Origin of the sequence: Traorella massiliensis, from assembly GCF_900104665.1 — a bacterium.
Taxonomy (GTDB): domain Bacteria; phylum Bacillota_I; class Bacilli_A; order Erysipelotrichales; family Erysipelotrichaceae; genus Traorella; species Traorella massiliensis.
This window is the reverse complement of sequence record NZ_LT629967.1, coordinates 1-57,671: the sequence shown is the minus strand read 5'-3', so window position 1 is coordinate 57,671 and position 57,671 is coordinate 1. Positions and strand designations below refer to the sequence as shown.

General features: G+C 40.2%; 51 protein-coding genes, 3 rRNA genes and 1 other annotated feature (1 of these 55 running past the window's edge). Of the genes, 37 read left to right on the top strand and 17 right to left on the bottom strand.

Annotation, left to right across the window (positions count from 1 at the left end; genetic code table 11):
• The 5 genes in view from uvrA to BQ5367_RS01395 are tightly spaced (at most 1 nt apart) and all read left to right on the top strand, a layout consistent with a single transcriptional unit that may run on beyond the window.
• Positions 1-2,568, top strand: the 3' portion of a protein-coding gene (gene uvrA / locus BQ5367_RS01415; RefSeq protein ID WP_071440802.1) for an excinuclease ABC subunit UvrA. Its footprint begins 252 nt before the window's first position; the window shows 2,568 of its 2,820 coding nt (coding positions 253-2,820); the start codon falls outside the window, past its left edge; it ends in the stop codon at positions 2,566-2,568.
• 1 nt (position 2,569) lies between these two features.
• Positions 2,570-3,520, top strand: coding sequence for an HPr(Ser) kinase/phosphatase (gene hprK / locus BQ5367_RS01410; protein WP_071440801.1), 951 nt, complete (start codon positions 2,570-2,572; stop codon positions 3,518-3,520).
• Positions 3,517-5,004, top strand: coding sequence for a prolipoprotein diacylglyceryl transferase (lgt, locus tag BQ5367_RS01405; RefSeq protein WP_071440800.1), 1,488 nt, complete (start codon positions 3,517-3,519; stop codon positions 5,002-5,004). Before hprK ends, lgt begins: the two co-directional genes overlap by 4 nt.
• Entirely contained in the window at positions 4,974-5,894 is a 921-nt protein-coding gene (locus BQ5367_RS01400; protein WP_071440799.1) for an NAD(P)/FAD-dependent oxidoreductase, read from the top strand. The genes lgt and BQ5367_RS01400 overlap by 31 nt, the downstream gene beginning before the upstream one ends.
• On the top strand, positions 5,842-6,225 hold the full coding sequence (locus BQ5367_RS01395; protein WP_235858717.1) for a nucleoside triphosphate pyrophosphohydrolase family protein: 384 nt from the start codon (positions 5,842-5,844) through the stop codon (positions 6,223-6,225). Before BQ5367_RS01400 ends, BQ5367_RS01395 begins: the two co-directional genes overlap by 53 nt.
• An 87-nt stretch (positions 6,226-6,312) precedes the next feature.
• Here the strand turns inward: BQ5367_RS01395 and BQ5367_RS01390 are convergent, their stop codons facing one another.
• From BQ5367_RS01390 to BQ5367_RS01330, 14 genes are all read right to left on the bottom strand, one after another.
• Positions 6,313-6,666, bottom strand: a complete 354-nt coding sequence (locus BQ5367_RS01390; protein WP_071440797.1) for an HAD family hydrolase — start codon at positions 6,664-6,666, stop codon at positions 6,313-6,315.
• 69 nt (positions 6,667-6,735) lie between these two features.
• Entirely contained in the window at positions 6,736-8,592 is a 1,857-nt protein-coding gene (locus BQ5367_RS01385; RefSeq protein WP_001820670.1) for a recombinase family protein, read from the bottom strand.
• 54 nt (positions 8,593-8,646) lie between these two features.
• Positions 8,647-8,910, bottom strand: coding sequence for a hypothetical protein (locus tag BQ5367_RS01380; RefSeq protein ID WP_000253176.1), 264 nt, complete (start codon positions 8,908-8,910; stop codon positions 8,647-8,649).
• Positions 8,910-9,140, bottom strand: a complete 231-nt coding sequence (locus tag BQ5367_RS01375; RefSeq protein WP_001206986.1) for a YdbC family protein — start codon at positions 9,138-9,140, stop codon at positions 8,910-8,912. Before BQ5367_RS01375 ends, BQ5367_RS01380 begins: the two co-directional genes overlap by 1 nt.
• Before the next feature lie 45 nt (positions 9,141-9,185).
• Entirely contained in the window at positions 9,186-10,040 is an 855-nt protein-coding gene (locus BQ5367_RS01370) for a ParB/RepB/Spo0J family partition protein (protein WP_000743700.1), read from the bottom strand.
• A gap of 8 nt (positions 10,041-10,048) precedes the next feature.
• Positions 10,049-11,014: a MobV family relaxase gene (gene mobV, locus BQ5367_RS01365; protein WP_001820668.1), complete on the bottom strand. Its 966-nt coding sequence runs from the start codon at positions 11,012-11,014 to the stop codon at positions 10,049-10,051.
• 524 nt (positions 11,015-11,538) lie between these two features.
• A complete protein-coding gene (locus tag BQ5367_RS01360) occupies positions 11,539-12,564 on the bottom strand; it encodes an AAA family ATPase (protein ID WP_001170964.1) in 1,026 nt (341 codons plus the stop codon).
• A 458-nt stretch (positions 12,565-13,022) separates the two neighbouring features.
• A complete protein-coding gene (locus BQ5367_RS14045; protein WP_000331638.1) occupies positions 13,023-13,193 on the bottom strand; it encodes a hypothetical protein in 171 nt (56 codons plus the stop codon).
• An 83-nt stretch (positions 13,194-13,276) separates the two neighbouring features.
• The gene (locus BQ5367_RS01350; RefSeq protein WP_000323895.1) at positions 13,277-13,702 is read right to left on the bottom strand and encodes an RNA polymerase sigma factor; all 426 of its coding nucleotides are present in this window, start codon (positions 13,700-13,702) and stop codon (positions 13,277-13,279) included.
• 94 nt (positions 13,703-13,796) lie between these two features.
• Positions 13,797-14,309 carry a sigma-70 family RNA polymerase sigma factor gene (locus BQ5367_RS01345; protein ID WP_000241709.1) on the bottom strand — a complete coding sequence of 171 codons (513 nt, stop codon included), beginning with the start codon at positions 14,307-14,309 and terminating at the stop codon, positions 13,797-13,799.
• A gap of 487 nt (positions 14,310-14,796) precedes the next feature.
• The gene (locus tag BQ5367_RS12960) at positions 14,797-14,967 is read right to left on the bottom strand and encodes a cysteine-rich KTR domain-containing protein (protein WP_004614788.1); all 171 of its coding nucleotides are present in this window, start codon (positions 14,965-14,967) and stop codon (positions 14,797-14,799) included.
• A 54-nt stretch (positions 14,968-15,021) separates the two neighbouring features.
• Positions 15,022-16,941 carry a tetracycline resistance ribosomal protection protein Tet(O) gene (tet(O), locus tag BQ5367_RS01340; protein ID WP_000691758.1) on the bottom strand — a complete coding sequence of 640 codons (1,920 nt, stop codon included), beginning with the start codon at positions 16,939-16,941 and terminating at the stop codon, positions 15,022-15,024.
• Positions 16,942-17,307: 366 nt separating this feature from the next.
• Positions 17,308-17,682, bottom strand: coding sequence for a TnpV protein (locus tag BQ5367_RS01335; RefSeq protein ID WP_001129922.1), 375 nt, complete (start codon positions 17,680-17,682; stop codon positions 17,308-17,310).
• Positions 17,663-18,883, bottom strand: a complete 1,221-nt coding sequence (locus BQ5367_RS01330; RefSeq protein ID WP_071440796.1) for an HAD-IIB family hydrolase — start codon at positions 18,881-18,883, stop codon at positions 17,663-17,665. The genes BQ5367_RS01335 and BQ5367_RS01330 overlap by 20 nt, the downstream gene beginning before the upstream one ends.
• Before the next feature lie 434 nt (positions 18,884-19,317).
• Here BQ5367_RS01330 and BQ5367_RS12955 point away from each other — a divergent pair, with 434 nt between their 5' ends.
• Positions 19,318-20,478, top strand: coding sequence for an ISL3 family transposase (locus BQ5367_RS12955; protein WP_083383112.1), 1,161 nt, complete (start codon positions 19,318-19,320; stop codon positions 20,476-20,478).
• 193 nt (positions 20,479-20,671) lie between these two features.
• Here the strand turns inward: BQ5367_RS12955 and BQ5367_RS01315 are convergent, their stop codons facing one another.
• From BQ5367_RS01315 to BQ5367_RS01305, 3 genes are all read right to left on the bottom strand, one after another.
• A complete protein-coding gene (locus BQ5367_RS01315) occupies positions 20,672-22,087 on the bottom strand; it encodes a PTS transporter subunit EIIC (protein ID WP_071440794.1) in 1,416 nt (471 codons plus the stop codon).
• A gap of 2 nt (positions 22,088-22,089) precedes the next feature.
• Complete coding sequence (gene murQ / locus BQ5367_RS01310; protein WP_071440793.1) at positions 22,090-22,992, bottom strand: N-acetylmuramic acid 6-phosphate etherase; 903 nt, start codon at positions 22,990-22,992, stop codon at positions 22,090-22,092.
• Positions 22,993-23,093: 101 nt separating this feature from the next.
• Positions 23,094-23,939, bottom strand: coding sequence for a MurR/RpiR family transcriptional regulator (locus BQ5367_RS01305; protein ID WP_161940459.1), 846 nt, complete (start codon positions 23,937-23,939; stop codon positions 23,094-23,096).
• A gap of 283 nt (positions 23,940-24,222) precedes the next feature.
• Between BQ5367_RS01305 and rapZ the strand changes: the two genes are divergently transcribed.
• From rapZ to rrf, 31 genes are all read left to right on the top strand, one after another.
• Positions 24,223-25,077, top strand: a complete 855-nt coding sequence (gene rapZ, locus BQ5367_RS01300) for an RNase adapter RapZ (RefSeq protein ID WP_071440791.1) — start codon at positions 24,223-24,225, stop codon at positions 25,075-25,077.
• Positions 25,078-25,080: 3 nt separating this feature from the next.
• Positions 25,081-26,019, top strand: coding sequence for a gluconeogenesis factor YvcK family protein (locus BQ5367_RS01295; RefSeq protein WP_071440790.1), 939 nt, complete (start codon positions 25,081-25,083; stop codon positions 26,017-26,019).
• 4 nt (positions 26,020-26,023) lie between these two features.
• A complete protein-coding gene (gene whiA, locus BQ5367_RS01290) occupies positions 26,024-26,968 on the top strand; it encodes a DNA-binding protein WhiA (RefSeq protein WP_071440789.1) in 945 nt (314 codons plus the stop codon).
• A 36-nt stretch (positions 26,969-27,004) separates the two neighbouring features.
• A complete protein-coding gene (locus tag BQ5367_RS01285) occupies positions 27,005-27,436 on the top strand; it encodes a hypothetical protein (protein ID WP_071440788.1) in 432 nt (143 codons plus the stop codon).
• A gap of 66 nt (positions 27,437-27,502) precedes the next feature.
• Positions 27,503-27,772 (top strand): hypothetical protein, encoded by a 270-nt coding sequence (locus BQ5367_RS01280; RefSeq protein WP_071440787.1) that lies wholly within the window; start codon positions 27,503-27,505, stop codon positions 27,770-27,772.
• Positions 27,773-27,782: 10 nt separating this feature from the next.
• Positions 27,783-28,694, top strand: a complete 912-nt coding sequence (locus BQ5367_RS01275) for a GNAT family N-acetyltransferase (RefSeq protein ID WP_071440786.1) — start codon at positions 27,783-27,785, stop codon at positions 28,692-28,694.
• Positions 28,695-28,865: 171 nt separating this feature from the next.
• On the top strand, positions 28,866-29,879 hold the full coding sequence (gene gap / locus BQ5367_RS01270) for a type I glyceraldehyde-3-phosphate dehydrogenase (protein WP_071440785.1): 1,014 nt from the start codon (positions 28,866-28,868) through the stop codon (positions 29,877-29,879).
• A 392-nt stretch (positions 29,880-30,271) separates the two neighbouring features.
• Positions 30,272-31,606, top strand: coding sequence for a cysteine--tRNA ligase (gene cysS, locus BQ5367_RS01265; RefSeq protein WP_071440784.1), 1,335 nt, complete (start codon positions 30,272-30,274; stop codon positions 31,604-31,606).
• Positions 31,606-31,989 carry a Mini-ribonuclease 3 gene (locus BQ5367_RS01260; RefSeq protein WP_071440783.1) on the top strand — a complete coding sequence of 128 codons (384 nt, stop codon included), beginning with the start codon at positions 31,606-31,608 and terminating at the stop codon, positions 31,987-31,989. Before cysS ends, BQ5367_RS01260 begins: the two co-directional genes overlap by 1 nt.
• A 1-nt stretch (position 31,990) precedes the next feature.
• Positions 31,991-32,716: a 23S rRNA (guanosine(2251)-2'-O)-methyltransferase RlmB gene (gene rlmB, locus BQ5367_RS01255; protein WP_071440782.1), complete on the top strand. Its 726-nt coding sequence runs from the start codon at positions 31,991-31,993 to the stop codon at positions 32,714-32,716.
• Between the two features lie 21 nt (positions 32,717-32,737).
• Complete coding sequence (locus BQ5367_RS01250; protein ID WP_071440781.1) at positions 32,738-33,343, top strand: hypothetical protein; 606 nt, start codon at positions 32,738-32,740, stop codon at positions 33,341-33,343.
• A gap of 47 nt (positions 33,344-33,390) precedes the next feature.
• Positions 33,391-33,540 (top strand): 50S ribosomal protein L33, encoded by a 150-nt coding sequence (rpmG, locus tag BQ5367_RS01245; RefSeq protein WP_071440780.1) that lies wholly within the window; start codon positions 33,391-33,393, stop codon positions 33,538-33,540.
• A 10-nt stretch (positions 33,541-33,550) separates the two neighbouring features.
• Positions 33,551-33,727: a preprotein translocase subunit SecE gene (secE, locus tag BQ5367_RS01240; RefSeq protein ID WP_071440779.1), complete on the top strand. Its 177-nt coding sequence runs from the start codon at positions 33,551-33,553 to the stop codon at positions 33,725-33,727.
• A gap of 9 nt (positions 33,728-33,736) precedes the next feature.
• Positions 33,737-34,285, top strand: coding sequence for a transcription termination/antitermination protein NusG (nusG, locus tag BQ5367_RS01235; protein ID WP_071440778.1), 549 nt, complete (start codon positions 33,737-33,739; stop codon positions 34,283-34,285).
• A gap of 76 nt (positions 34,286-34,361) precedes the next feature.
• The gene (locus BQ5367_RS01230; RefSeq protein WP_071440777.1) at positions 34,362-34,814 is read left to right on the top strand and encodes a hypothetical protein; all 453 of its coding nucleotides are present in this window, start codon (positions 34,362-34,364) and stop codon (positions 34,812-34,814) included.
• A gap of 131 nt (positions 34,815-34,945) precedes the next feature.
• Positions 34,946-35,365, top strand: a complete 420-nt coding sequence (rplK, locus tag BQ5367_RS01225) for a 50S ribosomal protein L11 (protein WP_071440776.1) — start codon at positions 34,946-34,948, stop codon at positions 35,363-35,365.
• A 20-nt stretch (positions 35,366-35,385) separates the two neighbouring features.
• Positions 35,386-36,066, top strand: coding sequence for a 50S ribosomal protein L1 (gene rplA, locus BQ5367_RS01220; RefSeq protein WP_071440775.1), 681 nt, complete (start codon positions 35,386-35,388; stop codon positions 36,064-36,066).
• 33 nt (positions 36,067-36,099) lie between these two features.
• Positions 36,100-36,224, top strand: a sequence feature (ribosomal protein L10 leader region).
• 32 nt (positions 36,225-36,256) lie between these two features.
• The gene (gene rplJ, locus BQ5367_RS01215; RefSeq protein WP_071440774.1) at positions 36,257-36,748 is read left to right on the top strand and encodes a 50S ribosomal protein L10; all 492 of its coding nucleotides are present in this window, start codon (positions 36,257-36,259) and stop codon (positions 36,746-36,748) included.
• 20 nt (positions 36,749-36,768) lie between these two features.
• Positions 36,769-37,137: a 50S ribosomal protein L7/L12 gene (gene rplL, locus BQ5367_RS01210; protein ID WP_071440773.1), complete on the top strand. Its 369-nt coding sequence runs from the start codon at positions 36,769-36,771 to the stop codon at positions 37,135-37,137.
• Positions 37,138-37,206: 69 nt separating this feature from the next.
• Entirely contained in the window at positions 37,207-37,815 is a 609-nt protein-coding gene (locus tag BQ5367_RS01205; RefSeq protein WP_071440772.1) for a class I SAM-dependent methyltransferase, read from the top strand.
• Between the two features lie 111 nt (positions 37,816-37,926).
• The gene (gene rpoB / locus BQ5367_RS01200; RefSeq protein ID WP_071440771.1) at positions 37,927-42,069 is read left to right on the top strand and encodes a DNA-directed RNA polymerase subunit beta; all 4,143 of its coding nucleotides are present in this window, start codon (positions 37,927-37,929) and stop codon (positions 42,067-42,069) included.
• Positions 42,070-42,081: 12 nt separating this feature from the next.
• Positions 42,082-45,921: a DNA-directed RNA polymerase subunit beta' gene (gene rpoC, locus BQ5367_RS01195; protein ID WP_071440770.1), complete on the top strand. Its 3,840-nt coding sequence runs from the start codon at positions 42,082-42,084 to the stop codon at positions 45,919-45,921.
• A 69-nt stretch (positions 45,922-45,990) separates the two neighbouring features.
• Positions 45,991-46,884 carry a PfkB family carbohydrate kinase gene (locus BQ5367_RS01190; protein WP_071440769.1) on the top strand — a complete coding sequence of 298 codons (894 nt, stop codon included), beginning with the start codon at positions 45,991-45,993 and terminating at the stop codon, positions 46,882-46,884.
• A gap of 132 nt (positions 46,885-47,016) precedes the next feature.
• Entirely contained in the window at positions 47,017-48,276 is a 1,260-nt protein-coding gene (locus BQ5367_RS01185) for an ABC transporter substrate-binding protein (RefSeq protein ID WP_071440768.1), read from the top strand.
• Positions 48,277-48,374: 98 nt separating this feature from the next.
• Positions 48,375-49,667, top strand: a complete 1,293-nt coding sequence (locus BQ5367_RS01180) for an alkaline phosphatase family protein (RefSeq protein ID WP_071440767.1) — start codon at positions 48,375-48,377, stop codon at positions 49,665-49,667.
• 10 nt (positions 49,668-49,677) lie between these two features.
• A complete protein-coding gene (locus tag BQ5367_RS01175; protein WP_071440766.1) occupies positions 49,678-50,736 on the top strand; it encodes an ABC transporter ATP-binding protein in 1,059 nt (352 codons plus the stop codon).
• The gene (locus BQ5367_RS01170; protein WP_071440765.1) at positions 50,733-51,653 is read left to right on the top strand and encodes a carbohydrate ABC transporter permease; all 921 of its coding nucleotides are present in this window, start codon (positions 50,733-50,735) and stop codon (positions 51,651-51,653) included. Before BQ5367_RS01175 ends, BQ5367_RS01170 begins: the two co-directional genes overlap by 4 nt.
• Before the next feature lie 9 nt (positions 51,654-51,662).
• Entirely contained in the window at positions 51,663-52,499 is an 837-nt protein-coding gene (locus BQ5367_RS01165) for a carbohydrate ABC transporter permease (RefSeq protein WP_071440764.1), read from the top strand.
• Positions 52,500-52,818: 319 nt separating this feature from the next.
• Positions 52,819-54,354: ribosomal RNA gene (locus tag BQ5367_RS01160) — 16S ribosomal RNA — on the top strand.
• A 229-nt stretch (positions 54,355-54,583) separates the two neighbouring features.
• Positions 54,584-57,475 (top strand): 23S ribosomal RNA (locus BQ5367_RS01155).
• 53 nt (positions 57,476-57,528) lie between these two features.
• Positions 57,529-57,642: ribosomal RNA gene (gene rrf, locus BQ5367_RS01150) — 5S ribosomal RNA — on the top strand.
• Together the 16S, 23S and 5S rRNA genes form the textbook arrangement of a ribosomal RNA operon.
• The last annotated feature ends 29 nt before the right edge of the window (positions 57,643-57,671 follow it).

The window sequence follows — 57,671 nt, the reverse complement described above, 5'->3', positions numbered from 1 at the left end:
ATTTCGATCGATCAGAAAACAACGCACAATAATCCACGAAGTACTGTAGGAACGGTAACTGAGATTTATGATTATTTACGTCTTTTGTATGCACGTATCGGCGTGCCTTACTGTCCGGATCATAATGAGCCGATTGAAGGGCAGACGATCAAACAGATGGTAGATCGCATCATGGAGATTGAAGATAAAACACGAATCATGATTTGTGCTCCGGTGGTTGTTAATAAGAAGGGAACACACAAAGATCTTTTAGAGTCATTGCGCTCTGAAGGTTATGTGCGTGTTCGTGTTGATGGTGAAATTAAATATATTGAGGATGTTAAATTATTAGATAAGAATATTAAACATACTATTGATGTCGTTGTGGATCGTATTGTGAAATCAAACGATCGTTCACGTTTGAATGACTCATTGGAGAGTGCTTTGAAATTAGGAAAAGGAATGGCACTTGTCTGCTATAACAATGAAGAAATTCTTTTCTCTGAGAATTTTAGCTGTAAGATATGCGGATTTAGCGTACCTACGCTAGAACCCCGTCTTTTCTCATTTAACGCACCTTTAGGAGCTTGTGAAACATGTAAAGGGTTAGGTGTTACCCAGAAGGTGAATTTGAATTATCTGATGCCAGATAAGACAAAAACGATACGTCAGGGTGGTATTGCTTACTATAAGAATATTATTGTAAAAGAGAATATCGAATGGTTACGATTTAAGGCATTATTGGATCATTATCATATTGATATTGATAAGCCGTTGAATCAAATGACAAAGAAAGAAATGAGGATTATCTGTGAAGGTGCAGATGAGCCGATTTCTTATACGATTACTTCGAAAAATGGCAATAGTTATAATAAAACAGAATATATCGAGGGTGTCTGTAAGCTGATCGAAAGAAGATATGCAGAGACGACATCTTCATTTTCTAGGGAATGGTATGGCAGTTTTTTAAGTGAGTCTACTTGTCCGACTTGTGGAGGTAAACGTTTGAATCGCCAGGCTTTAAGTGTAAGAGTCGGTGGTAAGAATATTTATGAGTGGACACAGATGTCGATCAAACAGGCATTAGAATTTATGGATCATTTGGAACTAACACCAAAACAGCAGGAAATCAGCAAATTGATTTTAAAAGAAATCAGGGAACGTTGCCAGTTTTTGAATAATGTCGGGTTGAATTATCTGACACTTGATCGATTGGCTGGAACGCTGAGTGGTGGAGAAGCGCAGCGTATCCGATTGGCTACTCAGATTGGCAGCCATCTTTCCGGAGTTCTTTATGTTTTAGATGAGCCGAGCATTGGTTTGCATCAGCGTGATAATGCACGTTTGATTGAGTCGCTGAAAGCGATGCGTGATCTAGGGAATTCGCTGATTGTCGTGGAACATGATGAAGAAACGATGATGGAAAGTGATTATATCATCGATATTGGTCCGTATGCGGGAATTCATGGCGGTGAACTGGTTGCTTGTGGTACCCCGCAGGAAATCATGAAGAATGAAAATTCAATTACCGGAAATTATCTTTCTAAGAGATGGTCGATCCCAATTCCTGAAAAACGTCGTAAAGGAAATGGTAAATATTTAGAGATCGTAGGTGCTACACAAAATAATTTAAAAAATATTGATGTGAAAATACCTTTGGGAACTCTTTGCGTTGTTACCGGAGTGAGCGGCAGCGGTAAGAGTTCATTAGTAAATGAAGTTTTGACAAAGGGAATTCAGGCGGCATTAGGAAGGACACGTGTTGAACCGGGGGCATGTAAGAAGATCAAAGGACTAAAAAATATTGATAAGATCATTGATATTTCACAGGATCCGATTGGGCGTACACCACGTTCAAATCCTGCTACTTATACAGGTGTTTTTGATGATATTCGTGAACTTTTTGCTCAGACAAATGATGCCAAGATGCGTGGTTATGATAAAGGAAGATTTTCATTTAATGTCAAAGGCGGGCGTTGTGAAGCTTGTCAGGGAGATGGTATCTTAAAAATATCAATGCATTTCCTTCCTGATGTTTATGTACCATGTGATGTTTGTGAAGGTAAACGATATAATGAGGAAACTTTAGCTGTTACATATAAAGGAAAGAATATTTATGATGTATTGGAGATGAGCGTTGAGGAAAGTGTGGAATTTTTCAAGAATGTTCCAAAGATTGCTCATCGTTTAAAAACATTGCAGGATGTTGGTTTAGGTTATGTAAAGCTTGGACAAAGTGCAACAACGCTTTCAGGAGGCGAGGCACAGCGTGTCAAACTGGCGAGTGAACTTCAGCGAAAGGCAACTGGTAAGACACTTTTTGTTCTTGATGAACCAACGACAGGGTTGCATACACATGATGTGAAGAAATTAATGGAAGTGTTGATGCGTATTGTGGATAATGGTGATACGGTCATTGTTATTGAACATAATCTTGACGTTATTAAATGTGCAGATTACATTATTGATTTAGGACCAGAAGGCGGCGATGAGGGTGGTCAGCTAATCGTTAGCGGAAGTGTTGATGAAGTGATTGCCTGTGAAAAGAGCTATACTGGACAGTATCTGAAGAAAGTCATGGAGGGATAAGATGGGAGAAAGAAAAGTTACTGTAAAAGATTTGAAAGAGCATTTAAATTATGTTCAAGTGACTGGTGATGAACTCTCTTTAGAAAGGGAGATTCTCGTAGCGGATACTAATCGTCCCGGATTGGAATTGACAGGTTATTATCTTCATTCGCAACGTGAGAGGATCGTTATTTTGGGTAATAAAGAAATGGGGTATATTCAGGGCATGAGTCATGAGGCTCAATTCACGAGCTTTGAATACCTGACACAGGATGAAACGCCTTGTATCATCATTACTCATGGAGCTCAGTGTCCGGATCTTCTTCGTGAAATTGCACAGCGAAAAAAATTTCCAGTGTTATGTACACATGAAGAAACCTATCGTGTCATCATTGATACTGTTACTTTTTTAGATGAAAAGATGGCACCTATGACTTCATTGCATGGAGTTTTGGTACAGATCTATGGGAAAGGCGTACTGCTCACAGGAGAGAGTGGTATGGGTAAAAGCGAAATCGCCCTGGAACTAATTAAAAAGGGTCATCTTTTGATAGCCGATGACCGTGTTGATTGTTTTTTGATGCATCAGGAAATTATCGGTCAGTCACCGCCTGTATTAAAAGAAATGTTAGAAATACGTGGTGTTGGAATTATTAATGTATCGAAGATGTTTGGTGTCAGCAGTGTATTAGATAAAACGAAGATAGATTTAAATATTCATTTAGAACCATGGCAAGTCGAAAAAGATTATGATCGTGTAGGTATAGAAAAAAAGAAATATAAGGATATTTTAGGTGTTTCTATTCCAAAGCTCGAACTTCCAGTCAAAGAAGGGCGTTCTATGGCAGCAATCATTGAGTCAGCGGTGACGAATTATCTGCTTAGCAGCATGGGGCAGGATAGCGCTAAAGAGTTCGAGGAAAGGATTCTTCGCTATATTGAGTTCAACAAGAACGGAGGAAATGAATCATGAGTTTTTTTCCAACAAGACAGATTTTTCTTGAAATTGGTCCCTTGTCAATTACGTGGTATGCAGTGTTAAGCATTTTAGGTTTTATCGTTGCATATTATTTGTCACGGCATACTTTATTAAAGATGAAAGTTGATAAAGAAAAGATCGAGGATTTTCTTTTCTATTTATTGCCAGTTGCTTATGTTGGGGCACGTCTTTGGTACTGTGCGTTTGAGTGGCAGCGTTATGTAAAAGATCCGATCTCTATATTATATATCTGGGAAGGCGGACTTGCATTTCATGGCGGTGTATTTGCGGCAGTTATATTTTCAATATATTACTGCCGGAAAAATAAGATCCATCTTTTACGCTTTGGAGATGCGATATTTCCAAATGTATTAATTGGACAGATGATTGGCAGATGGGGGAATTTTGTCAATCAGGAGGCTTTTGGACCTGTTGTAAGTTCTGAAAGCTTAAATTGGCTGCCGGATTTCATTAAAGATGGAATGTATATTGATGGTGCTTATCATATGCCAACCTTTCTTTATGAAGGTATAGGAAACCTGATCGGATTTATTCTGATTCGTTTTATATTTAATCGTTATGGGCGAAAGAAACGTGGAGACCTCATGTATGCTTACTTTATGTGGGAAGGAATGATTCGTTTCTTTATTGAAGGTTTTAGAACAGACTCATTGATGATTGGTCCGCTGAAAACAGCTCAGCTTGTTTCTGTGGCATTGATTCTGATCGGTCTGTTAGGTCTTTTAGGTGTATACGACCGTGTCTTTAAGAATTATTATCCGTTTAAGAAAGAAAAACCAGTTATTCTATTTGATGTGGATGGTACCCTGATTGATACGATACCTCTGATAACGGCTAGTTATAAGCATGTGATTGAACGTCATGCTTTACAAAAGGAATTAAGTCCTGCTGAGTATAAGAATTTATCGGGACCGCCTCTTGAAGTAACATTAAAAGAATTATATCCAGAAGCTGATGGAGCGACGATTGATCAATATGCACGGGAATATCGGGAATATAATCTTGCTCATCACGATGAAATGGTCAAGGTATTGCCGGGTGTCGTAGAGATGCTGGATTACTGTAAAGAAAACGGTTATGCGATAGGTGCTGTTTCTAATAAAGTGGAATCAACAGTGAAACATGGATTAGCTTTCTGTGGCATTGATAGTTACTTTGATGTTGTGGTATGTAAAGAACAGATGGAGAAGGCAAAACCTGATCCAGATGGTTTATTAAAAGGATGTGCTCTTTTAAACAAAGGGCATGATGATTTAATTTATTGTGGTGATTCGCCAAGTGATGTAATGGCCGCTAAAAATATGGCTGCTTTTTCAGTAGGTGTTGTTTTTGACGAAGAAAGAAAAAACGCTATTGAAAAAACTCATCCTTGCGCAATTATTACAGAATGGAAACAGTTTTGTGAACTGTTGAAGGAGGAAAGAGAATGGAGCGACAATTCGACCTTGTTGTGGTAGGTGGTGGTCCAGCAGGACTAAGTGCTGCCATTTATGGTGCAAGAAGCGGTCTGTCTGTAGCGGTGTTAGAATCATATGCGCCAGGTGGAAAGCTTGTGAAGACAGCACATATTGAGAATTATCCAGGTATTGAATCAATGGAAGGGACAACGCTAGCCATGAATCTATTGAATCATGCGACTCATTTAGGTGCTGAATATATTGTTGGTGAAGTCAGCAAGATAGAAGGGAAAACGGTTATCTGTACTGATGATAGTAAAATTACGGGTAAGGCACTGATTCTTGCGACGGGGACATTAGAACGTAAGTTAAATATTCCAGGCGAAGAAAAGAATGTAGGTCGTGGGGTTTCCTATTGTGCGATTTGTGATGGTGCATTTTTCAAAAATAAAGTGATTACCGTTATCGGTGGAGGAAACAGTGCTTTAGAAGAAGCTTCTTATTTAACGCAGTTTGCAAGCAAAGTTAATGTTTTGGTAAGAAATGAGCTGCGTGCGGATAAAAATATTCAGGATGAAGCCTATGCGAATGATAAGATTGAAATCATGAAAAAAATCGTTCCTTTGGAAATATTGGATGATGGCAAAAGAGTGAATGGGATCAGAGTAAAAAATGTTGTGACAAATGAAGAGTATGTTATGGAAACAAGTGCAGTATTCCCATATGTAGGTTCAGATCCAATTACATCTTATGCGAAAGATCTGGGTATTTGTGATGAACATGGTTATATTGTAACTGATGAAGAAATGGCGACGGCTGTTGAAGGAATTTTTGCGGCAGGGGATGTTCGAAAGAAAACGATTCGCCAGGTGGTAACAGCAGCAGGCGATGGGGCAATTGCAGCTCAGAGCGCCTTCCATTACATTAAAAAGCATGATGAAAGCAAATGATTATCAAAAACAGGCGTTGCGTACGCTGAATCCGTCACTCTCAAAATCTGAAGTGTTGATTAATGGCGTTATGGGGCTTTGCGGAGAGTCTGGAGAAGTGATTGATCTTGTGAAAAAACATTTGGCACAGGGTCATGAACTGAATCGTGAAAAGTTAGCGAAAGAACTTGGAGATGTAGCGTGGTATCTCGCAGAAACGGCTTATGCGCTTGATTATGATTTAGAAAGTATTTTTCAAATGAATCTGGATAAGCTTGCGCAAAGGTATCCTGATGGCTTTGAAAAAGAAAAATCAATGAATAGAAATGATGAAACTGACTATGTGAAGTAAATTACTTTACAGGTCTGAAAAACTTTTGATTATATTAAAAAGGTGATTTTATGATCACCTTTTTTTGACAAAAATAATAGGTTTGATTTAAGATTCGATCCACTTAAAATGCTTACAGGCATTATATAATCCATCATCTTCAATTCTCTCTGTTACATAATCAGCAACATCCAGACATTGTTGACATGCATTTCCCATCGCAATACCGATTTGAGCATTTTTCAACATTGTTATATCATTTTCACCATCTCCAAAAGCTACGGTGTTCTCACGATTATAGCCATAGTATTCCGCAACTTTTAAAATAGCACTGCCTTTATCGGTATTTTCTTGTGTGATTTCATGAGAAATATTTAAATGAGTAACTTTAGATTTCATAAATATCTTATCTAAATCATTGTTTTGTGATTCTTTATAAGGATAATATTGAAGATGTATCACTTTTTCATTTTCATATTTTTTTCTGGTGGTATCATGCCATACTGATACTTAAATAATCCACGTACAAATTCAGTCGGTCATTTTTTGCGGACAGTTCATACATGCTATCCTTTTCTGTTCTCTGCTCCTGCGTTTGCTCTCGTTTGATTTCTCCCTCCGTATCTTCTTGGCACAAGCAGGACAATACCTTGATGCACCAGAGCCCGGGACATATTCAACGCCGCACACCGTACAATTTTTAGCGGGCATTGCTGCCCACCGTTTTGTAGGTATGATATGTAATTCATCGACAAAGCCGATGAATTTATAGTAAATCTTGATTTCCTGCTTCACTGTTCCGTCTGCCATCTTCTCACGCTCCGAAACAAGTATCTTGTCTATGAGTGCGTTTATAACTGTTGCATCCAGTTCTTTTAAGCCTTGATAATTTCGGATAAGGGCGAGGAAGTCACGGATTCCCCGTGATTTCTCGTAGCTTTCATTAAGAGTTTCCGTCACCTCTTTCAGCCTTGCTTCAATTTCAAGCTGCTCTTTCTGGTATTTCCCCGACATCATCTCAAAATTCCGCTCGGTAATACGCTCCATGACCTTATCCTCGTAGAGAGAGGAAAACAGCCTGTCCAGTTCCGCAAGGCGTTTGTTCAGCTTCTTACGTTCTTTCTCTAATGCTTTCGCCCTGCTCTGGTCTGTTTCCGTGAGCCGCTTTTCTATGGCCCTGACCGCCTTTTCATCATTCACTGCCATATCCGCAAAACAGTTGATGTCGGCAAGAACGGCATTGAATAAATCCCTTGCTTCTATATTGTGGGCACTACACTCGCTTCTTCCGTTTCTTGCATAATTATTACATGAATACTGTACACAGTCGATAATCTCTGGGCGTTTCCTCCTGTGTACGTTCATTGCCCGCAGAGCACATCCGCAGTCCACACACTTGATAACGCCTGCAAAAATATTTACAAATCCTCCCTTGTTCTGTGGAAGCCTACGACTTGTAATAAGCTGTTGGACAATATCAAATTCCTCCTGCGTGACTATTCCCTCATGGGTATTGGGTATCACTTCCCATTCTTCGGGCAGCTTAGAGGGGCGTTTCTTGCTTTTCATATTGGCGGCAATCCGTTTGTAGCCTACAAGATTTCCCGCATATATCGGGCTTCTTAAAATGCTCCTCACGCTGTTCCCACTCCAAATATAGCGTTTGTCCTCGTTCCCCTCAAAATGACGTTCAAAGCCTGTTTCGCCACGCTCCGCCGCATAAGCGGCAGGGCGTAGGATATGCTGTTTATTAAGATGTCTGCAAATTTTGGCAACTCCATTCCCTTTTAATGCAAGGTCGAATATCTCTTTTACAACATGTGCCACTTTATCATCTATCAGCAGATGGTTGTGGTCGGCAGGGTCTTTGATATAGCCATAAGGGGCGGTAGTTCCCATGAATTTCCCCTGTTGAAACCTCGCCCGATATGCCGATTTTATCTTAACAGATATGTCAGCGGCATACATTTCGTTTAAAATGTTGCGGAAAGGCGTGATGTCCATAGCAGATTTATTCAAGGTATCTACGCCGTCATTGACCGCTATATACCTCACGTTATGCTCTGGGAAGAAAACTTCCAGATATAACCCACAATCAAGATAGTTTCTCCCCAGACGGGATAAATCTTTCGTAATCACGCAGTTTATCAGACCGCTTTCAATGTCTTTTATCATATTCTGGAAACTTGGTCTTTGGAAATTTGTACCAGAATAACCATCGTCCACATACGTTTTTGCTATGTGCCATCCCTGCTTTTTCACATAATCCGTGAGGATGGATTTCTGTGTCGCAATGCTCGCACTCTCGTTATCCGTACCATCGTCTTTAGATAAGCGGCAATAAATGCCGACTAAATAGATTTTCTTTTCTTCTTTGATTCCTGCCATACTGTAAAACCTCCGTATCTGTCCTATCTGTTTTCATGTCCCATTGCGTACATTCTAAGCGGACAGCCCCTCATTGTCGAAGGTGTCGCCCTCGGCAATCTTCTTCCGAATATCCTCGGAGATAATCGGGACAAACGCTTCTGTAACGGTCTGTGTGCCGACATATTCACGGCTGATTATCATCTGCACTGGTGCTTTTGGCACGATACGCTTTCTCTTTTTATCTGCTTTCTTATCCTCGCCCATACTTAAATCTTCCTTTCCAGACAGGGCAGGGAAGAGTTTGGAAATGTCCCCGCCCTGCCAATCAGATACCATTAATCCTCGCTGTTTAATTCTTTCTGTAATGCTTTAAGGAGTGCCGCCGCTTCATCAGCGTTCAGCGTGATTCCCTTGCCGCACTTTTCACGGTTCGGGGAAAAGCTGCGGATGTCATACTTCGGCTCTTTCCCATTCCATGAAATGAGATTGATTTCCTTTGTGTAGCCACTGTCGCCCGTAGACAATACTGCGATTTCCTTTACGATTTCATACTGGATTTCTCTCATTCTCCATACCTCAACTCTCTGTATTTACTTCCCGAAAAAAGAAGATTAGCGGCTGTCACGGTTGCGTTTCCTCTGCAACTCACGCTCCAAAAGTTTGATGATGGTTTCCTCCATCTGCTTCGGCGTTGTGTTCTTCGGAAAGTATTTTTTCAGCTTGCTTGTGTTGATTTTCAAGGTTTCTTTCTGGTTGCCCTTTTCCTCCGTCATAATCGCAAATATCGTATCCATGTCAAGCCGCCCGCTCTGGCTTAACTGTTTCATCCGCTGTGCCTGTGAGAGTGAGGGCGTTGCTTCTTCGCTCTCCATCGTGGCAAAGAGGTTTTCCTGCTCGTCTTTCTTCAAGAAGGACAGTTCCACCGCAGGCGTGAGGGCGATTTTCCCCTCGTCCACCATCTGCAAAATCGGCGGTATCAGTTCCGTCAGGCGGATAAAACGCTGCACGGTCATCCTGCCCACGCCGAAGCCCTGTGCCACCTTGTCGTCCGTCCGCAACTTCGTCACAACTTGTGACGAGGTTAAGTCTGTGCGGAAACCCTGCCGCTTCATGGCTTCGGATTTCATCTTGTAAGCAAACGCCCGCTCCGATGGCAGGATATTCTCACGCTGCAAATTGCTGTCTACAAGGGTGATGATGGCTCGGTCACGGTCTAAGGGCAGGACAAACGCAGGCACGGTATTTATCCCTGCAAGTTCAGAAGCACGGACACGCCGCTGTCCTGCAATCACTTCATAACCGTCCCCGTCCTCTTTCGGGCGTGTGATTATCGGCGTGACAATGCCAAATTCCTTGATGCTTTCCGCTAACTCTGACAGTGTTTCATCTTCTGCCACATGAAACGGATTGTCGGGGAACGGGTACAAGTCTTTGGTCTTTAACACCTTAAAATCCTGTTTCTTCATTCACATATCTACCTTTCTTTCGCTCTGCTTCTATGATTTTTCTGCAATTCTTCCAACACTTCGGGCGGTATTTTTGACAGCAGCCGCCCCATCTGCTCGTTGGTTCTCTGCAATTCAAATATCTTCTGATTCGCTTTCTGCACCTTTAGTTCCTGCTCGTACTTTTCATCACGCATACGCCCCGCATAGTCTGATTCCTGCCCAATTCTCTCTTTCAAACTGTCGATATACGCCTGCTGTTTCCCGATTTCCTTAGAGAATTTCTCCACGTCTGGCAGCCATGCAGAGAGTAAATCTAACGCTTTATCCCTTTTCTTCCCTGCGTTAAAGGCGTTGATGTCGGATAGGGCAGACACGATTTCTTCATACTGTTTATCAAGCCTGCCGCCTAATTTATAGAGCCATGTGGGGACGTGTTTCCGCTTGGTTTCCATTGAGGACTGCCCCCGTTCAAGCTGATTCCACCGTGAGGACATCCGCTCATGGTAGGCGGTCTGCCACTCGGATAATGATTTCTGGTTGCCTAAGATAGCTTTCGCTGACAGCTTATTGTCTGGCGTAATCGGCACAAAGCAGAGGTGCATATGGGGCGTTCTCTCGTCCATATGGACGACAGCGGAGAGGATATTCTGCTTTCCAACACGCTCCGAAATGAAGTCAAGAGCCGTCTGGAAATACGCTTTTTGTTCTTCGGGCGGTAACTGGTTCATAAATTCTGGTGAAGCTGTGATGAGCGTTTCCACCATCATCACGCTGTCTTTCCTTGTCCTGCACCCCGCTTCGGCTACCATGCGGTTAATCTCTTTCTTGTAGGTGTACTTTGGTGGTGCTATGAGATGGTAATTGTTTTTAGAGCGTTCCATATCTATATCTGGGTTGCTTTTGTAGGCTTCTTTCTTCCGCTCGTTGTGGCGTTCACAAGCCGCAACGCCGCCCGCTTTTCGTTTCTGGAAACGCAGGATTGCATAAGGCATAGGCGGATTCCTCCTTTCTTTCGGCGGGTGACCGTCCTTTGGGGTGACAGCGGTGACGGTGGTGACAGCAGTTTTGGGATACCCCCTGCCGACTGCCGCAACTGTCACCCTCACCCCCTGCATGACGGTCATGTCGATGATGACGGTGTTTTTGGGATACCCCCCTCGCAAGAGCCGTCACCGTCATGCCGCCATTCTTTTATCCGAAGCCGTAAGGCGTAGGATAGCAGGGCACAGCCCTGCCTTAAGGGAGTCCAGAGGGAACGTCTGGCACACGACTTTGCAGGGCAAAGTGTAGTGTGTTACACCCTGTAAACGCAGTCGGAAAAATCGGAATGATTTTTCTGACCGCAGGGGTGGTTTTACACGACCGAAAAGGGCGAGTAAATCTCACGCCTGCATTTTGCGTTTACGGGGTGTTCTCCCGTAGGGATGACAGCGGCAGGGTATCCTAAAATCACTGTCACCACCGTCACTGCTGTCACCCGCAGGGCAGAGCCGCCAGCTTTACATGGCTTTAAGCGTCAATGACAGTAACAGGGGGGTATCCTAATATCGCTGTCACCACCATCACCGCTGTCACCCGCCCTCCTTGCAAGGGCAATCCGCCTGCCGTCTTTCCTGCGGCTGTACTGGTAGCAGATACGGTTCTCGCTTAAAAATGTGGTGCGGTATTCATTCAGCCATTTCGTAATCACCGTGGGTATGGTTTCCGTTTCCCCCATAGCGGCTAACAGTTCCGTTGCCGTGCCTATCCATTCTTCCTTATCCCTCATAAAATCCACCAACCGAAAAAGGACATCTGGTATCGTTTCTTTCGCAAGCTGCTCCTGCGTTTTCCGCTCCACAAGCTCCCAACGGCAATCACGGAAACGCAGCGTGTATTCCTGATAAGGCGTGTCCCTGCCCGTCACATACAGCTTGGCGGTGTCAGACGCACGTTTCTCCTTTTCCAGAACAAAGGTAGCGTCCGCACTCCCCGTTAATCCTGTCGTCCCAGACACCTTGTTGAACACGTCGCTGTCATTCTGCTTTCGGATGTGGTGTACGACAATGACCGCCAGAGAGTGCCTGTCGGCAAAGTCTTTGATGAGGGAGATGTCCCCATAGTCGCTTGCATAGGCATTGTCTTTTGAAGCTGTACGGACTTTCTGCAAGGTATCAATGACAATGAGCCTGCTGTCTGGGTAATCTTTCAGATAATCTTCAAGCTGCACGATAAGACCGTCTGACAGCTTGCAGCTTGCCACGGCAAAGTGGAGCCGCCCGCTTGCTTCGTCCGTCAAACGAAATAACCTGTCCTGTATGCGGCAGAACGTGTCCTCAAGGCAGAGGTAAAGCACATCGCCCTCCATTGTCGGCATATCCCATAAAGGGATTCCCTGCGACACGCATAAGCATAGCTTCAGCATGAGCCAGCTTTTGCCTATCTTCTGTGAGCCGCAGAACAGCGATAAGCCTGTCGGGATAAGGCTGTCCACCACAAAGGATGGTTTCTCAAGCGGTTCATAAAGGAGCGTTTCGGCGTTGACTGTCTGTAACTTCTGCATGGCTTTCCTCCTTTCGGGCGGTGTCTTTGTTTTCGTTGCACATAGGCGTTGACCTCCTTAAAAATAGATTTACTCCCACGGAAAAAAGTGAGAGTATGTAATGCCGCCAATCCCACACAAATAAAAAACAGATTTCTTTTTCGGGCGGTGTCGGTCACGGTTGGAGATATTTCTTCAATTTCCGCCTTTACTTTCTCCTTTGCAATCGCAACAGATTTCTGTATTGCCGAAGCGGTGCAATGCTCCATAGCGGCGATTTGGTAAAAATTGAACTCATACTCGTAGTAGAGCAGGAAACGCCGCCTTTGTATCTCTGGAAGGCTCCCAACCGCCTTATAGAGCGTTTCATTCCGTTCTTCCTCAACCATGCGTTCATCAAGGCTCTTAGGCACACGCAACGCCCGTCTGTAAAGGGTTTCGTCCCATACCTCGTTAAACTCCCTGTGCCGCTCGTCCCATTAGAAAAGATTCCTGTTCCTGCGCTCCATCTGCCGAAACTCCATAAAGAACTGTTCCGACACTTCCAACTCGTGGGATTTGCCCTGCCCGTCCTTAAAGCTGATAAAATACCTTGTGCCGCTTTCCGTGGATTCCTCCCGAAGCGTGTATGCCTTAACCCTGTATGCCATCCTGTTGTCCTCCTGCAAAAAATGAGTGAGGGGATTTCCATCCCTCACCCAGTAGCCCGCAGGATGGCAGGCTGTTTTAGAAGCTATAAAATTTTCCGCAGCTTCTTCCGCAGATGGTCTAACCTCGCATAGATGGCACCAGTCGTCAAATGCACAAGCGGGGCAATCTCCTTTGTGGAATACCCCTGCATTTTCAGCAGGACGATTTTCAAGGTACGCCCGTCCACCGTGACTAATACTTGATAGAGATTTTCGCTCTCAATCTCTTCCAGTAACTCCGCAACCGTACCCACTTCCGCCTGCCGCTCCCTGCCTGCCATGTCCTCAAGATATTCCGCAACGTCATTCGTCCATCGGTAAAACCGCCTGTTGGAATTGAAGTCTGCCCTGTCCGCCATGCGTATCTGCTCAATGGTCGCTTCATCAACGCCGCACTCACGCAGCAGCTTTTCCTCCGCTTCTTTCCAGATACGCCATTTCCTGTCCTCCCGTCCGTGGTTGTATGCCATTCTTACTTCCTCCAATCAGAATTGATTGAGAGGGCAGAGAAAAGCCCCCTCATCTTCCCAAAGGAAAAAACAAGGGGGCTGAACGCCTTAAATTTTAATTTTCTATTATCTTTCTTAGTTTTATTAGGATTCTGGCTTTGCGTTTGTTTACAACGCTCTGGGTTATGCCCAACCTCGCCCCGACTTCACGCTCGGAAAGTCCGTCAAAAAAGATTGCCTGTATCAGCTCCTGTTCACTATCCGACAGCAAAGGCAGGGCGGCTTTCAGCCTGTCCACCATGACCGCATTGACAACGGTTTCTGCAATGTCCACCGCTTCATCAGTGATAAAGTCCAGAGGATTCCCCTCGCTGTCCGTAAATCCGTCGAGAGATAGCAGTCTATTCTTTGTATCTAATTTTTGCAGATAACGCCACCGTTCCTTGTCACGGTAGAAGTCTGTGTATTGCTCCCTCACGACTTCAAGCAGACAGCCTTGAATGGGGATAAACAGCTTGTCCATATAGGTCTGGTCGGATTCCCTGCAACGGCAGAACTCCGTGTAGGATAATTCCACATAGCCGCCACTTTCTCTGATATATACCTTTCTTGGTGCATATTTCACCATAAATACCTCCCATCTGAATTTTTGAAATGTAAAAAATCCAGATGGAGAGGCGGAGAACGACACCGCATATCAGAAACAGCCCTACGGCACTTTCCAACAAAAATCGACAAAAGAAAAACCGCAAAGGCTCTGTGACCTTTACGGTTATAGGAAATAGTAATTCTATTGTATGGAGATTGTACTTCTACTTTCAAGGTGAGAAGTACCGTTGCACTGGCAGAAATTTTTTTAACTGGTTTCCTGCCGTTCTCTGATATGCTATGTATTGATAAATTTTGCTTCGTATGAGCAGATAGATAACTGCCCGAAAAAAGGACATAAAAAAATCCCTCCAAATTTAAAAACAAATTCAGAGGGTAATTTAGGGTATAACAAAATAACCCACCCGAATATCGTTTTTTTTATTTGGTGAGTTTGTTCTTTCAAATACGAAACAAAAAGAGCCGATGATTCGTGAATTGTTCCACAATTTCATCGGCTCTGCGTCTTAAGCGTCTGGCTCTTTGATGACAGTTATCTTCAAGTTGTCAACTTTAATCAATCTTTCTTGTCTGCATTTTGGACAATAAAGGGGATAATTCTCCAAAACAGTGTCCTTCCTAATTTTATTACGGGTTTTGCTCCCACAAACAGGACACAATATCCATTCGCATTTCATCATAATTAGTCTCTAATCCTTTCAAATCTCATTTTATATGACTTTTGCAAGCTGTTAAGCTAACTTGTGGAACATATGCCGAACCTTATCTATACGGCTATTCGGGCGGCGGGGTTGGCAAATAAATTTACCAATAGCTGGCTGGTATCCTTTTAACTCTGTCAAGCAGACTCCCTGCCCATTTGTGAAATAAGTTAAATCGTTCCTGTATTCTTGAATACATCTAGCAGGGATTTCTCCTTTCAGAATGACCTCGTCATTCTTTATCTGAGTACTTACAATATCTGCACAATACCTTGGAGCATCATGATACGCCCGTGAGAGATATTCCTGCGGTGCATAAATTTCAAAGTGGAGATATGGCTCTAATAGTTCTGTCCCTGCTTTTTTTAAAGCCTGCTCCAATACGATAGGGGAAAGCAGCCGAAAGTCTGCGGGGGTACTTACAGGACTATAATACAATCCATATTCAAAACAGATTTTACAGTCTGTCACTTTCCATCCATACAGCCCCTGCTCGCAGCCATAAAGAACCCCCTCCATAACCGCATTTTGGAACGATTGATTTAAATATCCAAGTGAAACTCTGCTTTCATACTGCACTCCGCTTCCAATAGGGAGCGGCTCTATGGACAACCCGACAGAAGCCCAGAAAGGATTTGGCGGGACTTCTATGTGGATGGTATATTCTGCTTTTCTAAGCGGTCTTTCCATATATATAACAGTAGGCTCTTTTATTTCTGCCTCCACATGATATTTTTCCTCAAGGATGGCACAAATGACTTCCATCTGCACATTCCCCAAAAAAGAAAGTATAATCTCATGCGTTGTAGTATCCACATAATATTTTAAAAGAGGGTCGCCATCTGAAATTTCTGTAAGTGCCCCAAGCAATATTTCCCGCTGTTCAGATTTCTTTACTGCAATCGTTGTTTGGAGCATAGGGAGAGGATTTTCAATAAATTTTCTCTGCGGCAACAGTATTTCGTTCCCCAAAATACTGTTTAGCTGCAAAACATCATTTGGTAAAATTACAATATCACCAGAGCAGGCTGTATCGGATGAATATAATTCACCGTTTGTCGGAACACACATCTCTGTGATTTTTATTTTCTCTTTTTCAGATATTCTAATAACATCCCTCAAATGCAATGTTCCGCTATATATACGCACATAAACAAAACGCCGCCTTTTCTCTGAATATTCAATCTTAAAAACCTGCCCGCATAGTTCAGATTGACCTTCAGGCGTTGATGAATAAAATTTACTGGCAATTACTTCTATAAGCTGCCGAATCCCCAGATTGTTTTTAGCGCTTCCGTGATAAACGGGAAATAACGTTCCGTTTTGGAATCTCCTGTTTTCTTCCTGTTCCAGTTCTGACATTTTAAACGGTTTCCCTGACATATATTTCTCTAATAGTTCATCGTTTCCCATAATTACCGCATCCCACTGTTCCATATCGTCATTGTCCGTTACATTTATATGGGGATGCTGCCCAACCTTTTGCTTCACTATAATTTCCGAAGAAAGCTTTGCTTTCATTTCCCGATATACCATTGGCAAATCAATCCCCTCTTGGTCAATTTTATTGATGAAAAAAATTGTCGGAATCTTCATTATCTGTAGTGCATGAAACAGTATACGGGTCTGTGCCTGTATGCCATCCTTTGCAGAAACTAATAATACTGCTCCGTCTAATACGGATAAAGAACGGTATACTTCCGCCAAAAAATCCATATGGCCTGGCGTATCTATAATGTTGACTTTTACATCCTCCCACTGAAAAGATGTCACTGCTGTCTGGATAGTGATTCCCCTTTGACGCTCCAAATTCATTGTATCTGTCCTTGTTGTGCCTTCATCTACGCTCCCTAGTTCTGCAATTGCACCACTGGTATACAATAAACTTTCCGTTAATGTTGTCTTTCCTGCGTCAACGTGAGCCAGAATGCCTAAGTTAATTATTTTCATGTGATTTTCCTCCTATCAACACCCAAAAAAGGGCATAAAAATACCCAGTGATAAATACTCCTATCACTGGGTAAATAACTCCAATAGCCCCAAAACACTTATATGTTTTCGGGCATATAAAATTACATGATAAAAGTATTCTTAAACTGGGTACAAAAAACTAAGCCCCATATTAAAAGTGAAACGGGACTGCTACTTTTTGTTCCCACTATCAAATTGACAGTTTATTTAAGAATACCTTGCCGCATATTTATTAACTCCTTGTATAATACTGAATCTAATTATATTCCTTAACCCTTTATTTGTCAAGCTGACAAACTAAAGCAGAAAAAGCGGCAGGATTTCCCCCTGCCACTAATCATCTGTTTATGCAAAAATAATTTCCTTTTCCACAATCTCCCTCGCACAAGCCCTTATGTTATTGAGGCATCCTGTCCATTCTAAGGCGTTTTCTGCCTTTAGCTGTTCCGTTATGCCCTGTGCCTGTTTCATACCCTCTATGAGCCTTTCAAAGCGTTCCTGTGCCTGTCTGTTGATGTCGGCAAGGTAGGCGTTTAGCCTGCCGCTTGTAAGAAGATTGGTGTATGTAACTTTACGGTACTGTTTTAGATAATCTAAATGCCGTTGCCCCCAGATGCCTATTGCCTGTTCTTCTTCGGCGGGTACAGTTAAGCACGGTATCAAATAATCCCCTTGCCTTTCGTATTTGCCGCCCAGTTCCTCAAATAATGATTTTGCCATTGTCTGTTACCTCCACATTCTTTTTTATTTTGAATGTCCGCAAAATCCGTCCTACATCAGTGGAATTATAAAGGTAACTTTTTTCATCGGCCGTTACATAACGATAGGGAATCTTATTTTGATCTAAATATTTTATAGCTTGGCAAACTTCATCATGATTTACTTCATGATAAAAATCTTTACCATCTATAGTAATATGTCCGCCAGCCAAACGAATGATCGCATTAAACATATTCAGAAAAGATTTAGGTAAATGAATCATTTCATCACTGCTTCTACTAGTACAGATACAACATTTTTTTCCTTTTTTTCTTAATGCATGAATTGTTGAGATTGTAGATTCAGGTGATGCTTGAATATCGTTTCTAAAGGTAGTGCCATCAATATCAAAAAAGAATATCGTTGGATCAATTGGATCAATTAAGTGATGATCTACACAAAAAGTGTAAATACCAGCATTTTCAATTGGATCACAAATATAATCAGCCTGTTTTTTTAATTCATCTTTACCATTTCCTACAGCTACGCCCATTCCTGCAGCTTTGATCATACTGATATCATTGATGCCATCACCAAAACATAGAATTTCCTTTAAGTCTAAATTATATAATTTACTAAAATACTTGATTCCATATGCTTTATCAATATTGTTAGGATTAATATGACCGTTGTTTCCCCAAATTTCTAAACCTTTTTCACCCACGAGGTCAATAATTTCCTGTGTCTGCTTTTCGTTTGCTCCATAATAGACAATATTACATAATGCCTCTTTATTCCATTTTTGAACAGTCGGGCAGTCTTTTGCCCATTCTAAATGATGTTTTTTTATATTTTCGCTAGGCTCGCTGGAGAAATGAGGCTGTCCTTCCACAGGTGTCCACAAATAATATAAACTATCTTGTTGATCAAGGTAATTTATATACTTTTGTGTATCACTCTCATTTATTTTTTCTATATGCAGTATTTTCCCATCTCTAATATAAATAGAACCTGTTCCTGCTATTATTAAGTCAAAGTCATCAAAAATATTTTCAGGTAAAGAGCAGAATTCTCTTGGAAAACGTGATGTACACATTCCTAAAATATATCCATTTTCTTTCAGTTTTTTAATAGTATACTTTGTAAGCTCAGGTATTCTGTGCTGTTTATGTGAATATAATGTATCATCTACATCAAATAATATTCCTCTGATACTCTTCATAAAAACCTCCAGTAAAATAATAAATGTTTTAAACTTTGAAGTAAAGAGAATTGTTTTTGTTTTGATTGGAATATTTTTAATCAAAAAACGGTATATTAAATTATCGTGGGAAATGACCCCTGCTTTAAATTTTGAGTGGGATAAGACTTTCCTCGCTTTAAATTTTAGATGGGGTTAAAAAAACTACCTCGCTTTGATAGAATTTTACTGGTCTATTTCATTCTTATCAAAGGAGGTAGCTATGAATCATTCTATCATTAATGCTTTAAATTTAAAAGAGGAAGAAATTGATTCCATTGAGTCTGTTTCTTCCTTTCATAATGAGGATTTCCTCNTACATGGACATTGTCAATACATGAGTCCAGATTCATATGAAAAAGAATATTACAATCGTCAAATACAATCACTACAAAATTACAAAACTATCAATTTAACTGGTACTTTTTCTTGACATAGTACCAAAGCGAAGACGTCTGAAATGCGAACACTGTGGAAAGTCTTTTGTGGAAAACCATCCTTTCGGCTCCACCCGCAAGTCGGTGGCTCCTTCCACGATCATCAGCGTGCTGGAAGCTCTGAAGCCTTACAACTCCACGTTTTCCTCTGTTGCGTCCACTTACGGACTCTCGGTCGGAACGGTTGTCGATATCTTTGATAAACATGTCCAAATCCCAAGAAAACACTTAACAGATATCCTGTGCTGGGATGAATTCTATTTCAACCGGCGCTCACGCTATAAATATGCTTTCATCATGATGGATTTCCATAAGAAAGTCATCCTCGATATTCTTGAATCCAGACATGTCCAACATTTAAGTGACTATTTCTATTCCATCCCTTTGCGGGAAAGAAAAGCTGTAAAGTATATCATCATCGATATGTACCGCAACTACAGGGATATTGCCTCTGTGTATTTCCCCAATGCTGCTGTCTGCATCGATCCGTTCCACGCTGCAAAAAGAGTCAATGATGCACTGAACACTCTGAGAAAACGGATCATGCGCAGGAAGAAAGAAAACGGTGATATGTTTTCCTACAGCCTTCTGAAAAACAGATACGAGCTGTTACTGAAGAATCGAAATGAACTGGAATTCGAAAAGAAGAAAAAGGATATGATTCTGGGTTATTCCATCACAGAAAGGGATCTGGCTGATCTGCTTCTTCAAATGGATAGCCATTTAAAAACAGCTTATTTTCTAAAGGAAAGATTTATTCGCTTCAACAGCAGCGACAGGAAGCGTTTCACCAATCGGAAGACAAAAGAAGAAGAGCTGAATAAACTTTTCAAGGATATGCTTGATTCAGGCATTGAGGAAATGAAGGGATGTGCGGGGACTCTTCGAAGCTGGAAGGATGAAATCTTAAACTCATTTGTATGGATTGATGAAAGGCGTTTATCAAACGGACCTATCGAAGGAAAGAATACTTATATAAAAAAGATCATCAGCAATGCCAACGGATTTACTAATTTTGAGAGAGCAAGGAACAAGTTTCTTTATTCGCAGAACCTATATGAAACTTACTCTATTACTGAAAAGAAGACAAAAGTCAAAAGAAAAGGCGCCAAAAGAGTCACCTATAGGAAACATAAATAACCTTTAATTAATGATTGATTTTTAGAATGAAAGTAGGCTCCTTTAAAATTTCAGCGGGGTAAATTCACCCCGCTAATATTTAAAGGTTTTTTTATTTTTCCCCGCTATTTTTTAAAGCGCCCAAAAAACATGTGCAAGATCTAATTAAGATTTTACACATGCTTATGAGTTATAAATATAATATTAGCTTATATTAAACGTTTTGTACGTCACTGTCTTTGATAACCATCTTTGTGATAATAAAGCCGGCTACATAAGAAATGACAAGTCCAATAAAGTAATTCATCATACCGCTAGTACCTTGCATCAATGGTATAGCAACCATACCGCTAGGCCCCCATGCGTTAGCGAGTACCTGTGTAAACATGATATAGGCACCGCCAAAACCTGCTCCTAAACCAGCAGTAATAAACGGTTTAAACATTGGAAATGTAACACCGTAAATCAATGGTTCGCCAACGCCTAAGAAACCAGCTGGAAGGGCACCGGTAATGATCCCTTGTAATCGTTTGTTGCCAACTCTTTTCGCAACTATATAGATAGCGATAGCTGCACCAACCTGACCTGCACCAGCCATTGCCAGTACTGGGAATAAAGATACACCGCCCATGGCTTCAAGCTGTACGGCATATATAGGAATCAAACCATGATGTAATCCAAGCAGCACCATCGGCAGGAAGATGGCGGATAAGATAAAGCCACTAACGATGCGGATAAATGGATTGGTTGAGTTAATGATAATGCTTAAGATCGAAACTAAGCCATCACTGACAAAACCGGCTAACGGCATGATAACAAAGATAAAGATAATGCCAGCGATTAGAAGGCTTGTAAATGGTGTGATAATAAGATCTAAAACATCAGGAACTCTTTTACGAATATTTTTTTCAACGATGGATAAGATCCAGACACCGAAAATAACACCAATAATTCCACCTTTGCCTGTTGTTAAGACAGATTCTAAAGGAACGGCTTCGTTATATAATCCTAACATCATGGAAATATCTACTAAAGCAGCACCAATGCTCATACCGCCAATCATACCGCCAAGGGCTGGGGTTGCCCCAAATACTTCAGCAGAACGAATTCCGGTGAAAATAGCAAAGTACCCTAAGAAGGCAGTACCAAACAGTGAGAAAATCAGCTGAATCATTCTGAAAATATCACCTGAGAGCATGCCATCACTGATCATTTGACCAATAAGGGAAGCAAAGCCATTAAATAAGCCAGCGGCAATAACAGCTGGTATCAATGGAATAAAGATTTCCGCAATCAGCTTCATACCATCTTTAAGACGGTTGTTTTTTTGAGATTCTTTCATGGCTGATTTATTTTCTTGCCAATCTGTGTTTTCTTTTGGAAGATGAAGCTCTTGAATACAGATATCAGTAATTTTTTTAGCTTTTCCAGGGCCTAATACGATCTGATAACTATCATGATCGATGACAAGTCCTAAAACACCTTCGGTATTTTTTATTTCTTCAGTATCTACTTTTGAAGCATCTTTACATACAACTCTTAAACGAGTCATACAGTTTGTTGCTTTGACGACATTTTCTCTGCCGCCAAGTAATTCCACAAGTCTTTTCGCAAGATCCATGTTTGACATATTTATTCCTCCTCGTCAATTAAATCCTGAATACGTCCGTTTACTTTCAGTAGGGCTTCTTTAGCCTGCAAAGAGTCACAGTCAAGCAGAATCATAACGATTGCAAGGCGGACATTTCCTTTAGCTTCTTCCAGCGCTTTTAACGCTGTTTCTTTTGTGCAGCAGGTAACGCTGCAAACAATGTTTGTGCCACGTGAGAACAGCTTCTCATTGCTCATTTTCACATCTACCATATAATTCTGATAAATTTTCCCAATACGGATCATACTGATCGTTGAAATCATGTTCAGCACCATCTTAGTAGCAGTTGCTGCTTTTAAACGTGTTGAACCAGTCAATACTTCTGGTCCTGGTACAATTTCAATCGTTAAAGGAGTGATTTTCTTAATTTCACTATGCGGGTTACATACGATTGCACATGTTGCCGCATTTATGCTTTGGGCATATTTTAAGCCTCCAATAACATAAGGTGTGCGACCACTTGCAGCAATCCCAATTACGATGTCATCTGCACATAACTGAATTTTACGTAATTCTTCTTCACCCAGTTCTTTAGAATCCTCAGCCCCTTCAACAGCCTTTACAAAAGCTGTTTCACCACCAGCAATCAAACCAATAACGGTATTCGCATCGACATTGAATGTTGGAGGACATTCGACAGCATCCAAAACACCTAAACGGCCGCTTGTTCCGGCACCCATATAAATGATGCGTCCTTTATTTTCAAGAACATTACTAGTCAGAGCAATTACTTTCGCAATCATGTCATATTGACTTTCAATACATCTTACGGCATTGTAGTCTTCTTTGTTCATGATCCTGACAGCTTCCTGAATACTCATGAAACTAAGATTCTGTGTATTAGGATTTGCCTGTTCAGTCACCATCTTAGATAAATCAATCATCAGCTTTACCTCCTGCCTTCACTATAAACATAAACGCTTACATTTACAATAAAGTGCCACAAGTTTGAAACAAAGTACCATCGATTGACATGAAATAGCTGCTAAGTTCCAGTTTTTTCCAATAATTTATTAGTAGATATGATTTTATCCATAGAACGTTCATGTACCTTAGTTAGATAAGTATGATAAAGAATATCTACGATACAAAGCTGTGATATCCTGCTAGAACTGGCACTGATCCGCAAAGATGCTTCACTGTTAGGAACATATAAATTATAATCACTCAAAGAAAGCAGTTTGCTGGTACCATATTTCGTGACCGCAATCAAAATACCGCCTCTTTCTTTGATATTATGAGCAATCTCAAGCATTTCTTTTGTCAATCCAGAATATGAAAAAATAATACCTAGGTCCTTCTTTTCAAAGTTAGTAGAATGAACTAATTGTAAATGAATATCTTCATAAAGAAAGGTTTTCTTGCTGATACGTTCAAATTTCTGCTGGAAATCTTTAGCAACCAAGAAACTGGCACCAATACCAAATAAACTGATAAAAGGTGTATTGACTAAAAGACGGATAATAATTTCTAGTTCATTCATGTCTAAAAGAGCATAGGTATTTTGTATCGAACGTATGTTTTCATTGAGTACAAGAGGAATCACTTTTTGAGTACTGGTCAGGTTTTCAATTTTGCTTTGCATCAATTCTTCATTAAATTGTAAATCATTCATTAATGCCAGCTTTAATTCACGGAATCCTTTAAACCCGTTTTTCTTGCATACACGTACGATCGTTGAAGCACTGCAATAGTTTTGTTTCGCCAATGTGTGAATATCCATTTCAATCGCTTCACGAGTATGATTGAGAATAAAAAGCAGAAACTCACGCTCACTTTCAGTAGCATGCTGCTTATAATAGATTTCAAGGCGATATAATGTTTTTTTCATAAGAGCCTCATCTTTCAGCTTCATTATATCCTGAATCATCATAAAATACCTTTATGCTGACTGATGAAAACAAAATAAAAGGCAGGTAAAACCTGCCTAGAGACGTTCAAAGAAAGCTTTGCGTAATCCTGTAATATATAACATTCAATTGCATTATATGGATAAAACTTAATATCATAACTTTTTCTTTGCTTAAAATTTTGTAACTCGTAGCACTTTTCTGTTCTTCTTTTCTCATTTCTTAAAATGTGCTAAACTAACTATATGAAAAGAGGGTGAGCCAATGGAAGATGTTAATATTGTACTGATAACAGGGATGTCAGGTGCAGGGAAAACCACTGCAATGTCTATATTGGAAGATATGGGGTATCACTGTATTGACCAGTTTCCTGTTGAACTGATTCATGAGCTTGGGAAACTATTGAAAGGGAAAAGTGATGTCCGTTATCATAATGTAGCACTTGCGACAACAGCTTTAGATTATACTAAATTTTTAGTTTATTTTGAAAATATTGGGATGAATGTAAGGGTCTTGTTTTTAGATGCTAGTAATGATAGGCTTTTAAAACGTTATAAATTTACTCGCCGTCAGCATCCTTTTCTGGTGAATCATATGGCAAATACCTTAGAAGAAGCAATTGAGTCGGAGAGAGAGTATTTTAACGCTATTAAAGAAAGAGCTAGTATTTATCGGATCGATACGACTTATCTGCCAGTTGCACAATTGAAAAATCAGATTGAAGATTATTTGAAATTAGGAGAAAAACCGTCTTTTAGTATTTCTTTTGTTTCCTTTGGTTATAAAAATGGAATTCCAATGGACAGTGATTTATTATTTGATGTGCGTTTTTTGCCAAATCCCTTCTATGTGGAAGAATTAAAAAATCTTACTGGAAATGATTTAGCGGTATATAGTTATGTGATGAAATATGATGCAACTCAGGAGTGTATTCGTCATATTGTTGAATTTTTAGATTATGTGCTTCCAGAATATGAAAAAGAAGGTAAGAATCATTTAACTGTAGGAATTGGCTGTACGGGCGGACAGCATCGTTCAGTGACGATTACGAATTATTTATATGAACACTATTCTAAAAAGTGGAACTGTTATAAGTCGCATCGGGAAATAAAGGAATAAATTATGAAAAATGTAGTAGTAATTGGTGGCGGCAGCGGACAGTCTGTCATCTTAAAAGGTTTAAAACAGGTAGCGGATATCAATATTACGACGATTGTGACAGTGGCTGATGATGGAGGCAGTACGGGAAGACTAAGGAGGCAATTTCATATACCGGCTATGGGAGATATCCGTAATGTCATGTGTGCCTTAGCGAAAGAAGAAACGCTTTTTACGCATCTGATGGAATATCGTTTTGAAGGTGAAGATGATGTGGGTGGTCATAATCTAGGAAATTTGATCTTGACAGCCTTGACGGAAAAAGAAGGCAGTTTCATGGATGCGATCAGTGAGATCAGCAAGATTTTGAATGTGAAGGGAACGATTCTTCCTGCGACAACACAGGTCATTACGTTATTTGCGAGAATGAGTGATGGAACGGTAGTACGTGGTGAAAGCAATATTCCTAATTTTGATAATCGCATTCGGGAAATTTTTTATGATGAAAAAGTAGAAGCGAATCCTGAAGCAATGGATGCGATCATTCAGGCGGATGTGATTTTTATTGGTATTGGCTCACTTTATACGAGCGTTATTCCATGTCTGATCATAGATGGTATCTGTGATGCGATAAAAAAATCAAAGGCTACCAGGTATTATATGTGCAATGCAATGAGTCAGCCGGGTGAAACAGATTATTATTCGGTTGAAGATCATGTAGAAGCTTTGGAGAAGCATACTTTTAAAGGGATTGTTCCAAATGTGATCGTAGCTCCTAATAATGCCAGTGACAGCTTATTGAAGAAATATGAAAATAAAGGATTTTATCCTGTGAAAATCAAACAGAATAAGCATGACTATAATATTATTTTAGAGGATCTTTTGGATGTGAAAGGTGATTTTATCCGTCATGATCCAGTCAAGATTCGAGACTTTGTTATCAAATTGTTGAAAGAGAGTTGATTCGATGTCTTTTACGGCTTCGGTAAAGAGCGAGGTTGCTGCCAATGAGCTGAAGGATTGCTGTGCTAAAGCTCAGTGCAGTGCTTTGATTAAAATGTGTTCGACACTGAATATAAATGCACAAGGAATGTATCTGACGATTCAAAGTGAGAGTGCTCCTACAGCTAAGAAAATCTTGAAGCTGTTAAAGGAGCATTATCAGATCCATAGCGAGCTTTCTGTTATGAAAAAAATGAATCTGAAGAAGAATAACATTTATGTTTTGCGTATTTTTGATAATACGCAAATGATCTTAAATGATCTTGAAATCATGGATAAAAATGGTCTTAGAAGCCATCCGACAGCCAAGATGGTCAGTAAAGACTGTTGTGCAAGGGCTTTTCTAGCAGGAGCTTTTCTGGCAGGAGGAAGTGTAAATTCACCGAATAAGACTAACTATCATTTAGAGATTGCCACGAGTGATGAAAAACTGGCTAAGTTTATTCAAAAACTGATGGAGCGTTTTTATCTTCCGGCAAAAATTATTGCTCGTCGAAACCAGAAAGTTGTATATTTAAAATCAAGTGAAAAGATCGCTGATTTTCTGAAATGTATCGAGGCAACATCTTCCGTCTTTGAATTTGAAGATGTACGTATCCAGCGTGATTTTATGAATTCATTGACACGTTTGGATAATTGTGATTTTGCCAATGAAATGAAATCATTAGCAGCGGGCAAGAAACAATGTGAAGATATTGAATATTTAGAAAATTATGGTGCATTGGAATTTTTGCCATTCAAGATCAAGCAAGTAGCACTGCTTCGAAAAAAACATCCGGAAGCCAGCTTAAATGAGCTTTGTGAATATTATGAACAAGAATATTTAGAAACGATATCTAAGTCGGGAATGCGGCATCGTTTGAATAAAATGGCTGAGATTGCTGCGACATATCGAAAACAAGAGAATTAAAAATAAAAAAAGACTCAAAATAACTAAGGTGATCTTATGTGGGTGAGTCTTTTATTATGGAGCAGCGTTAGTCTTGTACGCTGTGATGAAACACAGCTTCTATTTATGAATGAAGAAGTACAAATACAGACTGATTTTTTTAATGTTCTTTTTTATGAAGAAGAAGGGCGTCAGAAAGCATGCGAATACTTAGAAAAAGCAGAAGTGATCCAGCTGGAAGAAGAGATAATGGCAGAGAATGCATATTACATATATACCGATGAAGTTCTACTACAATCAAAACTGATTGATGAAGGATTAGCAAGAGTCAATATCGAATTTGAAGGCTACTTACATAAGCTTCAAAAGGAGGAGGTCATCGTTGTTGCACAAAGTGAAAAAATAAAAAGAGAAAATCCTTCTATATGGGTCATTTCAGGACTGTTCTTATTATGTATTTTATGCGCTTTTTTAGCGATAAAGCTATAGTCTTTGTGTCAAAAATGTAATATACAATTTTCAAAGTTTCATGTATAATTGATGCAGGTGATGAAAATGAAAAATTATATTACGATTTTTATATATGGTATTATTATTTTAGCGGTAATCGCATTTTTTATAAATTTGCTTCCTATCATTCTTCCGGTTGTTGTAGTTTTGATGGTCATAAATTATTTTAGAAGAAAAAAACGTCAGGATAGTTATACAAGCTATTATTCTTCTAGAGGTTATGAAGATGAATATGAGTCTAGAAACTATCAGACAAGAGGAAATATCAAAAGTGACGTCATTGATGTTGAATATAAAGAAACAGTAGAAAAATAGGTGAACGATCATGATTAAAGAAGCGAGTGAAAAAGATAAGAGTGCTATTTATAATTTATGGCAAAGCAGTTTTTCTATCAAAAATAGTGAAATGATCAACTGCTTTTTTAATTATGGTATGAATGAGGGGAAAGTAATTTTATGTGAAAAAGATGAGAAACTTGTTGCAAGTGTTTTTATGCATGATATGAATATCATGTTTCACAACCGTCTTTTGAAGAGTGTTTTTTTGTCGCATATTGCAGTGCATCCTGATTATCGCAAGACATCTTCGCTTGATGAATGTTTAAAGAATGTAATCGATGAATGTGAAAAGAAGGCTCTGTTTACATTTGTGGAAGCTACTTCTTATAAGTTTTGGGAAAATTATGGTTTTCAGGAAGGTACGCTGCATCGCTATTATGAATTGAATGAACGTCATTTTGAAAATGTAAGTCAAAATGATGTGTTTGAAGATGCCTCAGCTTTGGAAATGAAAGAGGTTTATGAGGCATTCATGAAGCATTTTGATGGTTATAAAGTGCGTTCGCTTCATGATTTTGAGCTGATGATACAGGAAGCAAAAAGCATGAATGAAAGGATTCTGATGGTTCGCCATCGTGCTAAACCAATGGGTTATATCCGTTTTTCAACAGAAAAGAAACAGGTAAAAGCAAAAGAGATCATCTATTTAGGAAGCAATGCCTTTTTGCGTTTATGTAAGGCGGCTCTAGGTACTAATGATCTGATCATTTTAGAGCTAAGCGAGGCTGAACATATCGAACGGCTTTTTCCTCTGGCGATCCCTCGAAAAAGGGTTGAAGTGATGGTTCGCTGTAACAATTTTCCGCTTTTCAATAAACTTTATAACGCCCGTGTCAAAACGAGCAAGGAAGCTTATGCATTGACAAAAAAACCACGTTTCATGAATGAAAAATATTGAGAAAAATATAAGGAAATCATTGGTTTGTACATCCTTTGGTGAATGTATGCGCTTATATTCGCTTTTCGTTCATGATGATGCATGAAAAAGTGGATAAGTGAAAGATTTCTCAATTGACTTTTCTATTAAAAATTGTATAATATGATTGTTTAGAAGGAGGACTTTAAAAAAATGACAGTTAAAGTTGCAATTAATGGTTTTGGACGTATTGGACGTCTTGCATTCAGACAGATGTTTGGTGCAGAAGGTTATGAAGTTGTTGCTATCAACGACTTAACAAGCCCTAAAATGCTTGCTCACTTATTAAAATACGATTCAGCTCAGGGAAGATATGCATTAGCTGACAAAGTTACTGCTGGTGAATCTTCAATCACTGTAGATGGTAAAGAAATCGAAATCTACAAAGAAGCTGACGCTGCTAACCTTCCTTGGGGTAAATTAGGTGTAGATGTTGTATTGGAATGTACAGGTTTCTATACTTCTAAGGAAAAAGCTTCTGCTCATATCAAAGCAGGTGCTCGTAAGGTTGTTATTTCTGCTCCAGCAGGAAACGATCTTCCAACAGTTGTTTACAACGTTAACCACAACGTATTAACAGCAGAAGATACAGTTATTTCAGCTGCATCTTGTACAACTAACTGCTTAGCTCCTATGGCTAAAGCATTAAATGACTTAGCTCCTATCCAGTCAGGTATCATGACAACTGTTCATGCTTATACAGGTGACCAGATGACTCTTGATGGACCTCAGAGAAAAGGTGATTTAAGACGTTCAAGAGCTGCTGCTGTAAACATCGTTCCTAACTCTACAGGTGCTGCTAAGGCAATCGGTTTAGTTATTCCTGAATTAAATGGTAAGCTGATCGGTTCTGCTCAGCGTGTTCCTGTTCCTACAGGTTCAACTACGATCTTAGTTGCTGTTGTTGAAGGAAATGTAACAGTTGACGAAGTAAATGCTGCTATGAAGGCTGCAAGCAACGAATCTTTCGGTTATACTGAAGAACAGTTAGTATCAAGCGATATCATCGGTATCACTTACGGTTCATTATTTGATGCTACTCAGACAATGGTTAAACCTATGGATAACGGAACTACTCAGGTTCAGGTTGTTTCTTGGTATGACAACGAAAATTCATACACTAGCCAGATGGTTAGAACAATCAAATACTTCTCTGAATTAGCTTAATTTAAGATAAGAGATAAAACCGGGGCAACCCGGTTTTTTAATATACTTATAATAGATGTTCATATATCATATATAATAACGTTAACGTCATAAAAAAGGATTTTATAAAATTTGGAAATACAGTGCTCTGCATATAAAATCTGTTTACATTTCATACAAGTTGTGGTATAAAGAATGGGAAAACCGATGATGGAGGAAAGAGCATCCATAGAATAACTTCAGAGAGGCTTGAAGGGTGGAAAAAGCTGTTAGGAGTGGATGAAATGCACCTTCTAGGGACTTTAACTGAGTACGTGGATGGCGTTAACATAAATGAGTGGATATATTCAATTAAAGTGGAACCGCGTGATCAAGCGTCTTTAAGAGATGCTTTTTTTATTAGGAGGGAAAAAATGAAATTATTTAACAGCTACACAAATAAAATGGAAGAGTTTGTACCAATTGAAGAGGGAAAGGTTAGTATGTATGTGTGTGGACCTACAGTGTATAATCGTCCGCATATTGGGAATGGCCGTCCGATTATCGTTTATGATACATTAAAGAAAACTTTTGAAGCATTGGGATATGATGTTACTTATGTATCTAATTTTACAGATGTGGATGATAAGATCATTAAAAAGGCAAAAGAAGAAGGTATTACTGAAGCTGAATTAACAAAAAAATACATCGATGGATATAATGAGGATCGTCGCAGTTTAAATGCTGATATACCGGACATTACACCTAAAGTAACAGAAACGATGGATGAAATTATTGCTTTTATCGCAGATCTTGTGGATAAGAAAGCAGCTTATGTTGTTGAAGGTGATGTTTATTTTAGAGTAAATGCGGTTGAACAATACGGTGCTTTAAGCAAGCAGAAAATTGATGACTTGATGGTGGGTGCTAGAATTGATGAAAATTCATTAAAAGAAAATCCATTGGATTTTACGTTATGGAAAAAGACCGATGAGGGTATCAATTGGGATTCGCCGTGGTCGAAAGGACGTCCGGGCTGGCATACCGAATGTGTTGTCATGATCAATAAGGAATTTAAAAGCCATCGTATTGATATTCATGGTGGTGGTATGGATCTAAAATTTCCTCATCATGAAAATGAAATTGCCCAAAGTGAAGCTTGCTATCACACGCATATCGCAAATTACTGGCTTCATAATGGAATGTTGAATTTAGATGGTGTAAAAATGTCTAAATCTTTAGGCAATACTCTTTTGATCAAAGATATGGTCAATGAAATTGGTGGCAATGTTTTAAGATGGGCATTCTTATCGGCTCATTACCGTGCACCTTTGAATTTTAATGATGAGGTTGTAAATAATGCTCGCAGTGAATTAAATAAAATTATGAATTCTTATAAGCAGGCTTGTGTAAAAATGCAGCTGGCTCACAAAGAGTTTGGAACAGAAAAACATGATAAATTGTGGAATTCTTTCCTTGAAGAAATGAGTGATGACTTAAATACACCAAATGCATTCAGTGTCGTTTTTGAAACTGTGAAACAGCTGAATGGTGCACTTCGTGTTCGTGAAATTGATTATGATACAGTGTCAAAACTAGTGGCGGCACTTGAGGGCATGATGCATGTATTGGGGATTCATATTGATCGTACGATATTGGATGAAGAAAGTTTTGAATTGTATCAGAAGTGGAATGATGCAAAAGCTGTAAAGGATTTTGAAAAGGCAGATAGTTATCGTCAGAAACTGATGGAAAAGGGAGTTCTATAATGGAAATTATCCCTTATAATGGTACGACATTAGCTTTTATTGGCGATGCGGTCATGACCCTTTGGGTCAGAGAAAGGCTTGTCAGAGCAGGTTATCAGAAACCCAATGATCTTCAAAAAATGACGTCTCATTATGTCAGCGCAAAAGCACAGGCAAATTATCTGAGTGCTTTGATAGAGAAACATTTCTTCGATGAGGAAGAAATGGAAATTATCAAACGTGGCAGGAATGCTCAGACCAAGACGATTGCGAAAAATGCGGATGTGATTACCTATCGTATGGCAACTGGTTTTGAAGCAATCATCGGTTATTATTATTTGAGCGGGCAGTGTGGAAAACTTGAAAAACTGTGGAACGAAGTTATTGAGCAGGGAGAGCAATAATATGGCACAATATATGTATGGCAAAAATGTCGTTCGTCAGCTATTGAAGGGCGATAAAAAAATCTATGAAATTCTTTTGGTAGAGGACTTTAAAGATAGAGAACTGGAAACACTGGCTTTAAAGAAACAGGTTTTAATTAGGAAATTATCTAGAAAGAAAATGGATCAGTTATTAAAAACGACTTATCATCAAGGTATTGCCGCAAGTGTTGATGAGTATAAAACGTATACGCTGGAAGAATTGCTTACAGCAATTCCTGAGTCAAAGCAGCCACTTTTAGTGATGCTGGATGGGTTAGAAGATCCACAGAATCTAGGAGCTATTCTTAGAACTTGTGACTGTATTGGTGCTGATGGTGTTATCATCGGAAAAAATCGCAGCGTGCAGCTAAATGCAACAGTTGCGAAAACTTCGACAGGTGCGATCGATACCGTCAAGGTGGCAAGTGTGACCAACCTAGCACGTTCAATTCAGACATTAAAAGAAAAAGGTTTCTGGGTCGTAGGAGCGGATATGGAAAAGGCAATCGATTATCGTGACATGCAATGTGATGTACCGCTTTTGCTGGTGATTGGAAGTGAAGGCTTTGGTATTTCATCTTTAGTCAAAAAGAATTGCGATTATATGGTAGCACTGCCAATGGTGGGGTCAGTAACATCGCTGAATGCTTCCGTTGCCTGCGGTATCCTTCTTTATGAAATTTATTCAAAACGCCATCCCCGTTAGCTGACGAACTCGGGAGGGTTTATGAACGATTATGAATTACTTTACTATATCTATCAGAGTGATGATGAAGCGTTAAAGATGCTGATGGAGAAATACGAGAAAACGATCTATTTTACAGTCAAAAAGACAATTGAAAAATATGGATATGTTTGTGATACCAGTGATGAATTTGATGAAATGCGACATCTGGCAACGCTTGATTTCTATCAGGCTATTTATCGGTATTGTGATGATGGAAGATGCTCGTTTTCTGTTTTTGTGCAGAAATGCATAGAGATGGGGATAAGAAAATATATTCGATCACGTCGCAGCCAGACAAACACGAATATGTCTAAAGCTTTTCGACTGGATGATAAAGTGAAAGAAGAAGAGGGGCTATATTACGTAGATGCCATTCCAAATGTAAATCAGGATTTTGAAGGTGAAACGATTACCAAATGGTATCATGAAAAAAATCTTTTTACTTATTTGAGAAGTGAATTAAGGGATGATGAATTCATAATCGCACGATTAAAATTAGAAGGATATAATCAAAGTGAAATTAGCCGTATTTTGTCAATCAATAACAAAAGAGTAAGCTATGTATGTAAGAAGATGCGAAAACTTTTGTTGAGTTACATTGACTAAAAAAAGGTATTGTGATAAAGTAAATAAGCAGTTAGCGAGGTGAGAGTATGCAAGAAAAAATTATTTTGACTTGTACACAGTGTTTATCCCGTAACTATACGACTTATAAAAATAAAAATACGCATACGCAACGTATGGAATTGAAAAAATTTTGTCCGAAATGTAATTGTCATACAATTCATAAGGAAACAAAATAGGAGGGTACTTATGAGATGGTTCAGTATAAAAGGAATTATTGAAGAAATGAAAAAAGTACACTGGCCTAAAGCTGGTGAATTAGCACGTTCTTCATTTACAGTTATTTTATTTTCAGGAACTTTTGCGGCATTCTTTATTTTATATGATTTTATTGCTGCTTGGTTTTTTAGAACTATGGGAATTTAGGTGAGTGCGATGGCAGAAGAAAAGAAACAATGGTATGTTGTCAACACTTACGCTGGACATGAAAATAAAGTAAAAGAAAATCTTGAAAGGCGTATTGATACAATGGGACTGCAAGATGCTTTGTTCCAGATCGTAGTTGCGGAAGAAACTGAAATTGAATACAAGAACGGAAAAGAAGTTGAAAAAACATATAATCTTTTCCCAGGGTATTTATTTGTGGAAATGATCATGACAGATGAAGCCTGGTATGTTGTGCGTAATACGCCGGGTGTTACTGGATTTATCGGATCAAGTGGTGGAGGTGCGAAGCCTTTCCCGGTAGCAGAAGCTGAAATTGAAGCGATCCTACGCCGTTTAGGAATCAAAGAAAAACGTATTCAGGTTGATTTCAAAGTGGGTGATCGTGTTAAGATCTTATCAGGATCATTCAATGGCAGTGAAGGAACGGTTGAGTCATTGGATGATGAAAATCAGACTGCAAAGGTGCTGCTGATCCTATTCGGAAGAGAAATTCCGACAGATATCAGCTATTCAGATTTAGAGAAACTGGAATTCTAAAAAGAATTCCTTTTTTTTATTGTTTTTAGAAAAAGGAAGATCTATAATGAAGATACAAATGAAGGAAGGGATATAAATGAGAAAAACAGGAATTGTAATGCTTACTATTTTGATGCTTGCAGGTTGTGCGGGTAAGACAAAGGATACCTCTGTAATAGGGTATATCAATTATCGTAAAACGCCAGTAAACAAAGTGGTAGATGATTATCAGGCAGAACAGGCTTATTTGAGTGATGCCGGTGAATACGAAACACTTCTTTTGGAAATCAAAAAATATGATAATGGTTTAAGTGATGATGATTATACAGGACAGGAAATGTGTATTCATGACCGTGGATATTATGAAAAAGGTGAAATTGTTGTACAGTTATATAGTGAACCTCATATCTATCATCCATATATCGTAGATATTACATTAAAAGGTGAATCAGCTAAACATGAGCGAATCTATATTGACGAAAATAGTTATGATGATGTAGTAAGTTTATTGGAAAGTAATGGTTTTGTTCGACAAGAATTCAAAAAGTGAAAAAAACACTTGATTTAAAGGCTTTTATGGTGTAAAGTAATGGAGCACGTATGTGCTCTTTTGTAATGCGTGGAAGAATGCGCAACCATTCGTACCACTGCATAAGACAACAAATATAGGAGGTGTGTCTTGTGAGTAAAAAGAAAATTGTAAAAGTTGCGAAGTTGCAATTCCCAGCAGGAGGGGCTAAACCAGGACCGGCTTTAGCAAGTGCCGGAATCAATATGCCTCAGTTCTGTAGTGCATTTAATGATGCTACTAGAGACCGTGCGGGAGATATGGTGCCAGTAATCATTACTGCGTACGAAGACAAGAGTTTTGATTTTGTGTTGAAAACAACACCAGCTGCCATCTTGATCAAGAAGGCTGCTAAGATCAGCAAAGCTGCATCAAACCAGAAGCAGATCGTAGGTACGATCACAGCTGACCAGGTAAGAGAAATTGCTGAATACAAGATGCCGGACTTAAACGCCAATTCAATCGAGGCTGCAATGAGAATCATTGCTGGTACTGCTCGTAATATGGGTGTTAAAGTAGAAGGTATGGAATAAGAAAGGCTCGGTAAAGTAAAATGGCAAAAGTAGGAAAGAAATATTCAGAAGCTGCTAAATTAGTTGACCGCAGCAAGACTTATACGATTGAAGAAGCAGTGGCTTTAGTAAAAAAAGTAAGCTTTGAAAAATTCGATGCTTCAGTAGAAGTATCTTACAACTTAAATGTAGATCCTCGTCATGCTGATCAGCAGATCCGTGGTGCTATGGTACTGCCAAATGGAACAGGACGTACACAGCGTGTTTGTGTAATTGCAAATGGACCACAAGAACAGGAAGCTAAGGATGCTGGTGCTGATTATGTAGGTGGTAAGGAATTGATCGAACAGATCTCTAAGGGATGGTTCGAATTTGATGTATTGGTTGCTATTCCATCAATGATGGGTGAACTTGGTAAACTAGGACGTCTTTTAGGTCCTAAAGGTTTAATGCCAAACCCTAAGACTGGTACAGTAACGATGGATGTTAAAAAAGCAGTAGAAGACATCAAAAAAGGTAAAGTAGAATATCGTGTTGATAAAGAAGGTAACATCAACTTGCTGATCGGAAAAGTATCTTTCGATGAAGAAAAACTGGTTGAAAACTTCAAAGCGATCAATGATACGATTCTGCGTGCTCGCCCGGCAGCTGTAAAGGGTGCATTTGTTAAGAACTGTACGATCTCATCAACGATGGGTCCAGGTGTCAAAGTTGGCGCTTAGTCTTGACAAATAAATAGAATTTGTTTAAAATTGGATTGTTCTCAATATATACCAAAGACAGCAACGGCTCAGGCTTAATCAGGTTGCCGAGGTAGAAAGAGTAATTTTCGTAATCTTTCAACTCACGCTGTCACTGCGTGAGTTTTTTATGGATATATATTGGATCAATATAGAAACAGGAGGTGTAATTATGAACCAAGCGGTCATCGAATCAAAGAAGGCTGTCGTTTCTGAAATCACAGAAAAACTGAAAACTTCAGAATCAACAGTAGTTGTTGAATATCGTGGATTGTCCGTGAAGGAAATCACTGATCTACGCCGTGCTTTAAGAGAAGAAGACGTTGAAATGAAGGTTTATAAGAATAAGCTTTCTCAGCGTGCTGCTACTGAAGCAGGATATGAGGGATTGTGTGAAAGTCTTACTGGACCAAATGCACTTGTATTTGGTAAGGACGCAACAGCACCAGCTCGTGTTTTAAGCAAGTTTGCGAAGGATCACGAATTCTTAGTAATGAAAGCTGGTACTGTAGAAGGAAAATTGGTTGATTTCGAAACATTGAAATCAATTTCTCAGCTTCCAAATCGCGAAGGTATGTACTCAATGTTATTAAGCTGTCTGCAGGCACCTGTACGTAACTTTGCTTGTGTTGTGGAAGCTGTTGCTGATGCAAAAAGTGAATAAAAAATAGGAGGAAAAGAAAAATGGCTAAATTAACAAACGAAGAAGTAATTGCTTCTTTAAAAGAAATGACAATTTTAGAATTAAATGATTTGGTTAAAGCAATCGAAGAAGAATTTGGAGTTACTGCTGCTGCACCTGTAGCTGTTGCTGCTGTTGCTGATGCTGCTCCTACAGGACCAAGTGAAGTAACTGTAACATTAACGGATGTTGGAGCTACTAAGGTTGCTGTTATCAAGGCTGTTCGTGAAATCACTGGTCTTGGATTGGTTGAAGCTAAAGGTCTTGTTGACAAGTGTCCAAGTGCTATCAAAGAAAACATCAAACCAGAAGAAGCTGAAGAAATCAAGAAGAAACTGGTTGATGCCGGTGCAACTGTTGAAATTAAATAGTTTTTAAACAGATCGAATAACAATTAAAAAGGCGCAAGCCTTTTTATGTCTGAAAAGGTAGGCGATATTATGAGTCATTACTTTACAGATAATCGTCAATTAGCACAAAACCGAAAGGAGATATCTTTTCGGTTTTCGTGCTTTAATTTTGTATTCGTATCCGATAATGGGGTATTCTGTAAAGATAAGATCGATGAAGGATCTATCGCTTTATTGAAGACACTGAGCGAATATCAGCTTGGCAAGCGAATACTGGATGTTGGTTGTGGATATGGCGTTATTGGTATCACCTTAAAAAAATGCTTTCCTGAAAGCACTGTTGATATGGTTGAAATCAATCCGCGAGCTGTTGAGCTGGCACAGATCAATGCAAAGAAAAATAAATGTGATGTGCATATTTTTGAAAGTGATATCTATTCTAATGTGAACTGTTTCAATTATACCGATATTATTACCAATCCGCCCATTCGTGCCGGAAAAAAAGTGATTTATAAAATATTTGAAGAAGCTTATGATCATTTGGATAAAAATGGGGCATTATGGGTAGTGATTCGTAAAAGCCATGGGGCTCTCAGTGCCTGCCGTTTTATTGAAGGCATATTCGGAAACTGCACGATTCTGAACAAAGAAAAGGGCTATTACATTTTGAAATCTGAAAAGAAATCTGAAAAGAAATAATTGACAACTTGACACAAATAAGATAATATAATAAATTGCATAATAGTATAAAAAATATAATGGCAAAAGTGTCCGATTTGGGCACTTGTCATGATGAAAGGACGTGTGTGTATGGAAGAAGAAAAAAAGACTTATAAGATCGTACCTTCAGGGAAGAAAGCAGAACGTCGTAACTATTCAAAAGTAAGCGGGAGTCTGGAATTGCCAAATCTGGTTGAAATTCAGACAGATTCTTTTGAGTGGTTCATAAAAACGGGAATCAGAGAAGTATTTGAAGAAATTTATCCGATTTCTAACTTTGGTGGGAATATTAAACTGTATTTTAAGGATTATGAATTTGAAAAACCTAAATACACTGCCGAGGAGTCACAATATCGTGAATGTAATTTTGCTGCACCTTTGAAAGCAACTATGGAACTTGAAATTGTTGACAGCAATACGGGTGAAGTACTGACAAAGCAGGAAGAAGTGTTTCTCGGCGATTTTCCTTTGATGACGGAAACAGGTACTTTCATCATTAACGGTGCAGAACGTGTTATCGTATCACAGATCGTACGTTCACCGGGAGCCTATTTTGATAGTGGATTTGAAGAAAAAACAGGTAAAGAAACTTATAGCTGTGAGTTGATTCCAAGTCGTGGAACATGGCTGGAATTTTTTACCGAAACTAAAAAATCAGCTAATGGAAGAGCTCTTACTGTTAGTGTTGACCGTAAACGTAAAATCATGTCGACAGTTTTATTTAAAGCTATCGGTATGGCCTTAGATATGGATCGCAGCGATGATCCAATGGACACCAAGCAGATTACGACTTTCTTAAATGCTTTAGGAAGAAATACGAATTTTGATAAGCCTGAAATAGATGAAAACAGGGAATATCTAGATATTTATCTTACTTTATATGGTGCTTATTTCGGCAAATATGAAGATATTGAAAATACATTGGTTAATGATAAGGTAAAGACGACGCAAGAAGCGTTATTGTCAATTTATGAAAACCAGCGTCCGGATGAAAATCCAATTCTTGATGGTTCTATTAACCTGATGAATGCGAAATTCTTTGATCGCCGCAGATATGATCTGACTAAAGCAGGACGTTATAAATTAGGTAAAAAGCTGAATGCCATTAATCGTATTGAACATCATGTATTAGCTCATGACATCATTGGAGCTGATGGTAAAGTGTTCATGAAAAAGGGAACTCTGATCAACCGTGATGAAAGAGAAATCTTGAAACCGGAATTGAAAAAGGGTATCTATGTAAAAGCTTTCCCATTCAATCCATTATTCGTTCATGATGATGTGGTGGCTGTAGAAACAAGCTGTAAACGAGGCCTTTTAGGACGTATTCTAGCAAAAGATGTTGAATGTGCTGATGTCACTTTCTATGAAGGCGATATCATTACTGATAGTGTTTTAAGCGTGCTTGAAAAAGAATGTGAGAAAGTAAGCATCTATGCTGGAGTGATTGCACAGCCAGTAAAATTAACACCTGAAAATGTTAGTGCTGTATTAAATTACGGACATCGTTTATATGAACTAGGCTGTATCACTGATGAAAAAGGTAATGTTGTACCGGCAAACGATGGCGGAAGCTATACTGAAGGATTTATGCCTCGTGTTAAAACGAATGCGTTAAGCAGTGATCTTTATGAAGAATTAGTCAATCGAGTACATAACAAGGAAAATCTTGTTGCATGGCTGGTTGGTGCTGCAGTGCAGGAAGTGATGATCCTTGATTCTGAAGGTCATGAAATTAAAGTAACTGGAAATGATCCTTTTGCCAATAAGCACACAATTACAATTTCCGATATGTATGCATTCTATGCATATATGCTGAATGTGATGGAAGGTGTCGGTGAGACGGATGATATCGATATGCTTGGCAACCGTCGTATTCGTTCAGTGGGTGAACTGATTCAAAATCAATTTAGAATTGGTTTATCGAGAATGGAAAGAGTTGTTAAGGAAAGAATGTCAATTGCGGAAATTGAATCGTTAACACCGAAAAAATTGACAAATATTCGTCCATTAACAGCGGCTATTAAAGAGTTCTTCTCTTCAAGTCAGCTCTCTCAATTTATGGATCAGCAGAATCCATTAGCAGAATTAACGAATAAACGTCGTATCTCAGCTTTAGGTCCGGGTGGTCTGAATCGTGATCGTGCAGGATTTGAAGTGCGTGACGTTCACTCATCACACTATGGAAGAATTTGTCCGATCGAAACCCCAGAAGGTCCAAATATCGGTTTGATCAATTATTTGACTTCTTATGGTAAGATCAATGAATATGGTTTTATTCAGACTCCTTATCGAAAAGTGCTGAAAGATGGTACAGTTCTTGAAGATGCTGTATATCTGTCAGCTGATGAAGAACAGGATTACATTATTGCACAGGCCAATGAGGTCATCGACAATAAGCTTGTCAATGAAAAAGTAGTTGCAAGATATCGTGGTGAAACGATCTTAGCAAATCGTGATCGTGTTGAATTGGCCGACGTTTCGCCTAAGCAGATCATTTCGATTGCTGCAGCTTGTATCCCATTCCTTGAAAACGATGATGCTTCTCGTGCCCTGATGGGTGCTAACATGCAGCGTCAGGCAGTTCCATTGCTTCGTCCACATGCTCCATTTGTTGGAACGGGAATGGAATACCGTGTTGCGAAGGATTCTGGAAGCTGTGTTGTTTGTAAGGAAGATGGAATTGTTGAATATGCGGATGCTGCTCGTTTGGTTGTTGCTCAAGACAATGGTGAAAAGCGTGAGTATCGTTTACGTAAGTTCCAGCAGTCAAATGCCGGTACAACGATTAATCAGATTCCAATCGTTAATAAAGGAGAACGTGTTGAAAAGGGTGATATTCTGGCCGATGGTCCATCCATGGAAAATGGTGAATTGGCTCTTGGGCAGAATGTAACAATTGCCTATATGACATGGAATGGTTATAACTATGAAGATGCGATCATCATGTCTGAAAGACTTGTACGTGATGATGTATATACTTCAATTCATATTGAAGAATATGAAATCGATTGCCGTGAAACAAAGCTCGGTCCTGAAGAAATTACCCGTGATATTCCAAACGTTGGTGAGAATGCTTGCCGCAATCTGGATTCACGAGGCATTATCATGGTAGGTGCTGAAGTACGTGAAGGTGATATCCTTGTCGGAAAGGTTACGCCAAAAGGCCAGAGTGAAATTTCACCAGAAGAAAAGCTCTTGCTGGCAATATTTGGTGAGAAATCACGTGAAGTTCGTGATAACTCATTAAAGGTTCCGCATGGTGGTGCCGGTATCGTTCATTCTGTACGTGTATTCAAGCGTAAAGATGGACATGAATTGCCACCTGGAGTAAGTGAAACAGTAAAGGTTTATATCGTTCAGAAGCGTAAGATTTCTGAAGGTGATAAAATGGCTGGACGTCATGGTAACAAGGGTGTTATTTCTAAGATCCTTCCTGTGGAAGATATGCCATTTATGCCTGATGGAACACCGGTTGATATCATGTTGAATCCATTTGGTGTGCCTAGCCGTATGAATATCGGACAGGTACTTGAAATCCATTTAGGATTTGCAGCAAAGAAACTAGGTGTTAAGTTTGCAACACCAGTATTTGATGGTATCAGCAATGAAGAATTGGAAGACATCATGAAAGAAGCCAATATGACAAAAGACGGTAAGATGGTCTTGTATGATGGACGTACTGGTGATGCTTTCGATGAACGTATTTCTGTAGGTGTCATGTATATGATCAAGCTGGCCCACATGGTTGATGATAAGCTACATGCTCGTGCAACAGGTCCTTATTCTCTTGTTACACAGCAGCCATTGGGTGGTAAAGCACAAAATGGTGGTCAAAGATTCGGAGAAATGGAAGTTTGGGCTCTTGAAGGATGGGGCGCTGCTCATACGCTTCAGGAAATCATTACGATCAAATCTGATGATATCGTTGGCCGTACAAAAACATATGAAGCCATCATCAAGGGCAAAGATATTCCTGAGCCGGGAATTCCAGAAGCATTCAGAGTTATGAAGCATGAATTACAGGCTTTGGCACTGGATGTGATCTTGCTTGATGATGAAGGCAATGAAGTTGATTTATCAAAGATCGATGGTGAAGATTCGCAGCCGTCTGTAAAACCACAACCACAGCCTATTACGGAACCAGAAGAAGAGAGCGAGGTAGTGGAGGACGATCATTCAGAATCTATTGATGATTTAGAAACGCCGTTATTTACAGATGATGAAGAATAAGGAGGAAGAAAGATGAGCGTAAACAATATTAGTTCTATACAAGTTCAATTAGCTTCTCCTGAACGTATTCTTGAATGGTCACATGGTGAAGTAAAAAAACCAGAGACAATCAACTATCGTTCGCAAAAACCGGAAAGAGACGGATTATTCTGCGAAAGAATATTCGGTCCAAGCAAGGACTGGGAATGCTACTGTGGAAAGTACAAAAAAGTTAGATATAAAGGGGTTGTATGTGACCGTTGTGGTGTTGAAATCACTAAGTCGAGTGTTCGTCGTGAAAGAATGGGACATATCGAACTGGCAGCGCCGGTGGCTCATATCTGGTATTTAAGAGGAATTCCTTCAAGAATGGCTCTTCTTCTGGATATCACTCCAAAACAGCTGGAAGAAGTTGTTTATTTTGTTAGCTGGGTCGTAACTGATCCACGTGATACAAAGCTTATGTATAAGCAGATTCTTTCAGAAAGAGAATATCGTGAAAACGTCGCTATCTATGGTCCAGGGTCTTTCAGTGCCCAAACAGGTGCTGAAGCTGTTCAGACCTTGTTGAAAGAAGTGGATGTTGAAAAAGAATTTAAGACGATTACGGCTGAGCTTGAAAATTCTCAGGGAGAAAAGCGTAAGAAACTGTTGAAAAGATTGGATACAGTAGATGCTTTCCGTAATTCTAACAATAAACCTGAATGGATGGTATTAACAGTACTGCCAGTTATACCACCTGATTTAAGACCAATGCTGCAATTGGACGGTGGTCGTTTCGCTACAAGTGATCTTAACGATTTATATCGTCGTGTCATTACACGTAATAATCGTTTAAAGAAGCTTTTAGATTTAGGAACACCTGCTATTATCGTTCAAAATGAAAAGCGTATGCTTCAGGAAGCAGTAGATGCTTTGATTGATAATGGACGTCGTTCTAAACCGATTACTGGTGCTGGCGGAAGAGCGTTAAAGTCACTTTCACATGCACTAAAAGGAAAACAGGGACGTTTCCGTCAGAACCTGTTAGGGAAACGTGTCGATTTCTCTGGACGTTCTGTTATTGCGGTAGGACCAGACTTGAAAATGTATCAGTGTGGTATTCCTCGTGAAATGGCTTTACAGTTATTTAAGCCATTCGTTATTAACGAAATCGTAAATAAAGAAATTGCTAGCAATCCAAAGACTGCTGAAAAACTGATCGATCGTTTAGATCCACGAGTATGGGATATCGTTGAAGAAGTTATCGATGGTTATCCAGTATTATTGAACCGTGCTCCGACATTGCACCGTTTAGGTATTCAGGCTTTCAAACCAAAATTGGTAGAAGGACGTGCAATTCGTCTGCACCCATTGGTATGTACGGCGTTCAATGCTGACTTCGATGGTGACCAGATGGCTGTGCATCTTCCATTAAGTGAAGAAGCACGTGCAGAAGCCTTAGTATTGATGCTTGGTTCTAATAACATTCTTTCTCCAAAAGATGGTAAACCAATCGTTACACCTTCTCAGGACATGGTGCTTGGTAACTATTATCTGACAATGGAAGAAACAGCTGAATCCATGCGTGAAGAAGCCCAGCGTTATCGTGATGTTGATTGTGAAGAGCAAGCACTTGAATGGGAACGCTATGCAGATAATGAAGGACATGTATTCAAGGATGTTAACGAAGTATTGATGGCTTATGATCAGAAAGTCGTTCACTTGCATTCAAGAATTGCAATTCTAGCAGGTTCTTTGAAAAAGACAACATTTACTCCTGAACAAAATCAGATGTATTTGATGACAACTGTTGGTAAGATCATCTTCAACGAAATGTTCCCTGAAGACTTCCCTTATTTGAATGAAGTTTCAGATGAAAACTTTAAGGCTACACCAGAGAAGTTCTTTATCAAACAGGGTGAAAATGTTAAAGAAATTATCGCTGCACAGCCAATCGTTACAGAAGTTAAAAAGAAGCAATTGGGATTGATCATTGCGGAAATCTTTGCAAGATATTCTACTAAGAAGACTTCTGAGATATTGGATGCAATTAAAGATATGGGATTCAAATATTCTACAGTAGCTGGTATCACCGTTGCATTAAGTGATATTCAGGTCGTAGAAAATAAAGGTGAAAAGATCGAAGAAGGTAAACGTAAAGCTGAAGAATTGATGCAGCTGCGTCGTAAAGGTAAGCTGACGATGCAGGAATGGGAATCTCACCTTAACCGTTTGTGGGATAACATTAAAAATCAGATTGGTGACGAATTAATGGCAAATCTGGATCATAAGAACTCTATCAATATGATGGCCGATTCAGGTGCCCGTGGTAATAAGTCAAACTTTACGCAGCTTGCTGGTATGCGTGGTTTGATGAGTAAACCAAGTCAGTCAAAGTCTACGAAGAGTTATCAGCCATCGATTATTGAGGTACCGATTTATTCTTGTTTCCGTGAAGGACTAAATGTATCTGAGTTCTTTATCTCTACTCACGGTGTACGTAAAGGGTTAACCGATACGGCTTTAAAGACAGCTGAATCAGGATATTTGACACGTCGTCTTGTTGATGTTGCACAGGATATCGTTGTTCGTGAAGATGACTGTGGAACAGATAATGGTTTCATGGTTGAAACTGTCGTTGATCGTAAAACGAATACAGAAATCATTCGTTTGTATGATCGTTTAGTAGGACGTTTTACAAAGCAGACGGTAACTGATCCTAAAACAGGTGAAGTCATTATTGAATCAGATGAGTACATTGATGAAACGATTGCGAAAAGAATCGTTGATGCCGGTATTAAACAGGTATTGATCCGTACAGCATTTACATGTAAGTCTATTTACGGTGTATGTAAGAAATGTTATGGCCGTAATATGGCAACTGGTAAGATCGTTGAAGTCGGTGAATCTATTGGTATCATGGCTGCCCAGTCAATTGGTGAACCAGGTACTCAGCTGACCATGCGTACGTTCCATACCGGTGGTGTGGCTAGTGCTGGCGGTGGAGATATCACTCAAGGTTTACCACGTGTTGAAGAACTTTTCGAAGCACGTAATCCTAAGGGTGCAGCGGTACTTGCTAAGATTTCGGGTGAAATTACTTCAATTACTCAGACAAACACTGGTTATGAAGTTGTTGTTACGAATGAACATGAAAGTCAGGTTCATAAATTAGGACCTACACAGGTTATTCGTTCATGGCTGAAAGAAGGAAGTATGATTGAGGCTGGAGATAAGATTACTGAAGGTCCAATTTATCCAAAAGAACTTCTGGAAGTTGCTGGTGTCTTAGAAGTTGAAAAATATATCCTGAAAGAAGTAAAGAAAGTTTATAACTCTCAGGGTATTGATATTTCTGACAAGCATATTGAAGTCATGATTCGTCAGATGCTTCGTAAGGTCGTAGTTATTGATGGCGGCGATACAACATTGTATGCGGGTGTTCAGATTTCACTTGTCGAAATTACTAAGATCAATCGTCGTGCATTATTGTCAGGATTACGTCCTGCACAGTTCAGACCAGTATTATTAGGTATTTCAAAGGCATCTGTAGAAACAGATTCTTTCCTATCAGCAGCTTCATTCCAGGAAACAACAAAAGTTCTTACAGAAGCAGCTGTTAAGGGTAAGGTCGATCATTTGATCGGATTGAAAGAAAATGTAATTATTGGTAAGCTGATACCGGCAGGAACAGGTTATAGTGATGAAAGAGAGACTTCTATTGAAATCAATAAACTTGCAGCTGAACTGAAGGCCAAACGTAATGCTAGAAATCATGTTGAAGAAGAAAGCGAAATGATGAATTATGTATCAAATGATTCAGTAAATGAAGATATTATTCAAGACATGATTGATGATGAACAGCTAAGCGTAAAAGAAAGTATAGAATAAAGTGAGAGAAATCTCACTTTTTTTCGTTCAGTTGTGTTAAAATATATAAGGTTAATTAGGGGGAATAAGATGAATAAAACATTGTTTATAGGATCTGTAGTATTGGATATGATCATTCATGTGGATCATTTGCCAAAATTAAAAGAAGATATTAATACAACGAATATTAAATTTTCTATAGGCGGATGTGGATATAACGCTAGTAGTATCGTCAGACATTTTCATCTTCCCGCAATATGTTCATCTCCGATAGGAACGGGAAGATTCGCAAATATTCTTAACGATTTATTAACTGCAAAAAATTATCATCCACTGATAAAAATTGAAGAAGAGGATAATGGCTGTTGTCTTTGTCTAGTAAATTCAAGCGGTGAACGTACATTTTTATGTCAGCATGGTGCCGAATATCGCTTTAAAAAAATCTGGATGAAAGATATTCAAAAAGAAGAATTGGACTACATTTATGTGTGTGGCTTAGAGTTAGAAGAGAAAGATGGCGACGAGATATTAGATTATCTTGAAGAAATGCAAGTCCCGGTTTTCTTTGCGCCAGGCGCCAGAATTATGAATATTCCTGAGGAAAGAATGAGAAGAATATTATCGTTACATCCCATCATTCACTTAAATGAAGATGAAGTAACAGCATATACAGGCTGTGAAACGATCTCTCATGCTGCATTACGTCTTTATGAAAAGTCAAAAGAACTGGTAATTGTAACTTGTGGTGAAAGAGGTGCTTATTATACAGAGGGAAGCACGGGAAAACTGATTGCGGGATATAAAAACAAGGTCAAAGATACGATTGGAGCAGGAGATGCTCATGCCGGTGCGTGTATTGCAGGTCTAAAGATGGGAATGAAAGTTGAAGATATAGTAAAAATGGCTAATAAAGTTTCTGCAAAGGTGGTTGGTGTTGAGGGTAGTGAATTGAGCGAAGAAGAATTTAATAAGATTTCTTTATAAAATGTATGTAAAATCAAAAAATAAACTCTTACAAAAATGACAAAATGTTCACATTTTTGTTGACATTTAAAGGCTCAAAATTATAGAATAAATACGTTAACGAAGTGTAACAAGGAGGAAAAGAAAAAGTTTATGAAAAAACTTGCAAAGCTGTTAGTTGCTTTTGCGATGACTGCCAGCGTAGCTGCTTGTTCTGGTAATACAGGAACGACAGATGAAGCGACAACCATCACAATCTGGCACACTTTCACTGAAGATCAGGAAGCATTGCTGGAACAAATCGCTGATGATTTTGAAAGTGAGCATGAAAACATCACTGTTGATGTAAAAGGAGGCTATGAAGCCAGCACGTATGAATCAGTAGTTACTGATGCTATCGCAAATGGAGTAGGTCCAAATCTGGTATTTAATTTTGCGACGTTTGCTAAGAATTTTGATGGTCAGGATAAGTTGATTTCCTTTGATGATTACTGGGATTTTAATTATGCTGATATCACTACACCAGTTATTTATGAAGAAGCAACTGGTTTCTCTGATGAAAAAATTCATGCTGTACCTATTTACACAGCAGGACCAGTTCTATTTGTAAATAAAGCTATCTATGATGAAGTAGGAGTAGAAATTCCTACAACTTGGGATGAAGTAAAAGAAACTTCTAAAAAGATTTATGAAGAAACAGGTGTTGTAGGTTTAGCTATTGACTCATTAACTGATTTTGCTCAGCTTTTGATCTATCAGTCTCATGAAGGACAGATCGTAGACCTTGAAAACAATGAAGTTGCTTTCAATGATGAAAAAACTTTAGAATGGGTTGAATGGTGGGCAGAAGGTGTTAAAGAAGGATATTTCCAGGTTGCTGCTCAGGGTGCTGACGGATACAATTCAGGAGATATGAACAGTGGCTTGATTGCATCTTATATCGGTTCATGTGCAGGTATGCCTTATCTTGATCTTTCAGAAATTAACGGTGATCTTCAGGTTGTAAGAGTACCAATGATGTCTGATGCAGAATACGAAAATGCTGGTTTGATCTGGAACCGTGCAGCTATCGGATTTAAGGGAACAGAAGCACAGAATCAGGCAGTAGCTGATTTTGTTGAATACTTCATTGGCCGTAATTCTGAATGGGTACAAGCAGTGAGTGCAAACTCACCTTACAAAGCAGTTCTTGAAGATGAAAGCTATCAGGAATTCCTCGCATCTAACCCTGCCTTACAGGCTTTAGAAGATCAGTTACAGGTTTCATTTATTGCACCGGTATTTGCTGGTTCAACTGAAATGCGTACTCAATTAGAAGAATTATTTAAAGGCCCGGCTGATCCATCCTTCGATGCCGCAACGGCTTTACAGAAAGCTGCAGACAATACAAATGCAGCAATGCAAGCTGAATAAAATTTAAAAAGGTTGAAGGAAATTTTTCCCTTCAACCCTTTTATTAAACAAAATGAAATGATATCATAAATTCCGCTATGTTGAAAGGAAGGGATGTTATGCGAAAACTGCTGGTTTTTTGCTTAGATGCACTATGTACGATAGATTTGGAATATATGAAAACACTGCCAAATTTCAAGTTAGCATTTGAAAAAGGCAGTATGGTCAAACATGTTGAGCCTGTATATCCAACATTAACTTATCCTTGTCATTGTTCCATATTAACAGGAAAAACAGTTAAAAATCATGGAATCATACATAACGAAATAGTCGATGTTGAAAATCCAAGAGCTCCTTGGTATTCGCTGCGTTCGCAGATCAAAGGAGAAACACTTATGGATATCGCAAAGTTCAATGGGTACACGACTTGTTCACTTACCTGGCCTGTATCTGGTGGGGCTGATATTGATTACAATATGCCGATGATCGTTCCTATCGATTATCAGGGTGATGATCCATATCAATTTTATGTAAATTATTCAACTCAGGAACTTTTGGATCGCTATTACTGGAAATACGAACATTATCTTAAAGGAGAAGACAAAAATTTGGATGAATTTACAATGCATCTTGCTCTTGACATTATAGAAGATTATCATCAGCCAGATGTCATGCTTGTGAAAATGTGTGATTTAGATACAGTCAAACATTGTGAAGGCATCAATAATGACGAAGTAAAAAAACAGCTTAGAAAGCATGACAGACAATTTGGACAAATTTTAGAAGCTGTCAAACGTTTTGGTGATTATGAAAATACAAATTTTGTAATATTAGGTGATCATGGTCAGCAAAACATTAAACGTCATATCAATTTTAATTTGTTATTGAAAGAAAACGGATTTATTCAGACAGATGAGAATAATCACCTAATTGACTGGCAGGCATATTGCCATTCAGCATCAATGTCAGGCTGGATTCAGTTAAAAGACCCTAAAGATGAAAATCTTCGTCAAAAAGTTCATGATTTTTTAACGAAAATCAAAAAGGATCCTCAATATAACATAGGATATGTGTTTACAAAAGAAGAAGCTGATGAAAAATTTGGTTTAGCTTCTGAAAAGATCGATTTTGTAATTGAGGGAGATGAGCCGATGACCTTCGACAGTACACTTTCAGGAAAAGACCTGTTTGAAGAATATTTAAAACCTGGCTGGCATCACTCGCTCGCATCTCATGGCTATCTGCCATTTAGAGACGAAACAACTGCTTTTCTGGCATTTGGAAAAAATGTAAAAGAAGGGGTCGTCATAGAAAGAGGTTCAATGTTGAATGAAGCAGCAACGATGGCTGCTATGCTTGGGCTGAAAATGGAAGATACAGAAGGCATACAGTGGCAAGAACTTATAAAATAGGAGATAGATGATGAAAGTTACAATACAGAATTTAACGAAATGTTTTGGAGCAACAACAGCTGTAAATGATTTTTCAGCAGTAATTGAATCTGGAGAATTGATTGCTTTGCTAGGACCTAGTGGTTGTGGCAAGAGTACAATGTTGAATATGATATCTGGAATCCTTTCGGTAACAAATGGTAAAATTTTCTTTGATGATGAAGATGTTACTGAGCTGAGTCCTGAAAAGCGTGGTGTCGGCTTAGTTTTTCAGAACTATGCTTTATATCCACATATGACCGTATTGGAAAACATCTGTTTTCCTTTGGAAATAAAGAAAGTAAAAAAAGAAGAGCGAGTAGCCAGAGCAAAAGAAATGGCGAAATTAGTTCATGTTGAAACGTTATTGGATCGTAAACCCAGCCAGCTATCAGGCGGTCAGCAGCAACGTGTGGCAATTGCCAGAGCTTTAGTTAAACATCCACGTATTTTATTATTGGATGAACCTCTTTCAAATCTGGACGCTCGTTTAAGAATTGAAATGCGTGAGGAAATTCGTCGTATCCAACAAGAAACAGGTATTACGACGATCTTTGTTACACACGATCAGGAAGAGGCTATGAGTATTTCAGATCATATTATCTTAATGAAAGATGGTTTCCTTCAGCAGATTGCTCGTCCACAGGAATTATATGATGAACCGGCAAACTGTTTTGTTGCAGATTTTCTTGGAACACCGCCAATCAATAAAACATACGGTGTCGTAAAAAATGGTCAGATCGTACTAGAGGGAGATTGTGTGGTTGCGTTAGAAGCTGCAAAAAAACTTGATGAAGGACGTCAAATAATTCTTTCTATGCGAGCTGAAGCAATTGTTGTAAATGGCAGTGACCGATTAACTGAAGGCATCATTGATGAGGTATATGTCATGGGCAAAGAAGTCTTGGCATATGTACAGTTAGGAAGCAGAAGAGTTAGAGCTTATGTTGAAGCAGATAAAGAATACAACAAAGGTGAGAAAGTAAATATTGGACTGAAAAAACGAGGGGTATTTGTTTTTGACAAAGAAACAGGGGAGCGTTTAGTATGAACCGCTTACCATCAAAAAATGTTTCCAGATTTTCTTTTGAAAAGTTAAAGAATAGATCTGAATGGCTGATATATTTAGCCCCATTTGCTGTAGGGGTCATTATCTTTACACTTTATCCGATCATTAATGTATTTCTGACTTCATTTAAAGAAAATTTTGATTACATGACAAAAGAATTTAGCGGATGGGGGCTTGGCAACTATACTTATGTACTACAAGATCCATATTTCCATCAGGCATTGAAAAATACCTTTTTCTATGTATTTATTGTAATACCAGTCTCTACTTGCTTAGCCGTTTTAATAGCTACTCTTTTGAACCAAAAAATTAAATTTAGCGGTTTGTTTCAAACAGCTTACTTCTTGCCGATGGTTACATCAACGATTGCTGTTGGTTTAGCTTGGCGCTTTATGTTTAATTACAAATCAGGTGTTATTAATTATTTTTTAGGTCTTTTTGGTATAGATGCTATCAATTGGCTCCAAGTAACAACAGGTAACTTTCCTGCGTTATGTATTTATGGTGTCTGGGCGATTTTGCCATTCACAATTATCTTACTTTTATCTGGATTGCAAAATATTGACCCAATGTATTATACTGCGGCAAAAGTTGATGGTGCGGGACCAATTCGAATCTTTTTTAAGATTACAGTTCCATTATTAATGCCAACTATTTTTCTTGTCATGATCGTTAATACTATCAGCTGTTTTAAGGTGTTTAATGAATTGTTCCCGCTATTTAGCGGTCCGGGCGTTGCTAATAACTTATATACAGCTGTATATTATATTTATTATCAATTTAGAATTCAGATTCCGAGTCGTTATGGCTATGCTACAGCGGCAGCAGTTATTCTGTTTGTGATTATTTTTGTGTTTACGATGGTTCAGCGTTTTGTTGAAAAGAAGTTAAAAAATTAGGAGGAGAAGATGAAAAAATTTTTTAAACATCTGACAATCGGAAGAGTTTTAACTTATGTCTTTCTAATAATTGGTGCGCTTATTATGGTGTTCCCGTTTTATTGGATGATAACTGGTGCTTTCAAGACATCATTAGAAATTCAAATGTTCCCTCCTCAATGGCTGCCATCATCATTCAGCTTTGATAATTTCACAGAGGCTTTAGAAAAAGCTCCGTTTGCAACTTATTTTTTAAATTCGGTAATTGCTATGGTATCAAGCGTTACTATCTGTACAATTACGACAATTTTAGGAGCCTTTGCTTTTTCAAAGCTTAATTTTCCAGGAAGACATATTATCTTCGGACTTCTTCTAGGACTTATGATGGTTCCATTTGAAATGATCGTAATTACAAATTATCGAACAATCATTGACTGGGGAATCTACAATACAATTTTGGCGTTGATCATTCCATTTACTTCAAGTATTTTCTATATGTATATACTGAAAGGATTCTTTGATAGTATACCGGATAGTTTGTATCAGGCAGCCAGAGTTGATGGATGTAGCAATTGGAAATATCTATGGAGAGTGATGGTTCCGATTGCAAAACCCTCATTAGTAACGATCATTCTTTTGAATGCTATTGCTTCGTGGAATAGTTTCCTATGGCCGATGTTAGCTGTTGTTGATAAAGAATTGCGAACTTTACCATTTGGATTATATGCCTTTGTATCTGAAGGAGGAGCTAAAACAGAACTGATGATGGCTGCTTCTACTATGATTGTTATTCCAATGATCATCTTATTTATTTTCGCAAGAAAACAGATTGTCAATGGCGTAGCTCGTGGAGGAATCAAAGGATAAAAAATTGTTTATGAAACGATAAAAGATATGATGAATTTCATATCTTTTTTTTTGTAGATTAATATTAACAAAAAGTTAAAACACATAGAAAACGGGCATATATAACGATGTAAGCGCATATCAAAATGGCACTAAAAAAAAGAAAGAAAAAAAAACAAAAAAAAGTAAAAAAAATATTGACAGAGGGAGGGGGAGGTGGTATTATATACAAGCACTCGCAAGAGAGCGCACGGTCTTTGAAAACTGAACAAGAAACGTCAATTTCGAAAGAAACAGAAAAAGGAAACAGCGAACGCAAGTTCGTTCATAAAGAGTCAATCAAATGGAGAGTTTGATCCTGGCTCAGGATGAACGCTGGCGGCATGCCTAATACATGCAAGTCGAACGCCTGAAGGACAGAGCCTGCTCTGTGCGGAAGGAGTGGCGAACGGGTGAGTAACACGTAGACAACCTGCCTGTGAGACCGGGATAACGGATGGAAACGTCTGCTAATACCGGATAGGTAGAGAGGAGGCATCTTCTTTCTATTAAAGTCGGGACACGACGCTGACAGATGGATCTGCGGTGCATTAGCTAGTTGGCGGGGCAACGGCCCACCAAGGCGATGATGCATAGCCGGCCTGAGAGGGTGGACGGCCACATTGGGACTGAGACACGGCCCAAACTCCTACGGGAGGCAGCAGTAGGGAATTTTCGGCAATGGGGGGAACCCTGACCGAGCAATGCCGCGTGAGTGAAGACGGCCTTCGGGTTGTAAAGCTCTGTTGCAGGGGAAGAACGGCATGAAGAGGGAATGCTTCATGAGTGACGGTACCCTGCCAGAAAGCCACGGCTAACTACGTGCCAGCAGCCGCGGTAATACGTAGGTGGCAAGCGTTATCCGGAATTATTGGGCGTAAAGGGTGCGTAGGCGGCGGATTAAGTCCGGAGTAAAATTGTGGGGCTCAACCCCATCGAGCTTTGGAAACTGGTCGGCTGGAGTGCAGGAGAGGCAGATGGAATTCCATGTGTAGCGGTAAAATGCGTAGATATATGGAGGAACACCAGTGGCGAAGGCGGTCTGCTGGCCTGCAACTGACGCTGAAGCACGAAAGCGTGGGGAGCAAATAGGATTAGATACCCTAGTAGTCCACGCCGTAAACGATGAGAACTAAGTGTTGGGGAGACTCAGTGCTGCAGTTAACGCAATAAGTTCTCCGCCTGGGGAGTATGCACGCAAGTGTGAAACTCAAAGGAATTGACGGGGGCCCGCACAAGCGGTGGAGTATGTGGTTTAATTCGACGCAACGCGAAGAACCTTACCAGGCCTTGACATGGGGATAAAGGCCCTGGAGACAGGGAGATAGGTATATCCCGCACAGGTGGTGCATGGTTGTCGTCAGCTCGTGTCGTGAGATGTTGGGTTAAGTCCCGCAACGAGCGCAACCCTTGTCTTCAGTTACCAGTATTAAGTTAGGGACTCTGGAGAGACTGCCGGTGACAAACCGGAGGAAGGTGGGGATGACGTCAAATCATCATGCCCCTTATGGCCTGGGCTACACACGTACTACAATGGCGGCTACAAAGAGCTGCGAGCAGGCGACTGCAAGCGAATCTCGGAAAGGCCGTCTCAGTTCGGATTGAAGTCTGCAACTCGACTTCATGAAGTCGGAATCGCTAGTAATCGCGGATCAGCATGCCGCGGTGAATACGTTCTCGGGCCTTGTACACACCGCCCGTCAAACCATGGGAGTTGATAATACCCGAAGCCGGTGGTCCAACCGCAAGGAGGAAGCCGTCGAAGGTAGGATCGATGACTGGGGTTAAGTCGTAACAAGGTATCCCTACGGGAACGTGGGGATGGATCACCTCCTTTCTAAGGAGAAAGCACGGAGAAGTTTCTTGTTCAGTTTTGAGAGAGCGAAGCTCTTTCAGGAAGTCGTTCTTTGAAAACCGAATAACAGAAGATAGATATAGAAAACATGATCTTTCTGAAATAGTTGGAGATGAAAATCGAGAACAGTTAGAAAACAGTAACTCAAGAAACCAAAGGAAATTGGTAAGCGGCAAGGAGAAAACCTTGGAAAAAAACGAAGACTTAAGGTGATTAAGTTAATAAGGGCGTACGGTGAATGCCTGGCCACTGGCAGCTGAGGAAGGACGCATCAAACGGCGAAACGCCACGGGGAGCGGTAAGAGCGCAAGGATCCGTGGATATCCGAATGGGGGAACCCGGCAGCGGCAATGCGCTGCCATCCGCGGGTGAATACATAGTCCGCGAGAGAGCAACCCGGGGAATTGAAACATCTTAGTACCCGGAGGAAAAGAAAATAAGAATGATTCCGCAAGTAGCGGCGAGCGAACACGGAGGAGGCCAAACCAGAGGAAGCTCTGGGGTTGTAGGACTTCAGATAAGAGACGGCGAAGACTAGCAGAACGGCATTGAAAGGCCGGCCACAGGAGGTGCAAGCCCCGTAAGCAAAAGTCGGAGCGCTCGAGAAGGATCCTGAGTACGGCGGGGCACGAGGAACCCAGCCGGAATCCGCCGGGACCATCCGGCAAGCCTAAATACTCGCCAGTGAGCGATAGAGAACCAGTACCGTGAGGGAAAGGTGAAAAGAACCCCGGGAGGGGAGTGAAAGAGAACCTGAAACCGTATGCTTACAAGAAGTCAGAGCCCGTTGAGGGGTGATGGCGTGCCTTTTGTAGAATGAACCGGCGAGTTACCGTAGCGTGCGAGGTTAAGCAGGAGATGCGGAGCCGAAGCGAAAGCGAGTCTGAAGAGGGCGCAAGTACGGTGCGGTAGACCCGAAACCAGGTGATCTAGCCATGATCAGGTTGAAGTTGAGGTGATACTCAATGGAGGACCGAACCGACCCCCGTTGAAAAGTTGGCGGATGAATTGTGGCTAGGGGAGAAATTCCAATCGAACCTGGATATAGCTGGTTCTCCCCGAAATAGCTTTAGGGCTAGCGTCGGAGAAGAGATGCGCGGAGGTAGAGCACTGAATGCATGATGGCCCCATCCCGGGGTACTGAATGCAATCAAACTCCGAATGCCGTGCATTATATCCGGCAGTCAGACTGTGGGTGATAAGGTCCATGGTCGAAAGGGAAACAGCCCAGACCGCCAGCTAAGGTCCCAAAATATATGCTAAGTGGAAAAGGATGTGGGGATGCACAGACAACTAGGAGGTTGGCTCAGAAGCAGCCACCCTTCAAAGAGTGCGTAACAGCTCACTAGTCGAGTGACCCTGCGCCGAAAATGTACCGGGGCTAAGCATATTACCGAAGCTGCGGATTTACTGGAGACAGTAAGAGGTAGGGGAGCGTTCCATGGGAGGTGAAGCCGTACCGGAAGGAGCGGTGGATCGCATGGAAGTGAGAATGCCGGTGTGAGTAGCGAGATGCAGGTGGGAATCCTGCACACCGATAGCCTAAGGGTTCCAGGGGAAGGTTCGTCCGCCCTGGGTAAGTCGGGACCTAAGACGAGGCTGAAGAGCGTAGTCGATGGACAACAGGTAGATATTCCTGTACCCGCGTAGGAATGAAGGAGTGACGGAGAAGGTTAGTCTGCCCCGCTTAACGGATTGCGGGACAAGCATAGGAGCAGGCGCACAGGCAAATCCGTGCGTCAATGCAGAGATGTGATGTGGAGCGAACGCTTCGGCAAGTAGCGAAGGAGATGATACCGGCTTCCAAGAAAAGCTTCTAGTGTTAATCCTGCAGCGGCCCGTACCAAAACCGACACAGGTGGGCAAGGCGAGAAGCCTGAGGTGAGCGAGAGAACTGTTGCCAAGGAACTCGGCAAAATGACCCCGTACGTTCGCAAGAAGGGGAGCTCAGAAGAGCCGCAGTGAAGAGGCCCAAGCGACTGTTTAACTAAAACACAGCTCTCTGCAAAGTCGCAAGACGAAGTATAGGGGGTGACTCCTGCCCGGTGCCGGAAGGTTAAGAGGATGTGTCAGCGGAAGCGAAGCACTGAATTGAAGCCCCGGTGAACGGCGGCCGTAACTATAACGGTCCTAAGGTAGCGAAATTCCTTGTCAGGTAAGTTCTGACCCGCACGAAAGGAGTAACGATTTGGGCGCTGTCTCGGCAGCAGACTCGGTGAAATCTTAGTCCCGGTGAAGATGCCGGGTACCCGCAACTAGACGGAAAGACCCCATGGAGCTTTACTGCAGCCTGATATTGAGCTTTGATCACATATGTACAGGATAGGTGGGAGACAAAGAGACCTGCACGCCAGTGCAGGAGGAGTCGCTGTTGGGATACCACTCTTGTGTGATTGGAGTTCTAACCTGCTTCCGTGAACCGGGAGAGGGAGAGTGTCAGGCGGGCAGTTTGACTGGGGCGGTCGCCTCCCAAAGAGTAACGGAGGCGCCCAAAGGTACCCTCAGATTGGTTGGAAATCAATCGGCGAGCGCAAATGCAGAAGGGTGCTTGACTGCGAGAGCGACAACTCGAGCAGGGACGAAAGTCGGGATTAGTGATCCGGCGGTGCCGAATGGAAGGGCCGTCGCTCAACGGATAAAAGCTACCCTGGGGATAACAGGCTGATCTCGCCCAAGAGTTCACATCGACGGCGAGGTTTGGCACCTCGATGTCGGCTCATCGCATCCTGGAGCTGAATTCGGTTCCAAGGGTTGGGCTGTCCGCCCATTAAAGCGGTACGCGAGCTGGGTTCAGAACGTCGTGAGACAGTTCGGTCCCTATCTGTTGTGGGCGCAGGAAATTTGAGGAGAGCTGTCCTTAGTACGAGAGGACCGGGATGGACCTTCCGCTGGTGCACCAGTTGTATCGCCAGATGCACAGCTGGGTAGCTAAGAAGGGAACGGATAAGCGCTGAAGGCATCTAAGCACGAAGCCGCCTCCAAGATGAGATTTCCCATACGCAAGTAGTAAGACCCCTGAAAGACGATCAGGTAGATAGGTCAGGGATGGAAGCATAGCGATATGCGGAGTTGACTGATACTAATAGGTCGAGGACTTAATCACAGAAGGAAGATCAAATCAGCTGTTATTCGGTTTTGAGGGAACGACCTCAGAGATCTGGTGGCGACAGCCAAGTGGACACACCTGTACCCATCCCGAACACAGAAGTTAAGCACTTGCACGGTGACAATAGCCGGGCCTGCCCCTGTGAAGATAACTCGCTGCCAGATGATCGGCTCACTCTTGTGAGTCTTTTTTT

Coding starts and splice junctions, on each gene's coding strand:
- BQ5367_RS01190 (WP_071440769.1), top strand. CDS start 45,991: ATGAATAAAACATTGTTTATAGGATCTGTAGTATTGGATATGATCATT.
- rlmB (WP_071440782.1), top strand. CDS start 31,991: ATGGCACAATATATGTATGGCAAAAATGTCGTTCGTCAGCTATTGAAG.
- BQ5367_RS01170 (WP_071440765.1), top strand. CDS start 50,733: ATGAACCGCTTACCATCAAAAAATGTTTCCAGATTTTCTTTTGAAAAG.
- BQ5367_RS01185 (WP_071440768.1), top strand. CDS start 47,017: ATGAAAAAACTTGCAAAGCTGTTAGTTGCTTTTGCGATGACTGCCAGC.
- hprK (WP_071440801.1), top strand. CDS start 2,570: ATGGGAGAAAGAAAAGTTACTGTAAAAGATTTGAAAGAGCATTTAAAT.
- rapZ (WP_071440791.1), top strand. CDS start 24,223: ATGGAAGATGTTAATATTGTACTGATAACAGGGATGTCAGGTGCAGGG.
- BQ5367_RS01250 (WP_071440781.1), top strand. CDS start 32,738: ATGAACGATTATGAATTACTTTACTATATCTATCAGAGTGATGATGAA.
- BQ5367_RS01275 (WP_071440786.1), top strand. CDS start 27,783: ATGATTAAAGAAGCGAGTGAAAAAGATAAGAGTGCTATTTATAATTTA.
- BQ5367_RS01385 (WP_001820670.1), bottom strand. CDS start 8,592: ATGGCAGGAATCAAAGAAGAAAAGAAAATCTATTTAGTCGGCATTTAT.
- gap (WP_071440785.1), top strand. CDS start 28,866: ATGACAGTTAAAGTTGCAATTAATGGTTTTGGACGTATTGGACGTCTT.
- BQ5367_RS01280 (WP_071440787.1), top strand. CDS start 27,503: ATGAAAAATTATATTACGATTTTTATATATGGTATTATTATTTTAGCG.
- secE (WP_071440779.1), top strand. CDS start 33,551: ATGAGATGGTTCAGTATAAAAGGAATTATTGAAGAAATGAAAAAAGTA.
- BQ5367_RS01180 (WP_071440767.1), top strand. CDS start 48,375: ATGCGAAAACTGCTGGTTTTTTGCTTAGATGCACTATGTACGATAGAT.
- BQ5367_RS01345 (WP_000241709.1), bottom strand. CDS start 14,309: ATGGTGAAATATGCACCAAGAAAGGTATATATCAGAGAAAGTGGCGGC.
- nusG (WP_071440778.1), top strand. CDS start 33,737: ATGGCAGAAGAAAAGAAACAATGGTATGTTGTCAACACTTACGCTGGA.
- BQ5367_RS01335 (WP_001129922.1), bottom strand. CDS start 17,682: ATGGCAAAATCATTATTTGAGGAACTGGGCGGCAAATACGAAAGGCAA.
- rplA (WP_071440775.1), top strand. CDS start 35,386: ATGGCAAAAGTAGGAAAGAAATATTCAGAAGCTGCTAAATTAGTTGAC.
- BQ5367_RS01315 (WP_071440794.1), bottom strand. CDS start 22,087: ATGTCAAACATGGATCTTGCGAAAAGACTTGTGGAATTACTTGGCGGC.
- BQ5367_RS01370 (WP_000743700.1), bottom strand. CDS start 10,040: ATGAAGAAACAGGATTTTAAGGTGTTAAAGACCAAAGACTTGTACCCG.
- cysS (WP_071440784.1), top strand. CDS start 30,272: ATGAAATTATTTAACAGCTACACAAATAAAATGGAAGAGTTTGTACCA.
- mobV (WP_001820668.1), bottom strand. CDS start 11,014: ATGCCTTATGCAATCCTGCGTTTCCAGAAACGAAAAGCGGGCGGCGTT.
- whiA (WP_071440789.1), top strand. CDS start 26,024: ATGTCTTTTACGGCTTCGGTAAAGAGCGAGGTTGCTGCCAATGAGCTG.
- BQ5367_RS01165 (WP_071440764.1), top strand. CDS start 51,663: ATGAAAAAATTTTTTAAACATCTGACAATCGGAAGAGTTTTAACTTAT.
- BQ5367_RS01375 (WP_001206986.1), bottom strand. CDS start 9,140: ATGAGAGAAATCCAGTATGAAATCGTAAAGGAAATCGCAGTATTGTCT.
- rplJ (WP_071440774.1), top strand. CDS start 36,257: ATGAACCAAGCGGTCATCGAATCAAAGAAGGCTGTCGTTTCTGAAATC.
- lgt (WP_071440800.1), top strand. CDS start 3,517: ATGAGTTTTTTTCCAACAAGACAGATTTTTCTTGAAATTGGTCCCTTG.
- BQ5367_RS01285 (WP_071440788.1), top strand. CDS start 27,005: ATGTGGGTGAGTCTTTTATTATGGAGCAGCGTTAGTCTTGTACGCTGT.
- BQ5367_RS12960 (WP_004614788.1), bottom strand. CDS start 14,967: ATGAAATGCGAATGGATATTGTGTCCTGTTTGTGGGAGCAAAACCCGT.
- rpoB (WP_071440771.1), top strand. CDS start 37,927: ATGGAAGAAGAAAAAAAGACTTATAAGATCGTACCTTCAGGGAAGAAA.
- murQ (WP_071440793.1), bottom strand. CDS start 22,992: ATGATTGATTTATCTAAGATGGTGACTGAACAGGCAAATCCTAATACA.
- BQ5367_RS01305 (WP_161940459.1), bottom strand. CDS start 23,939: ATGAAAAAAACATTATATCGCCTTGAAATCTATTATAAGCAGCATGCT.
- BQ5367_RS01260 (WP_071440783.1), top strand. CDS start 31,606: ATGGAAATTATCCCTTATAATGGTACGACATTAGCTTTTATTGGCGAT.
- BQ5367_RS01205 (WP_071440772.1), top strand. CDS start 37,207: ATGAGTCATTACTTTACAGATAATCGTCAATTAGCACAAAACCGAAAG.
- BQ5367_RS01360 (WP_001170964.1), bottom strand. CDS start 12,564: ATGCAGAAGTTACAGACAGTCAACGCCGAAACGCTCCTTTATGAACCG.
- rplL (WP_071440773.1), top strand. CDS start 36,769: ATGGCTAAATTAACAAACGAAGAAGTAATTGCTTCTTTAAAAGAAATG.
- BQ5367_RS01295 (WP_071440790.1), top strand. CDS start 25,081: ATGAAAAATGTAGTAGTAATTGGTGGCGGCAGCGGACAGTCTGTCATC.
- rpmG (WP_071440780.1), top strand. CDS start 33,391: ATGCAAGAAAAAATTATTTTGACTTGTACACAGTGTTTATCCCGTAAC.
- BQ5367_RS01230 (WP_071440777.1), top strand. CDS start 34,362: ATGAGAAAAACAGGAATTGTAATGCTTACTATTTTGATGCTTGCAGGT.
- BQ5367_RS01400 (WP_071440799.1), top strand. CDS start 4,974: ATGGAGCGACAATTCGACCTTGTTGTGGTAGGTGGTGGTCCAGCAGGA.
- BQ5367_RS14045 (WP_000331638.1), bottom strand. CDS start 13,193: ATGGCATACAGGGTTAAGGCATACACGCTTCGGGAGGAATCCACGGAA.
- BQ5367_RS01175 (WP_071440766.1), top strand. CDS start 49,678: ATGAAAGTTACAATACAGAATTTAACGAAATGTTTTGGAGCAACAACA.
- rpoC (WP_071440770.1), top strand. CDS start 42,082: ATGAGCGTAAACAATATTAGTTCTATACAAGTTCAATTAGCTTCTCCT.
- BQ5367_RS01330 (WP_071440796.1), bottom strand. CDS start 18,883: ATGAAGAGTATCAGAGGAATATTATTTGATGTAGATGATACATTATAT.
- BQ5367_RS01350 (WP_000323895.1), bottom strand. CDS start 13,702: ATGGCATACAACCACGGACGGGAGGACAGGAAATGGCGTATCTGGAAA.
- BQ5367_RS01380 (WP_000253176.1), bottom strand. CDS start 8,910: ATGGTATCTGATTGGCAGGGCGGGGACATTTCCAAACTCTTCCCTGCC.